Source organism: Parafrankia elaeagni (assembly GCF_000374165.1).
GTDB lineage: Bacteria > Actinomycetota > Actinomycetes > Frankiales > Frankiaceae > Parafrankia > Parafrankia elaeagni.
The window spans coordinates 1-54,644 of the sequence record NZ_KB893730.1; the positions used below are offsets into that span (position 1 = coordinate 1).

Consider the following 54,644-nt stretch of genomic DNA (forward strand, 5'->3'; position numbering starts at 1 on the left):
CAGCGTCGGCGTCGATCTCCGCACGGCCCCTGGCGATCGTTCCCTTCGCGACGCCGGTCGCCCGCGCGACCGCGGCAATGCCCCCATACCCCCAGGAACGCGCCTCCGCCCCCAACGCCAGCCGCCGGTCCCGCTCGTTCAACCGAGGCAACAGCACCTCAAGCCGTGCGGCCATCGCCGCGAACTCCACCGACCGGTCAACCGCCACAGCCCGGACTCTATCCAGGCAATCACACAAGCCGATCACGAACCGAACAAGAAAATCAAATTATTTCATTACAGTTCCATAGTTCGTCGCCACATCCCGCTGGAAAAGGTCGAGGTCGCCGTCGAGGGCGCCGCCGAAACCGAGTACCCCGGCATTGTTGACCAGGATTGTCGCATCCGTCGCCGTCTTCGCCGCGGCGTCGACACTGGACTGGTCGGTGACATCCAGGGCCAGTACGTCGACCCGGGGGTCGGTACTCACGGTCGCCGTTACGCTGCGTGGATCCCGGGCTGTCGCATAGACCCTGCGTGCGCCGGCGTCGAGGAGACGCTCGACCAGGCGGGCGCCGAGACCCCGGTTGGCGCCGGTCACCAGCGCGACGCTGCCTTCGATGCCCTTGGGGCCGGCTCACCGGCCGGGTGCGCCGCGGTCAGCCACTGCCGCCGGAAAGCCGCCTGCACCAGACCGCCCTCTTCGCTCCGCCAGTGTCCGAAGAGGATCTCTATGACGTCGTCGACGTCCTCGCCGAGATCTCCGAGGAGACCGGTCGCGCGATTCCGCAGATAGCTGTCAACTGGCTGCTCACCCGGCGGACCGTCGCCTCCGTCATCATCGGCGCGCGGAACGAGGCGCAACTGCGGCAGAACCTGGGCGCCGTCGGATGGGCCCTGGCCCCGGAGTACCTGGAGAAACTGGAGGCCGCCACCGCGCGAACTGCCCCCTACCCCTATTTCCCCTACTACCGTCAGGCCGGCTTCGCGCGCCTGAACCCGCCCATCGTCGCTACCGCGCCGTAGACCGTAATAAGGCGTGGTCAACCACCGAGGCCAGCATTACACGGTGGATCGGGCCAGGATCTATTCGTTGCCCGACCAGGTGCCGCCGATTCTTGTCTCCGGCTTCGGGCCCACGGCGACGGCCCTGGCGGGACGGATCGGCGACAGGTACTGCGCGACCACGCCCGACCCCGAACTGATCCGACTGTTCGACATCTCCGGCGGGGCGGGCAAACCCAAGCACGCGGCGCGGTTGCCGTTCGCGCTGCGGTCACCTGAGGGTGGGATCTCGTCAGCCGACGATTTCCCGTAGTCGGCGGGGGTTGCGGACGGTGTTTCCGCCGCCGTCGTTGTTGAAGTAGACGTAGGTCTCGTGGCCGCTGGTGAGCCATTCACCCACCCGGTCTGCCCACCAGCGCAGGTCACTGTCGTTGTACGAGCCGCCGTAAAGATCTCGGTGGTCAGGGCCGCGGCAGGCGTACCAGGCCGAGGTAGAAGTCGTCGATGGTGTGGACGGTGTCGAGGAAGGCGTCGAGGTCCGTCGGTTTGCAGACGTAGGCGTTGGCGTGGAGCTCGTAGCTGCTGGCGACGTCGTCAGGTGCGTCCGAGGTCGTCAGAATGACGACGGGGATGGTTCGCAGCGAGATATCAGCCTTGATCGCGGCCAACGTCTCGCGGCCGTCCATCCGTGGCATGTTCAGATCAAGAATGATCAGGTCGGGCCGGCGCCTGGCCGGGTCTCGAAGGTATTCCAACGCCTCCACCCCGTCGCAGACGGTGTGCAGGAGCTGGCCGAGCCCGCGGGAGAGAAAAGCCTCCTCCACGAGCAGGGCGTCACCGGCGTCGTCCTCGGCGAGAAGGATGTCGTAGGGGCGGCTCGGCGCGGCAGCACTCATAAGCATGGTCTCCATCGGCCCCGTGCTCGGGTGGTGTCAGGGGCGCCGCGTCATCATCGCATGTCCGCGAGGCCCCAATGATGATCACAATGAGGGACGGGCGGTGGATCCTGCCTGCACGATCTACCGTGAGGAGAGTGCGGGATCATGACGGGCGGCTGTCGGTGCCGTAGTTTGCGATAACTCACAGTCGCGCTGCTCCGTTCCCGGGCACCCGAGGCCGGCGACGGCGTTTCGGCGCGGGTGGGTCCGCATCACCCGGTCGGTGGGCTGGTGCGGGCGGCCGGCGGAAAGTAGGGAACGTGACATCGCGCGAGGCTGGCTCCGACGAGCTTGACCACCCGGCGAGCGGGGCAACCGCGGCCTCGCCGGGGCCGGGACTCGAGCCGGTGCCCGAACCGGCCACCCGGCGGAGGCCCACCCGGCGGAGGCCCACCGGGTGGACGACCAGCCGGTGGCTGACCGTCGGAGTGGGATGCACCCTGGTGGTGCTGGTCGTGCTCGGCCTGGTCGGCGCCTGGCTGCTGGCCCACGGGACGGCGGTGAACCAGCGGCTGATCAACCGGAGCACCCCTGCCCTGATCGCCGCGGTGCGGCTGGACGCCTCGCTGGTGAACCAGGAGACGGGGGCGCGTGGCTACGGGATGACCGGCCACGTCGACTTCCTCGAGCCCTATCGCCTCGGCGTCGCGGAGCAGGACCGGGCCGTGCGCGAGCTGCGTCAGCTGCTGACCGCGGACGGCGAGCGCACCGATGCCCTCGACACGCTGCTGACCCGGGCGGACAGGTGGCACGAGGTGTACGCCGACCCGATCGTGGCCGCGCCGTCAGGCCGGCCCGTGCCGCTCGCCACAGCTCAGGCGGGAGCCGGCAAGGCAGCCTTCGACGCGCTACGCGCCGCGAGCATCACCCTGAACGGGCAGCTGACCGAGGCCCGTGCGCAGGCGCGTGCCGACCTGGTCGCTGTCCGCACCCTGCGGAACTGGACCTTCACCGCGATCGCGGCTGTGATCCTCGTCGTGGCCGTGCTGGCGTTCGTGGGGCTGCGCCGGGCCGTGTCCGGGCCGCTGGCTCGGCTTGCCGGCGATGCCGAGCGGGTCACCGCCGGCAGCTTCGATCATCCGATCCGCTCCGGTGGCCCCGCGGACATCCAGACTGTTGCCTGGGCTGTCGATCTGATGCGAAGCCGGCTCGCCGAGGCTTACACGACGTCCGAACAGGCCCGCCTGAAAGTTGATCGTCAGGCTGACGAGCTGCGTCGTTCCAATACCGATCTCGAGCAGTTCGCCTACGTCGCCTCCCACGACCTGCAGGAACCACTCCGTAAGGTGACGAGTTTCTGCCAGCTGCTGCAACGCCGTTATGCCGGCCAGCTCGACGAACGGGGCGAGCAGTACATCGGCTTCATCGTCGACGGCGCGACGCGCATGCAGCGACTCATCCAGGATCTGCTCGCGTTCTCCCGTGCGGGCCGCGCGGATCAGCCCGCCGAGACCGTGGAGCTCGAGCAGGTCTACGACCGCGCCACCGACAGCCTCGCGCTGGCCGTTCAGGAAGCGGGCGCGGAACTTTCCCACGACGTGCTCCCGGCCGTCGTCGGACACCCCTCGCACCTGGAGATGCTGCTGACGAACCTGCTCGGCAATGCCGTCAAGTTCCGCCACCCCGACCGCGCCCCGGTGATTCACGTTGGTGCCGTGCGGGACGGCGACCAGTGGCAGATCAGCGTGACGGACAACGGCATCGGTATCGATCCTCAGTACAGCGACCGTGTCTTTGTCATCTTCCAACGGCTCCACGCCCGCGACGAGTTTCCCGGCACCGGCATCGGCCTCGCGCTGTGCAAGAAGATCATTGAATACCATGGCGGACGAATCTGGCTCGACACCGAGTACTCCGGCGGCACCCGGGTGGTCTTCACCCTGAACGCGGCCGGCCCGGCGGCAGCGGCCGGCCTGGCCGCGGCAGCCGGCACAGACTCGGCCGTCTGACCGGAAGGACCGGGACCTGGGGGTTCAGGCGCCGGCAGGCGGCCGTTCCGGCGCGCCGCTCGCGCCGTCTCCGCCACCCGTGCCGCTCGACCCGCCGGTGCTGCCGGGCCCGTCGGGGCTCGCGGGGTCGACGGGGCTGTCGCCGGTGAAGAAGGAGATCCGGCCGTCGGCCTCGAAGACGGCGAGCCGGATGGCACCGAACCGTTCGATGCCCTGCTCGCGCGCCGCGGCCATGAGGTCGTCGAGCGAAAGCTGTTCCCTGCGCATCATGTCCAGCAGCGGCTCGCCGTTGTGGACGACGACGACCGGGATGCCGTGGGTGACCGAGCGCACCGCGGGCCAGCGGGCGTTGGCGGCCGTGAGGGCGATGGTGAGCAACGCGAAGACGCTGACCGCCAGCACGCCCGAGGTGATCGAGTAGTCCTGCTGGGTGACGGCCTGCTGGACCAGGTCGCCCATGGTCACATAGAGGAGGAGCTGGAAGGTGCTCAGCTCGCCGAGAGTCGAGCGCCCGACCACTCTGGTGATGAGCCACAGGAACGCGAACATGAACGCGGCCCGGTACACGATCTCCATCAGGGCACCAGCCAGGTGGTGAACTCCACGGTCACGACGGGCCTGCCGTCGACGACGACCGCGAGTTCCCCGCTGCGCCCCAGCTGGCTGGAGGGTTGGATGTACGCGTCGTAGTCGAGGACGAACTCCGTCCCCTCCGGGGGGTCGAAGGTCAGGTAGCGCCGATCCCCGTCGGTGGTTTCCCCGGCGGCTTCGGGGGTGAGTCCCTGGGTTTCGAAGATGTGGAAGTACGACGCGGTCACGCTCAGCGTGATCGGCCCGTCGAAGCCCTCCGGGCGTTGCAGCCTGGCCCGCCATGGTGCGTCAAGACCCGAACGAGCGACCTTCGGGTAGGTGAGGGTCAGGGTGAACCCCCCACCCTCGCCCGTCACCGTCGCTGACCGCACCCCCAGAAGACCGGTCGCGCCGGCCAGGACAACCAGGAGCAGCAGGCCGATACCGACGTGCCGGAACCGGGCCCGTCGCGGCCCGCGTTCCGGGGAACGAACATCATCCAGCGTGGATCTGACGGGCGTCGTCGGTGTTTCCCGGGTGGGCGTCACGGCTGCCTCCGCCCCGGAGACGAACGCCGTGATCTCAGCCGGCACTGGCACAACGCCCGCACCCACGCGGGCCACGACCCCGTCGACGGGAAATACGATGACATCGGCATCCACGTGCTCAATGGCGTGCTCCCATCCAACCACGGTCAGCTCTGAGCGGGCCCGGTCCTCCGGACGGCTGCGCGGTCCGGGCCACGCAACACGGTGCGGCCAGGGTGTCCGGCGCGGCCAGCGGCGCAGCGGTGGCCCTACCGATCGGCGAGGGGGGAGACCGTGCCTCACCTTCGGGCCCGCGTCATCGACCGCATCGACCGGCTCGAGCAGCTCGCACACGCTGTTCCCGGGCCGTCCATCTGGAACACCCGGCAGGTCGCCGGTATGACGGGGGTTGCGCTCCCGGCCGCCGAGCACGTCGCCCGGTGGAACCCGGCTACCGTGCTCGCGTTCTGCGCCGGCCTGCGGGAGATCACCGAGCTGCACGGCTACCGGCACGACTGCGAGGGCGACAACGGGCCCTGGAGTGTCCCCGATGGCCAGGTCTGCGCCACCCTGCGCGCCACCGCGCGGATGCTCGGCATCGATCCGGACCAGCACTGAGGCCGTCCGGAACCGTCCCGGTCCGCTGCTGCCGGCGCCCGATGCCGGTCCGCGTCCGGTGGCGGGTGCGGCGGAAAAGCAGTGGCAGCTGTCGGCCGATGAGAAGATCCTGCGGGGATGGTCAGCGAGCGGGCGATGACGGTGCCTTCCGGGGGGCTTCTGCCCGGCACCCGCCGGGCGCTGCTGCATCGGCTGGCCGTCGGGCAGGTGGAGGGGCGCACGCCTTCGCTGGTCGGCGCGGTCGTGCGGGCCGGCGAGCTGGTCTGGGCTGACGGCAGGAGCATGATCGACGGGCACAGCCCCGACGCCGACGTCCAGTACCGGATCGGTTCGATCACCAAGACCTTCGTCGCGGTGCAGGTCATGCGCCTGCGTGACGAGGGTGCGCTGGACCTGGCCGACCCGCTGGAGCGTCACCTGCCCGCCGCCACCACCACAACCGGAGCCGAGGCCGGGACGGGTGCCGGGGTCGGGTCGCTCACGATCGCCCAGCTGCTCGGCCACACCTCGGGTCTCGCGTCCGAGCCGCCCGGGCCCTGGTGGGAACGCACCCCCGGCACGCTGCGGCCACAGCTCGGTGACGTGCTCGGTGCGCCGTCGGTGCGCCATCCGGCGGGCCGCCGGTTCCACTACTCCAACCCTGGCTTCGCACTGCTCGGCGCACTGGTGAGCCGGCTGCGCGGGCAGCCATGGGGTGAGGTGCTGCGCCAGGAGGTGCTGGCGCCGCTCGGCCTCACCCGGACCACGCTGACCCCGCAGCCCCCGCACGCCGGGGGCTTCGCCGTCCACCCGTGGGCGGATGTGATGCTGCCCGAGCCGTTGGAGGACACCGGCGTGATGGCGCCGGCGGGCCAGCTCTGGTCGACCGCCGCCGACCTCTCCCGTTGGGCCGCGTTCCTGGCCCGCGGCGCCGACGACGTCCTGAGCGCCGACACCCTCGCCGAGATGCGCCAGCCCTCGTCCGGCCCGGACGGGGCGGACGGCTGGACCACCGGTTACGGGCTCGGCCTGCACCTGCGACGCCAGGACGGCCAGGTTCTGTACGGCCACGACGGCTCCATGCCGGGCTTCCTGGCCAGCCTGCTGGTGAGCCCGCGGGACGACCTCGCCGCCGTCGTCCTGGCGAACGCGACCGCCGGCCCGGAGGCCGCGCTGATCGGCGCGGATCTGATCCGGATCGTCGCCGAGCACGAACCGCGGATCCCGGAGCCCTGGCGACCACTCGCGGCGGCTGATCCCGAGCTTCTCGCGCTCACCGGCCTGTGGCACTGGGGGCCGGCGCCACACCTGCTGCACCTGCGCGCTGACCGTGGACTCGAGCTCGTACCCCAGGGCGGGACTGGCCGCGGCGCCCGCTTCCGCGCCGAACCGGACGGCACCTGGACCGGCCTGGACGACTACTACGCGGGCGAGACGCTGCGCGTCGTCCGGACGCCGGACGGCACCGCCTCCCAGCTGGACATCGGCACCTTCGTCTTCACCCGCGCGCCCTACGACCCGGCCTCGGACACCCCGGGCGGGGTGGATCCGGGCGGCTGGCAGACGTACTGACGCGCGGGCTCGACGCCTCCGAGGTGTCAGGCGCGGCGACGGATCAGGGATCCGATGCCTCCGCCGAAAAGACCGATCGCACCGAGCAGGATCCCGAAGACCCCGAATGTCGTCGGCGTGTCCCAGGAAATGGCGGTGGTGAAAGCAAGAAGGACTCCGATCACGATAAGCGTGATCGCGGCAAGGGCACCGACTACACCCAGATCATTCATGTCGACGATCTACCCCGCAAACGCGGCTCATAACAACCGGAATCCGAGTCGGGACGGCTGGCCTTGCCCGCCGGCAGCCGCGCTGCCGCGCCGCCGCACCGCTGTGCGGCCCGCGCGGGTGACCGTGCCGAGGCCGGGTATAGCCGCACAGCGTCCGCACCCCCGTGGACACCGACAGAGGAGTTTCCGATGAGCATGGTCGACAAGGCGAGGAATGCCCTGCAGCGCTTCACGGGGCGCAGCAGGCGAACCGCGGGCCGGGTCAGTGGCGACCGGGAGATGGAAGCCCGGGGCGCCGCGGAGAAAATCGGCGGAGATCTGAAGCAGGCGGGCGAGAACCTCAAGAGCACCAGACGCTGACCAGAACGACGAAGCTTCCCCGAAGGGGCGGCGGCTGCCGGCAGTTGCCGGCAGCCGCCGCCCCTTCTACTGCTCCACCACCGTCCGTCTCCCGCGGCGCTGCGCTGCGCAACGCGAGAGGGCCGACCAGTCCGTGGACTGGTCGGCCCTCTCAGGCTGCGGCGTTCTGGCGCGGGGCGAGGAGCTGGTGCCCCGGTCGGGTCAGTGCCGGACGTGGGCGCGGCTGTGGCCGCGGGTGTGCACCGCACGCCAGATCAGGAGCGCGACGATCGCGCCGATGATGGAACCGATGATCCCGGACGGCTGCAGCGCGCCCTCACTGAGGTCATGGCCGAAGAGCACGTAGCCGAGCAGGCCGCCGATGAAAGAACCGACGACGCCCAGAAGAATGGTTGCCGGAATGCTCATCTGGTCACGGCCGGGAACGACCAGTCGCGCCACCGCGCCCGCGATGAGACCGAGAATAATCATGCTGACGATGAACCAGAGCACGTTGACCACCTTCGTCGTGAGGAAAAAATCCGTGTCCGGGTCTCTGTTGCACACCTCGGCATCGAAAATGTGCTCTCCGGATGTTTCTCGACTGTCGGTGCTTTCGCCCCGCGCCGCTGATCCACGAGTACCCGGGCCACCGGGCAACAAACCTTCTCTCTTCCGGGTGGGTTCGCCGCCCGTGACACGCGTCGCCTTCGGTGCAGGTAAGCGGACCGTCCGTAGTCGGGCGGCCCCTCCGGGCAGACCCGGTCCCGCCGGCCCCATCGGGCCCGGACCGGGCGGTTCCGCCCGCGCCCCGAGAAGGACGACGTTGATCGTGACGGTGACGGCATGGTCGCGCCAGCCTGTCCGCCATCTGCCGCCACGGTTGCTGTTTCCGGGCACGCCGGCTTCTCCCTGGGCCAGAGGATCGGGGCACGTCGCGACGAATCGCGGACGGCCGCAACGGCCGAGGTTCCTCGGATCAATGTGCGCTCAACGCAGTGATCTGATCACCTTCCGCCGCGCAGCTGGCCATACTAGGGCAGGTTGCGAAGAAGTTCTCGGCTGGGAGCCGACCTCGGTCCCCTGCACCTGACTCCGGTCCGGCGCCTGCGCCGGGCCGGTGCCGCGCGGTTGACCAGCTCGCGGATGCGGGCGCTGACGGCGTTCGGGCGTTCGAGGATCACCGCGTGCCCGGCGCCGGCCTCCACCGAGAGTTCGGCCTGGGGCAGGGCTTCCGCGAGTGTCCGGCTGTGTTCCAGGGGGGTCATGACATCGGCGTCGCCGACGAGCAGCAGGGTCGAGACGTCGCGCAGCACACTCGCCGCCGCCAGGCGGTCGTGGTCGAGCAGCGTGTGCAGGAAGGCACCGACCACGGGGATCGGTGTGTTCGCGATCATCGCCTCGAGTCGTCCGACCACCGAGTCCGGCACCCGGGTCGTGCCGAAGCCGAGCCGCCGGGTCAGGGCTTTCGACACCGAGCTACCCCGCCACCTGGTTCGTTCGAGCAGCGGCGGCGAATGCCGCATCGCGACGGCCACCCCGGGCAGCGCGCGGCGCACCACGTTGGCGGCCGCGGCGGGCAGTCCGAGAAGCGACCGGGCGAGCCCGCCCGCGCTGGTGGACAGCAGGGCCACGGCGACGACGCGGTCGTCGAACAGTTCCGGGTGTGCCTCCGCCAGCCCGAGGATGGTCATCCCGCCCATCGAATGCCCGACGAGCACGATCGGGCCGGTGGGCACCCGGTCCTCGATGATCAGGCGCAGGTCGTCGGCGAGCTGGGTGATGGTGCAGTGCCCGGCCTCGGACGGCCCTGACCGGCCGTGGGCGCGCTGGTCGTAGCAGACCGTGCGCCCCAGGTCGGCGAGGTTGCGGCGCTGGAAGGACCAGGCGTCCGCGGTCATGCAGAAGCCGTGCACGAAGACCAGGGTCAACTCCGCGTCGTCGGGCCCGGCCTCCTCGACATGCAGAGGGACGCCGTCCGAGGCGGTCAGCGTCGTCACTCGCGGTGCCTGTGCCCGCGGTGCCTGCGCGGCGGGGATTGATGGCTTCCCCCGTCCCCGCGCGTGGCCTGGTCGCGGTTTCCCAGTGACGTACCGCGCCCGCGCCGGGGTGGCGGGCCCGCGTGCAGCCCGGGTCATCAGGCCCACCTCGCCCTCTCCATCAGCTGGACAGGCTCCGCCAGCTGAACGGGAAGGATCTGCCCCCTGACAGGGGGTGATAACCGGTTATGCCGCCCGAAAGCCGGGCCGCCGCGGGTGTGACGCTGACGGCCCGGCCCGGCCCGGGCCGGGCCGGGCTGGCGTGGCGTGGCGGGTTCAGTTCAGGGACGGGCTGGGGTTGGCCGGCGCGTCCTTCTCGCTGCGGGGGAGGCCGGCGTCGGCTCGTTCCTTGGTGCCGGTAGTGGACAGCAGCGGCGGGAAGCGGTGGAACCTGGATTTACGTGGCCTGGAGGGGGGACACCCGCCCGAACATGGCACCGGCGTTCAGGCCGCGACGAAGCGCGCCGACGGCGGTTGTCACCTTTCGTAGGAGGAGCACGTGAGCAAGAGCGCGAAGATCGCGTACAAACCGATCGGCCTGCTCGGCGGCCTGCTGGCCGGAACCGTCTCCGGCATGGTCGTGACGCGGGTCTGGGCGGCCGCGGCCGGCGAGAACGAGACGCCCTCGGCGCTGCGTGCGGACTACAACTTCGGCAAGGTCGTGGCCGCCGCCGCGCTGCAGGGTGCCGTCTTCGCCGCCACGAAGACCGCGTTCGAGCGTGCGGGCGCCGTCGGCTTCCACCGTCTCACCGGAGCCTGGCCCGGAGACTGATCGGGCAGCCCGGTTTGGCCGCGCCCAGCTCCGAACACGTCTGAACGATGCCGCCGGAGAAGATGGCCTCCTTCGGCGCCCAGGCACCGCTGGGCCGGCCGGCCCAGCCGGACGCGATCGCCCCCAGCTATGTCTTCCTCGCCTCGGAGCAGCTGTCGAGCTACTACAGCGGCCAGGTGCTCACGCCCGTCGGCGGCGAGGCCAAGCCGGGCTGAGTCGGCCTGGCTCAGCCATCGGTCCGGGCCTGTCGCGGGAGCGCGTTTCGGTGCGGGAGGTCCGGGGACGGGCCGTCAGGAACGGGTGATGCGACGGGCGGGAACAGACGGGAGAGCGACGATGAAGGCAGTGACGTGGCACGGCCGGCGGGACGTGCGGGTCGACGAGGTGCCCGACCCCCGGATCGAGCAGCCCGGCGACGCGGTCATCCGGGTGACCAGCACCAACATCTGCGGGTCGGACCTGCACCTCTACGAGCCGCTGGCGGCCTTCATGACACCCGGCGACATTCTCGGCCACGAGGCGATGGGCGTCGTCGAGGCGGTCGGGGACGACGTCGGTGACCTCAGGGTGGGCCAGCGGGTCGTCGTGCCGTTCCAGATCTCGTGCGGCGCGTGTTTCATGTGCCACGAGCAGCTGTACTCGCAGTGCGAGACGACGCAGGTCCGCGACCAGGGGACGGGTGCGGCCCTGTTCGGGTACTCGAAGCTCTACGGGCAGGTTCCCGGCGGGCAGGCCCAGTATCTGCGGATTCCGCATGCCGACGCCACGCACATCAAGGTCCCCGAGGGCCCGGCCGACGAGCGTTTCGTGTACCTGTCGGACGTCCTGCCGACCGCGTGGCAGGCGGTGCGGTACGCGGCGGTCCCCAAGGGCGGGACGGTGGTGATCCTCGGCCTCGGCCCGATCGGGGACATGGCCGCGCGGGTGGCGGCGCACGAGGGTGCCCGGGTCATCGCCGTCGATCTGGTCCCCGACCGGCTCGCCCGCGCCGCCGCCCGCGGCGTCGAGGTGCTCGACCTCCGGGCGCACCGCGACGGTCTCGGGGACGTCCTGCGTGACATGACCGCGGGGCGGGGGCCGGATTCGGTGATCGACGCGGTCGGGATGGAGGCCCACGGCTCTCCGGTGGCCCGGGCGATGGTCCAGGTCGCCGCTCGCCTGCCGGCCGCGGTGGGGGCGCCGCTGGCCCGGAACGCGGGTGTCGACCAGCTCGGCGCGCTGCGTTCGGCGATCGACATCGTCCGCCGCGGCGGGACGATCTCGCTGAGCGGCGTGTACGGCGGGATGGCCGACCCGCTGCCGATGATGACGTTGTTCGACAAGCAGATCCAGCTCCGGATGGGCCAGGCGAACGTCCGCCGGTGGGTGCCGGAGATCCTGCCGCTGCTCACGAACGACGACCCGCTCGGTGTCGACGGGTTCGCCACCCACGTCCTGCCGCTCGACGAGGCACCCCAGGCCTACGAGATGTTCCAGCGCAAGCAGGACGGCGTCGTGAAGGTCGTCCTGCGGCCGTAGTGCCGTTGCCGTCAGCCGCAGGTGGTCAGGGGCGGCTGCCGACGCCGGTGAGGATCTCGCGCACCCGGCCCGCGGGTGTGTTCGGGGCGAGGGCGGCGGTGCCCTCGCCGGCGCCCTGTCGGAGCCCGACGAGGAAGCTCTGCAGCGCGGTGTGGGCGTTGTGCCGCGGTACCCAGCCGAGTTCCGTCCGGGCCCGGGTCGTGTCCATGAGGGGCAGGCGCAGGACGGCGTCGAGGAGCCCGGGTTCGGTGGGCACCAGGTGCAGGTGCCAGGCCGCCGCGAGCGCGGCCCGCGCCGCCTTCGCGGGCAGCTGGACGATCCGGGCGTCGAGGGCCTCGGCGAGGAGCCGGCTGTCGACCACGGGCTCGGCGGCGATGTTGAACGGCCCGCGCACGGTCCGCTCGGCGGCGAGCCGGTAGGCCTCGCCCACGTCCTCGGCGTGCACCACCTGGAAACGCAGCCCGGGCAGGTCGGGGATCACCGGCACCGTGGCGGGCCGGACCAGCGTGCCGGGCAGGAACGGCCCGGCGAACAGGCGCCGCTGCTGGCTGGCCGCCCGCCGCTGGAAGATGAAACCGGGGCGGAGCCGGACCACCCGCATGGCCGGATGATCACGTTCGAAGGTGTCGAGGACCCGTTCGACGTAGGCCTTCTCCCGGGTGTAGGCGGCGCCGGGCCAGCCATGGGTCGGCCAGCTCTCGTCGACGGCACGGTCCTTCGGCCCGGGTGAGTACGCCCCCACCGACGAGGCGCACACCAGCGCCGGAACGCCCGCCCGCGCCGCGGCCTCGAACACCCGGGTGCTGCCGAGGACGTTCACCCGCCAGGTCGTCAGCGGATCGTGCGTCGGCTGGAACAGCCAGGCCACGTGCATGACCACGTCGGCGCCGGCGAACACGTCGTCCAGATCGTCCTCGGCGACGTCGGCCGCCACCCAGGTGCTCTTGTCCGTGTTCCAGGGGGGCGGCCGGCGGGCCACACCGGTGACGCGGGCGATCGCGGGTGCGCGGTCGAGAGCCGCCAGGATGCTCGTGCCGACGTTGCCGGACGCGCCGACGACGACGACCCGCACCCCGGAGGGGGACGTCCCGGGGGCGGGCGTTCTGGCGATGGACGCCCCGGTGGGGATTTCCGGCGAGCTCTGCACCTGGTGCCTCCTCGTCCTGGTGGTCTCCCGTACCGGCAGGGTCGCCGCTCAGGAGCAGGCAAAACACGGCGGGCCCCGCGGAAACCCGATGGATCAGCCTCGCGCTCTGCCCTAGGGTTTTGGAGCGTGGCGGAGGTAAGCGGCACATCCACGGAGACCTACGAGCCCGTGCGCGCGGTCCTCGCGGCCCAGCTCGACGCCGACGACACCGGGGCCGGGGCCTCGGTGGCCGTCCACATCGACGGCGAACCGGTCGTGGACATCTGGGGCGGATACGCCGACGACGCCCGCACCGTTCCCTGGCAGCGGGACACGATCGTCAATGTCTGGTCGACGACGAAGACGATGACGGCCCTGTGCGCGTTGATCCTCGCCGACCGCGGCCTGCTCGACCTGGACGCGCCGGTCGCCCGGTACTGGCCGGAGTTCGCCGCGGCGGGCAAGGAGAACGTGCTGGTCCGCCACGCCCTCTCGCACACCGCCGGCCTGCCCGCGCTGCACGGCCGCCGGACGATCCAGGATCTGTACGACTGGCCGGCCGTCACGGAGCGGCTGGCCGCCCAGGCCCCGGAGTGGGAGCCGGGCACCGCCGCCGGCTACCACAGCGTCACCCAGGGCTACCTGGTCGGCGAGGTGGTCCGCCGGGTCACCGGCCGCACGCTCGGGACGTTCTTCGCCGAGGAGGTCGCCGGCCCGCTCGGCGTCGACTTCCACATCGGGCTCGCGGCGGAACACGACCACCGCGTCGCTCCGGTGATCCCGCCCCCGTCGGAGTTCGCGCGTCCCCCGGAGGACGCGGGCCCGGAGGACGTGGGGCCGGAGGACGCGGGCGAGGAGGGCGCGGGCGAGGAGGCCGAAAGCGGGCCGCGGCTCTACGCCTCGGCAGCGAACACCGTCGCCTGGAGACGGGCGGAGATCCCGGCCGCGAACGGGCACGGGAACGCCCGCTCGGCCGCCGCCGCGCAGTCCGTGCTGGCCTGCGGGGGAGCCGTGCGGGGGGTGCGGCTGCTGTCGGAGGCGGGCTGCGCACGTGCCTGGGAGGAGCAGTTCCGCGGTGTGGACCGTGTCCTGGGCGGCGGCCCGGTCTGCTACGGCCTGGGGTACCGCCTGGAGGGCCGGACCTGTTCCTGGGGCGGCTGGGGCGGCTCGATCGTGCTGTTCGACCCCGATCACCGCATGGCCGTGTCGTACGTGATGAGACGGATGCGCGAAGGCGACAGTCGCGGCCTCGAGGTCATTCTGGCCACGTACGACTGCCTTACCCGCTGACAACCTGAACCAGGTGGTGCTGGACATCACCGCGGTCGGCGGGCTCGGAAATCTGCTCGGTAATCTGCTCTGTGGCGTGACGAACCCGCTCGACGTGCTCGGGGCCGCCCAGCTGCTGGCGATTCTGAACGCGCTGCCCGGGCTGTGACCGGCTCGTTCCGCGGCCGCCCTGGGACGGGTGTTTCGCCGGCCCAGGACGGCCACGTGCCCAGAGCCAGGCGGTCGGGAAACGCGGCTGTGGGCCCGCCCCGGGGTCGGCCGCCGCCTCCACCCGACGAGATCGGGTGGGTCGGCCGGGCCTCGGCGCGGACGGCCTCATGCCGGCGTCGCCGCCGCGCCAGCCGCGTGCCGTGCACCGTGCCGACACGGAGCAGGAGGACGCCGATCAGCAGTGCGGTCGCGGTGGGAGTCTCCTCGCAGTGCGGGCCCATCACCCAGCACAGCACGCCGAGGACGAGCGGCGGAACCAGACAGGACCTGTCTCTGAACACCATGGGCGTCCTGCCGGCCACGACGTCACTGCAGGCGCCGCCGCCCACCGCCGTCAGCGCGGCGAAACCGAGTGTCGGAACAAGGCCCAGCCCGGCGTCGCGCGCTGCCTGCGCGCCGATGTAGGAGAAGGCGACCAGGCCCACCGAGTCCAGGATCTCCATGGGGATGGAGATCCGCTCGACGTGACGGCGCCCGGCGAGGGCGAGCACCACCGCGACCATGACCGCGTACACATAGGCGTAGTCGTGGAAGTAAACCGGCTGGCGGTCGAGAAGAAGGTCGCGGACGGTTCCGCCGCCAAGCGCCGTGAGGGTGCCGCACGTGATGACACCCCAGATGTTCAGACGGCTCTCCGCGGCGCTGCCTGCACCGAAGAACGCGAAGGCGAAGACGCCGACGAGATCGAGTAGTCGAATATCCACGCTCAGAGCGCCCCAGGGTGCATTGCGGCTCCTTCTTCGAGCTCAGGTGCTCCACGCCGTCGTGGGCCTGTAATTCGCCGGCGAGTCCCCGGTGATATCTGCGGGACTCGCCCACCCCTACTCGTCCGGGGACGTTGTTTCTAGCTGCGCGACAACCGTACCGCCCTGTTCTCCGGCCGGGCAACGACAGTCCGGAGCGGTACATCACAGCGGTTTGAGTGAACCGTTCGCGCGCGCCGGACGTCAGGAAAAAGGTGCACCGTGTTGCGCCCGCGCGGCGCGCGCGGTCCTCACCCGACGGTGAGGACGACCTTTCCCGGCGCGTGGCCCTCCTCCTGGTAGGCGACGGCCGTCGGCATCTCCTCGAACGGGTAGGTGCGGTCAATGACCGGCGTCACCTCGCCGCTCTCGAGGAGGCGGGTCAGCGTCACGAGATTCGCCCGGTTCTCCGCGCCCGTGCATCTGCCGATCTCGGCCATGACCATCCGCTGGGGCACGAACGGCGACTGGGCCACGGCGGCGAAGACGTGGCCGGCGGGCTGTATCCATCGGCCGGCGTGCCCGCCGACCGCGACGAAGGTCCCGTCCCTGGCCAGCACCCGGCGGCAGGCCGACGCCCGGCGGCTCCCCGCGTTGTCGATCAGCAGCTCGTAGGACTGTGCGGCCCGGGTGAAGTCGGCCGTGGTGTAGTCGACGACCTCGCTCGCGCCGAGGGAGGAGACCAGCTTCGTGTTCCGCGTGCTGCAGACGCCGGTGACCTCGGCACCGAACGCCCGGGCGAGCTGCACCGCGAACGTGCCCACCCCGCCCGACGCGCCGTTGACGAGAACGCGTTGCCCCGCCTGGAGCCGCCCCCGGTCGCGCACGGCGAGCAGCGCCGTGCAGGCCGCCAGCGGTACCGCCGCCGCCTGCGCGAACGACAGGTTCGCCGGCTTCGGTGCCAGCTCGTCGGCCCGCACGCACGTGTACTCGGCGAAGCCACCGTGGCTGAGCAGGGCGAACACCTCGTCGCCCGGTTCCGGACCCGTGACGCCCGGCCCGAGAGCCTCGACCTGCCCGGCGACGTCCGCCCCCAGGATGGGGAACCGCGGCCGGCGCAGCCCGACCCCGCCTCCCATGACCCGCGCGAGGTAGGGCTGGCCGCGCAGGTGATGCCAGTCGTACGGGTTCACGGAGGTGGCGTGTACCCGCACCAGCACCTCCCCGGGCCCGGGCACGGGCCGGGGGAGCTCGGTGAGTCGCAGGGAGTCCGGCGGGCCGAACCGGTCGCAGACAAAGGCCCGCATGGTGGTGGTCGCGGTGGTGCTCAATCGACGCTCCTGAGGATCTTCTCGATCGACGCCGTCCGGGTGCGCAGCTCGGAGACGTCGGTGGCCACCCGCTGCTGGGCGTCCAGGGTGTTCTCGGCCAGCTGCTCGAAGCGCCCGACGAGCTGTCGCAGATCCTCGGTCTGGGCGGACCGCAGCTTCGACTTGCGGTAGTCGACGGTGAACCACAGGACGGCGATGATCACGACCGCGGCAGCCGTCATGAAGCCGACGGCGGCGATCGCCTCACCGGTCCCGAGATTTTCGGCGGCGACGTACATCAGGGGCTCTCCTTGGAAGCTGGACCCTTCTCCGGGTCAGGGGCTGTCAGGGTGCGGGCCGCCTCGGCGAGGGCCGCCGCGGTCAGGCGCAGGTCGAAGTCGGTGATCTCGTAGTACTTCATGGCCTTGCCGTCGTCGGAGAGCTCGAGGCTGCCGACGACCAGGCCGGCGCTTTCCAGGCGCTGCAGGTGCATGTGCAGCAGGGGGCGACTGACCCCGATCTCGCGGGCCAGGTGACTCACGTAGTCCCGCCCGCCGGCCAGCGTCGCGACGATGCGCACCCGCAGTGGGTTGGCCAGCGCCGCCAGGATCGTGACCAGCTCATCGCCGGTCGGCCGGTCTACCGTCATGGCCCTCCGTCATGTGTAAGAAGTTTCTGACAGGTGAAACCGTAGCATGACGGAGGAAGATGCGGAAGGGCGCGGGAACATACGGTCATGGGCTCCAGCCCGGCCGGAACGGGAGAACCCCGCGCGTCAGCGCGTCAGCCGCGTTCTGGCGGGCCAGCGGACCCGCAGGCGGCCAGCGGGCACCTCTCTGCCTCTGCCGGCCCGCCGCCCGGGCCCGCTTACCGTCACCGCTGACATCCGGCCATGGACCCGGCTCAGCGCTTCGACCCGGCCGCCCCGGTTGCCCCAGCCGGCTCGTCAAGCTCGTCGGGCTCGCTCGGCGTCGCCCCATCCGCATCGCCGTCATCGCTCGTTGCCTGGGCGGTCGCTGCATCCGGTGTCTCCGGCGAAGCCTCGCTGGAGGCCTCGCCGGATGCTTCCTGCGATGTCTCGCGGGATCCGGTCTCGCGGGATCCGGACTCGTCCTCATCCTCGTCCGGTGAGCGCACGACCTCTCCGTCGCGGATCTCGCCCCGCCAGGAGCCGGTGGCCTCTCCGCGGAGCATGACGAAACGGCGGAAATGTTTGAGATCCAGCCGGGCTCGTCGCCCACCGGCGCGCCACAGGTTGCCCGTCTTCTCCATGAATCCGCTGGGGTAGTACTCCATGGCCAGGAGCACGCGCGTCAGGTCGTCGGCGATCGGATGGAAGGTGATAGCACCGTTGACCGAGCCCTTCGCTCCTTCGGAGGTCCAGACGATTCTGCGGTCGGGGACCTGTTCGGTCACCTTCGCCTGCCAGGTGCGCCGTGACTTGAAGACCTTGACCCGCCAGTTCTGCTCGGTCTCGCTTTTCGTCTCGACCCCCTGGACGCCCTTCATGAACTTGGCGAACTCCGGGTACTGGGTCCACTGGTCATAGGCGACGGAAACGGGAACACCGACGTCGACCGCCTCCTCGATGTTCGTCGCCTTGGCCGGGCCGCCCTTCTTACCGCCGCCCTTGCCCTTGGCGCCACCGAGGGCCCCTTTGACCTTGTCCTTGATGTTTGCCATGGCCGTCCCGGCCGCCGCCTTCAGCGGGGACTGGCCCTCGGCCAGCTTCCCGGCGCCTCTGGCGAGCGACGTGATCTGCCCGCCGGACTCGCTGAGATCGTTGAGCTTGCCCTCGCCGGAGGTGAGCCGCTCGCTGAGCTGCCCGATCAGCCGGCTGCCGCCCGCCTTCGCCAGATCTCCGGCCTCGTCGGCGAGCCTTTTGGTCGCCGGATTGTGCTTAAGGACGTCGATGAGGCCTTTCGGGTGCTCCGCTGTCTGTGTCATCGCGAGCCTCCACTGCTCGATGGCTGCGCCAGCTGCTCGAGCGGGCCGCGACGTGCCTCCCGGCGCCGTCCGGCGGACCTGCCCGGGACCTGGCGTCCGGCGGCGGAGCCGGTCCCGCTCCCGTTCCCGCCCCCGTCCTCGTCGTCCGCGTCGCGTTCGTCCGCGTCGCGTTCGTCGGTGTCGCGCTGATCGGTGTCTCGCTGATCGGTCGCCTGGTCCGTGTCCGTCCGGCCCTGCCCGCTGCGATCACTGCGGATGCCGGACACGGCCGAGCCGAGAACTGATCCGACAGCCTCCCCGGCCGTCCCGGCGCCCTCCTTGACGGTCTTCGTCGAGTCACCCAGTGCCGCCGTCAGGCGTTCGGTGCGTTCCGCCAGTGACTGGGAGAGCCGATCGAGCTGGCTCTCGTACACCGCCACCGCGGCGCGCCTGCCGGCTTCCGTCGCCGGGCCCCTGATCTGACTGATCAACTGGCCGCCCTCCTCGGAGTGCAGCAGCCGCACCACCTGGTCCCGCAGGACGTCCTTCGCGTGGAAATTGCGGCCGGAAACCCACAGCCCCAGGCTGATGGCAGCCTTGCCCTTCTTCGTCCGACCGAGGACATAGCCTCCCATGAGCGCCAGGGCGCATTTGATGTTGCTCATCAGAATTCCTTTCTCTGTCCGAGGTTCCCGCCGCGGCGGCCTGTCGCAGATCGATCCGCCGTGCGACCCCAGCCCCACCGGCCCGACCCGTCGAACGAGTCGCCAGAGGTGCCGCCCGGCGCCTCGCCGAAGGAGCTGCCAAAGGAATCGCCAAAGGAATCGCCAGAGGAGCGGTCGGCGGATCCGCTGAAGGAGTCGCCGCCGGGGTCGGCGTCGTGGGGATCGGTGAGCACGCGGGCCGGGAACTCGACGAAGTCGACCGCGGGCAGCGGTCCCACGTACTCGACGGTGAGGGACGGATGGGTCGCCCGGATCCGGTCCACGGCGGCGTCGAAGTCGTCCAGTGCGTCGGCGGGAACGAGGAACGCCCAGCTCAGGGCGGGATCCTCCGGCCCGCCATGATGCCGTCGCGGCCGGTCCGCGCGTGCCAGCGGGCGCAGCTCGTCGAGGATCTCCTCCGCCTGTTCCGTGCGGCGCGCGGTGACGAGCTCCGCGATCCGCTGCCCCAGCTCGATTCGGCCGTCCAGATCCGCCGGGGGCGGGGCGTGAGCCAGCGATGTGCCGGCCACCGCCTCGGCGAGCTCGGTCTGCTCCGCCTCCTCGACGTCCAGGTGCAGCTCGACCAGACCGTCGATCGCGTCCAGGCGTTCGGGAAGGCTGTCCCGGACCGGGTCGAGCACCTCGGCCCGGACGGCGCCGTCGTCCGGCGCGACCGTGCCCAGCCGCACCGGCAGCACCGGGCCGTCGGCGAGCAGCCGCTGGAGGATCTCCAGGTGCCGGACGGCCTCCTGCTCCCCGAGCTCGCCGATGTCGTCCGTTGCGCTGACGACCGCGGCGAGCGGCCCGGAGCGCACCAGCCGCAGCGGGGCGCGGGGATGGCCGATGCCGAGCGCGGCGTTCGCACCCTGCGCGGGGTCCGGGAGGGGATGGCCGGCTCGGACGATTCCGTAGAGCACGACAGGCATGGGGCTCACCCCTCCCGGCCGCCGCGGCGCTCCGCCGGCGCGGTCCGCCCGTCGGGCCGGCCGCGCCCGTTGTACGCGGCGGCGGCGGCCCCGGCGTCGGACGGCGATCCGCGCAGTACCTCGGCGACGTCCTCAGCGGTGTCCCGGAGCCCGCCCAGGGCACCCTTGACCCGGTGCCGGCTCGTGCCGTCGGTGACTTCGCGCATCAGCCCCGGCAGCCCCGCCACCTGTTCCTTGGGCTGGATGTCCAACCGGTTCACGGCTTCGGCGAACCGGAGGTAGGTGTCGACACTGGCGATCACGATGCGTGCGTCGATCGTCAGAATCTCGATGCCCACGAGGGCGACGCGTACATAGGCGTCGATGACGATGCCCTTGTCGAGGACGACGTCGAGGACGTCGGCCAGGCCGCTCGGCCTGGGCGCCCGTCCCATGGGATAGCTGGCGACGGTCATGGCGGTGTCCTCGCCTCCTCCCGGAGGCCCGGCCTCCGAGTGCTTGCCCTGGGCTCGCCCGCCTCCGGGCCGGCTGATCGCGCTCTGACGTCGCCCCTGCCTGCCCGCTCCTGGCGGGAGATGCCCCGGTTGTCCGGCCGTTCGACCGGGTTGTCCGGCCGTGCGCGCGCCGTGGAGCCGGGCGGCCAGGGTGTGGCGGCCCGCGGGCCGGCCCGGCTGTCGTCAGTGGCCCGGCTGTCGTCAGCGGCCAGGATCCGGCCGGCGCGCGCGACGGCGGCCTCGGCATCCTGGGCCGACAGACCCAGCGACTCCCGGACCTGCACCAGGCTGGCGCGGATCTCCAGCAGTGCCCGCCCGAGGTCGTCGATCTGCGCGGCGGTCAGCCCGCCGCCCTCCATCCGGCGGATGGCCTGGCGTTCCAGCACCTCGCGCAGCAGCTCCAGGACCACCACCACGAGCTGGCCGAGCCCGCGCCCCACGTCATCGGGGTCCGCGTCGAGCCGCAGGCGCCGGCCGTCATCGCGCCTGGCGGTCGTCATGGCCGGACCTCGCCGCTTCCTTCGCTGCTTCCTTCGATGGCGGTCTGGACGCCGACCAGCAGCAGGCGGAGATCGACGCGCAGCAGGTCCACCCCGGCGAGGGCGACGACCACGTCACCACTGACGACCGCGCCGGTGTCGACCAACCTGTCCAGCAGGTCCGCGAGCGGCTGCGCCGAACTGCGGGCGGATCGCCGCCCCGGCGGGCTCCCCGGCCGCGACCGGGCCGGCCGCGACCGGGCACCGGCGCCACCGCCCGGGTAACCGCCACCGCCCAGGTAATCGCTGCCGCCCCGGTACCGCGGCGTCGGGACGAATCGCTGATCAGCCACTCTCCTCACCTGGTCCGATCTGGTCACCTGGTCCGGGCCGGGGCGCTGAAGCAGGTAGGGCGGAACCCGTCCCGTGGACGGAGTCGACCTGCCCGTTCCCGCCCAGCGTCAGGTGGACGAAGGAGTAGGGCGGCCACGGCCCCGAAACCGCGCAGAGATACCCGGCCTCCTCCAGGGGCGGACCCAGCCGTTCAGTGGCCTCGAGGAACCGCTCCTCCTCGTCGCGTTCGACGAGGTAGGCACCGTCGAAGACCCGGTCCGGCCGGCCGGGGCGACGGGCCGCGTCACGCGCATGGGCGGACAGCTCCCGATGTGTCCGCTCGATGAGCCGGGCCGCCTCGTCGCGCCGTCGCTCCTCCTCGTGCAGCTCGTCCCGGCGGGCCGCGAGGTAGGCGGTGCCCGCCCCCGCACCAGCGGTGCCCCCCGCCGCGGCCGCCGCGGTCGTCCCGTCAGCCCCCGCTGTGGGCACGGCAGCCGTCGACGCCTCGGCCTCACCCGCTGTGTCGATTCGGAAACCCCACTCGCGCGCGCCATGAAGCGCGTCGAGCGCACGCGGCAGCTCCTGGTCAGGATCGTCAAGCACGGCGGCCGCCTCGTCCTCGCCGGGGAGCACAGTCCCGAACCGGAGCGGCAGGACGCCCGCGCGATCCTGCAGCTCCCGCAGGACCTGATCGTGGCCGCGGGCCAGGGCCGCGAGACGTCCGGTCTCCGACAGATCCTCCTCGACGTCCCGCAGCAGGCCCGGATCGATGGCTGAGACCACGAGCGAGATACCACCGCGCGTGACGGTTTGGACGCCTGTTCCCTCAGCGAGGCCGGGCAGGCCCGCAACCTCGGTGTCGGAGCGGACGATCCCGTAGGCGTAGAGCACTCGCGCCTGCTCGATGCCCCCGGGCGACCGGCCGTCGCGGCCGTCGCGGCCGGCTGGCCCGGCATCGCGGTCGGTCGCCGCGGGGCCACCGCGACCAGCCCGGTGATGTTCCCGGCGTTCCGGCGCCGGCTGGCGGGCCGGGGGGCCCGGGTCCGATCGGTGTTCCCGGACTTCCGGTGCCGGTGGCAGGGGCCACGTCGTCGAGCCCCGCCCATCGCAGGCGGCTCTGGTTATCTCCTGCGCCAGGAGCTGGGCCAGTTGCGCGCGCGCGACCTCGCGGGCTTCGGTCACGGCTTCGGCCATGACGCCGGGCGCGAGCCGGGTGGCCAGCTCGTCGAGCCCGCTGAAGTCAGCGTCCGCCGGGGCCACCGCCACGCCTCCGTCCGTCCTGCCTTGGTCCGTCCTGCCTTCGTGCGTCACGCCCACGTTCCGAGTCCTGGACCCAGAACGGCCGCGGCCCGTCGCGGCGGAGGCCTGCTTCCGTCGGAAGGGCCGCCTCGGCGGGAATGCCAGTGGGGGGATTCGCCCGGGATTCGACCGCAACCTCGTCCCGGTACGGGAGGCCTTCCCGTACCGAGCTTTCGAGCGTGGCGAGCCGCGCACGGAGTTCCTGGTTCTCCATGTGGAGCGCCTGCATGGTCTCGTCCCGCAGTTCCCGCTCCTGCTCCCGCTGCAGCGACTGTGCCTCGCGGCTGTAGAACGGATCCGTGGTCCACCAGTCGAGGCCCATTTCGCGTGCGGTGTCGGCCGATGCGATGAAAAGGCGCAGTTTGAGTGTGAGCAGCTCGACGTCGAGGACACTGATGACGACGTCTCCGACGATCACAACTCCCTTGTCGAGAACTCTCTCCAGCACGTCGGCGAGAGAGTCCGAGTGCGACCCGCTCAGCGCGCGCAGCCGCGGGGGCCCTGCGAGAGATCCGCGATCGACCGTCATGATGCACGTTCTTCCAGCTGTCTGCCGTGCTCCGGATACCTGCGGTGCCGCCCGGCGGCGGTGGCCCCTGGCAGCCGCGCTGAGCGCTCGGAGATCAGGGCTCAATCGGTGGAGCCGCGCACGAATCTCCGCAACCGCTCATAGCCGACCAGGAAGCCCTGCTCGTCGACGTCGAGCCGGTAGGTGGCGAGCACGCTGGTTGTCGACGGGATGCGTTCCAGCTCGGTGAGGTCCACCAGCAACGACCATCCCGCGTCCGTCCGGCGTGCCCCGGTGACCCGTTCGGGAGCCTGGCCCACCAGATCCCCGAACTCCGCGAGCGAGCGACTGACAATGGTGCCGAGTCCGTCGTGTCCACTTATCTGGTGCGTCCGCTCGCCCTCGTCCGCCGAGTCGTCGCGTGGCATGACACCCACCGGGTGATATGTCGGCCGTCCCGGGCTCATGGCGGCGGTCCGACGACAATGTGGCGCCCTCCCCCTGCCCGACCGAACCTGCCGCAAACCCTCTGTCCGGCCTGCGCAGAGCCGCCGCCCTCCCCCGGGACGGTCGGTGTTTGACGGCGTCTGGCGACGGAACGAGTCAGAGGGCGGGGGAGCAGACACCCCGCAGCATCAGCGAGCAGTCGGCCGTGCACGGAGGTTCTGCGCGGAGGCGCCTCATGGCGTTTTTATGCGCGGGCGTGTCCCAGGTGAGGCCGGCACATTGTGACGTCATCAGCTGATCGTGATGTCCCCAGCGCACGTGGCTGGCGAGGGACCGCGACGCCAGCGGACCCGCTCAGGCAGCAGCCCGCACAATCAGTGGACCGGGGAGCCGGACTTATGAGCTTTGATCCTCTGCACGAGAAGGGCATCGCCCTCGACGACCAGGTGCGCAACTGGTCGGAACTGAACGTCGCACCCTACGACCGCAACGAGGTCGACCCCTACACCCGGTGCCGGGTGATCGCGATGAACGGCATCGAGGTCGAGAGCATTCTGTTCAGCCACCAGTTCAACCGGCACACCGACGTGCCGGAGGTCAAGGAGGTCCTGGCCGAGGCCAGGGCCCTTGAGCAACAACAGCAGAAGGTCGTCAACTGGCTCATACCCGGCGACGAATCGACGTTGGAAGTCACCCTCGGATACGAACAGGTGGCCGTCGACCTGACGGCCTGGCTCGCCCGCAGCGAGCCGGACCCGTATCTGAAGCAGACCTATGACTTCGGCCTTGTCGAGGATTTCGACCATCTGTACCGGTACGCCAACCTTTACGAGCTCCTGGAGGGCAGGACCGCCGAGGGGGTCGTGCGGCAGCTCACCGAGGTGATGCCGGGCCGCCCGACCGCCAACGAACACCGGCACCCGCGGGACAACATCCGCCGGCACCTTGACGCGCACACCGCCGATCCGCGCAGCCGCCTGCACGCCATCACCATCACCGCGGCCGAGCAGCAGACCATGAACTTCTACATGAACATCGGCAACAGGTACATGGAGCCGCTGGCGCGGTCGCTCTACGCGGAGATCGCGATGGTCGAGGAGGAACACGTCACCCAGTACGAGTCGATGCTCGACCCGGCCGAGAGCTGGTTCGAGCAGCTCGTCCAGCATGAGTACAACGAGTGCTACATGTACTACTCCTTTGCCGCCCAGGAGCCGGACCGGCGCATCAGGGACATCTGGGAGCTGCACCTGGCGATGGAGATCGGGCAGCTTCAGGCGGCGACTGAGCTGCTGAAGCGGTACGACGGCCGGGAGCCCGAGGAGATCCTGCCCGCGGCGCTGCCGGAGCCCGTCCGGTTCGAGCCCAACAAGGAGTACGTGCGGGACATCCTCGCGGACCAGGTTGACCTGACGAGCCTCGGAACGGGCTACGTCATGGACTCCCACCGCCGGTTCCAGGAGCGCCAGGCGAAGGTCAACGCGGGTGGAGTGCCCAGCGAGCAGGTCATCGACGACCACCGGCAGCGGTTCGGCACGGACTACCGGCTGGAGACCGAGGGCCCGCACCCGGTGGAGCGGCTGCGGGCCGAGTCGTACGCCCGTTCGACCTGACAGGAGTGAAAATGCCAGTCACCGTGGTACGCCCCGAGACCGGAGCCGTCATCCGGCCCGGACCGATGGTCACCGTATCCCCGCTGCGCGAGGTCGCCGAGGACGACTACGGCGACCTCGCCCGGGACACGGGCCTGCACGGGCCGTTTCTGGCCGATCAGCTCTCCGCGTTCGTCGCGCACGAGCGGAAGCGGGTCAGCCTGCTCCGCACCCTGCGGGCCCGTGCGGACAACCCCGGCCTGCGTTCCCGCTACGGCGAGCTCGAGAGCGAGACCTTCCAGGCGATCGGGATCTGGGAGCGGTTGATCGAGAGCCTCGGCGGGAACCCCCAGTACGCCAGTCCCGCCGGTCGCGCCGTCGAAGGTCTGGACACGAAGACGACTGAGGCACTCCTGTTGTCCGGTTCAGCTGATCCGGAGACCTTCGACCAGGCCGGGCTACGGGCCTTCGCCGCCGCCGCGACGCAGTCCGGGCTGAACGTGCGGCTGCTCGCCGCCCTCGCCCGCGGAGCGGACAAGGGCACCTCCCGGGATCTGCTGGAGTCGGCGGTTCGGGAGCTGGAACCCACGGCGCATGGCCATGCCGACTGGGCGGGCGAGAAACTGGAGAAGGTCGCGATCTCCCACGCGAAGCATTCCGCCGTCCGGAAGGTCGCGCAGGCTGCCGAACGGATGACCGCGAAGGCACGGTCCGTCCTCGGCGGCGACCGGGACGGCTGACGGCCACCCGGTCTCCTCCCACCCGCTCCCACCCGCCACCCGCTGCTCGTCACACCGGCTGGCTCGCGCGGGGCTCTGCCGTGGTGACGGTGGCGTGATCCCCGCCGCGGGCCGGCAGCAGTTCTCGGCCCGTGGAGGGCCCGACGGGGTTGGCCCGCAGCGAGCGGACCTCCGACCGGCGCAGTTCCACCCGCCCGGCGGTCTCGCGGACCTCGTACACCGGCTGCGGACGAGTCGCCGGGCCCTGGACGACCTCGCCGGAGGCCAAATCGAACTGACTTCCGTGCCAGGGGCAGCGCACACAGCCGCCGGTGCGCTCGCCCTCGTGCAGCGGGGCACCCCGGTGCGTGCAGCGGTCGCTGATGGCGACGACCCGGCCGTCGACCCGGGTCAGCAGCACCGGCACCCCGTCGATCTCGACCTGCCGCAGGTCCGTGGTGACCTCGCCGGCCGCGAGGACGTCCGTCCACTCGGTGGGGCCGCGCTGGAAGGCGGTGGTGTCCACCCCGACTCCGAGGGCATAGGCCAGATGGCCGCCCAGCCAGCCACCGACACCGAGGGCGGTCGCCCCGGCGAGGCTGGCCGCCAGCCCGCTCCCGCCACGGCGCCGCTGGCGCCACGACACCGCGTAGCTCGCGAGCCCGACGATGTTGGACGCGGCGTGGACGAGGCCGACGCGGCGCTCGGCGCCCGCGGTGTCGAGCCAGTCCGACCAGCCGGCCAGTGCGGCCGCGGGGGCCGTCAGGAGACCGAGGCCGATCAGCCGGCGGGCGGCGGGGCGAAGCTCCGCGCCGCCGGTGACGTCCAGCAGGGTCGCGCTCAGCAGCGTCCCGGCCGGTACGAGCACGGCCGCCGGATGCAGTGGGTGCCCGAGCTGCCGGCCGCTGAGGACGTCCCGCAGCTTCTCCGATCGGAGCGCCGACATCCAGAATGCCGACACGCGCCCGGCGACCGGATCAATCCTCTCCTCCCGCTCGATGCGATCGAACATTTGTTCTGATCCACGCATGTTCGCCTCTTTTCACATCGTGCGCGTCACCTCGTGCGCGCCGCGGCGGTGGCTCGCCGGTTCGCCTTCTTGATGGCCTCCACGAGGTCGGCCTTCTTCATCGTCGAACGCCCCGCGATGTCGAGATCGCGGGCGACCTCCCGCAGGTGCGCCACGGAGGCGTTGGCGTCGACGCCCTCCGCTGTCCGGGACGGATTGCGCAGCGACTGCGGTGCCCGCTTCGCGGCCTGCGCGTCGGAAGGTCCGGCCTTGGCCTTCGGTTCCCAGTGGTCGCCCGTCTTCTCATGGGTGTGCTTGAGGGAGGCGAAGGCGGCCCGGTGTGCCCGTGCGCCTTCCCCGTAGGTCTCGACGGCTGAATCGTGGGTCTTCTTCCACGTGCGCACGGCCTTGTCGTCCGAACGGGCCACCGTCGAGGGGACGTCGGAGCGGGCCTGTTCCGCCTGCCGCCGCTTGTCCTGCGTCCTGCCCGGCGCCTTGCCGTCCTGCTTCCCGGCCCCGCCGTCCTGCTTCCTGGTTGCCATCACTCGCTCGCTCTCCGCGGTTCAACCGGTCCCCCGCTTGACGTCCGGGGTCTTCCCGGGGCTCTGGGGATGAACCCCGGTTCTGCCGGGCCCGCCGGAGGTGTTTTGGTCCTGGCCGCCGGGGGAGAGCGCTCGGGAGCGCCGGGACGCGGCCCGCCCGCCGGAGTGCGAAAGGACCCCCTGACATGAGTCAGACCGTCGGTGACCACGTTCTCGCCCGTCTGCGTGAGTGGGGGGTCGAGCAGGTCTTCGGCTATCCGGGGGACGGCATCAACGGACTGCTGGCCGCCTGGGGTCGAGCTGACAACCAGCCGCGGTTCGTGCAGACCCGCCACGAGGAGATGGCGGCGCTGGCCGCGGTCGGGTACGCGAAGTTCTCCGGACACGTCGGAGTGTGCGCCGCGACGTCCGGCCCGGGGGCGATTCACCTCCTCAACGGCCTCTACGACGCGAAGCTGGACCACGTTCCGGTGGTCGCGATCGTCGGCCAGACGGACCGCTCGGCGATCGGCGGCTCCTACCAGCAGGAGGTGGACCTGCTCAGCCTGTTCAAGGACGTCGCCAGCGACTACGTGCAGATGGTGACCGTTCCCGAGCAGCTGCCGAACGTGCTGGACCGGGCGTTCCGGGTGGCGATGGCGGAGCACGCCCCCACCTGCGTGATCATTCCGGCGGATGTCCAGGAGCTCAGGTACACCGGGCCGTCGCACGAGTTCAAGATGGTCCCGTCCAGTCTGGGCGTTCGCTGGCCGGCGGTGTCCCCGGACGACAACGGGGTGCGTGCGGCGGCGGAGCTGCTGAACGCCGGCAGGCGGGTCGCGATTCTGGCCGGGCAGGGCGCCCGGGGCGCGCGGGCGGAGCTGACGCAGGTCGCGGACCTGCTGGGCGCCGGGGTCGCGAAGGCGCTGCTGGGCAAGGACGTCCTGGCTGACGATCTGCCCTACGTCACCGGGGCGATCGGCCTGCTGGGCACCCGGCCGAGCTACGAGCTGATGCGGGACTGCGACACGCTGCTCACGGTCGGGTCGAACTTCCCCTACACCCAGTTCCTGCCCGAGCTGGACCAGGCGCGCGCCGTGCAGATCGACATCGACGCGAAGTACATCGGAATGCGGTACCCGTACGAGGTCAATCTGGTCGGGGACGCCGCCGCCACCCTGCGCGCGCTCATGCCCCTGCTCCAGCGCAAGGAGGACCGGGGCTGGCGGGAGAGGGTCGAGAGCAATGTCGCCCGGTGGTGGGAGACGGTCGAGCGGGAGGCATTCGTCGAGGGAAAGCCCATCAACCCGATGCGGCTGTTCTGGGAGGCCTCGTCACGGCTGCCGGACAACGCGATCATCGCCGCGGACTCCGGTTCGGCCGCCAACTGGTATGCGCGTGACCTGCGGTTCCGTGGCGAGATGCGCGGTTCTCTGTCAGGCACGCTGGCGACGATGGGCCCAGGTGTGCCCTATGGCATCGGGGCGAAGTACGCGCATCCCGACCGACCGGTCGTCATCTTCGAGGGTGACGGGGCGATGCAGATGAACGGAATGGCCGAGCTGCTCACCATCGCCCGCTACTGGCGGGAGTGGTCGGACCCGCGGTTCGTGATCGCCGTCCTGCACAACAACGACCTGAACCAGGTGACCTGGGAGATGCGGGCCATGCAGGGCGCGCCGAAGTTCACCGAGTCGCAGACGCTGCCCGACGTGTCCTACGCCGACTTCGCCCGCTCGGTGGGGCTCGACGGGATCGCCGTCGACGAGCCCGGGCAGATCGGGGGCGCCTGGGAGCGGGCTCTGTCGGCCGGGCGGCCGGTGGTGCTGGACGTCCGTACCGATCCGGACTTCCCCCCGATTCCCCCGCACGCCACGTTCGAGCAGGTGCGCGACGCCGCCGCGGCCCTCCTCAAGGGGGACGAGAACCGCTGGGGCGTGTTCTCCGCCGGCCTGCGGACCAAGGCTCAGGAACTGCTGACCCGCCGCGGCTGACCCGAGGGCCCCGGTGGTTCGGCACCCCGGCCACACCAGGCGGCTGTCGAACCACGGTTCGGCAGCCGCCTGTCTCAGTCGCCTGTCTCAGTCGATCGCGGTCGCCAGTGGCCGGATGGCGACCGGAACCGCGACCCACAGGACCGCGAACATCACCAGGCTGACCGCACCGGCGACAACGCCGGCCGTGAAGCCCTTGGTCACGTCGAAGATGAGCACCACGACGCCGGAGACAGCCACCGCGAACAGGGCCAGGCCCGCCTGGGCCAGCCGGTTCGCCACCACCACCAGATTCTCCTTCTCCTTCTTCCGGAACATGGCGCGATGCATGCTGACCGGAGTCACCAGCAGGCCCATGGCGGAGATTGCCAGCCCCACGACCCCGAGATAGAGCCACTCCTGGCCCGAACTCAGCGTGGAGAACCTGTTCTGGAACGGCAGCGCGAGGAGGAACGCCGAGAGCAGCTGCACGCCGGTCTGCGCGACCCGCAGTTCCTGGAGAATCTCCGCCCAGTTGCGGTTGCGGCGCTCCTCCGGTGTCTCGCCCGGCCCAGGGCCGCGGTTCTCGTCATCGGCCTGTGGGTGGCGGTCCGGTTCGGCGGATTTTTCCACGACCTCGCTCATGATCTTCCAATTACCCAGTTCAGGCGTGTTGATGCCGGTTGGATACCTGGAAAGAACGCGGTACTGAACTTTAATGCGTAGAGTCATGTTGACCACAGCTCCTCCCAGGCCAGGCCGGTTTCGGCGAAGAACCCGAAGAGCAGACCGGGCCGGTACTGCAGCTGTTTCAGTCCGTGCTTGACCGCCTGGCAGACCTCGTCGAGGCCGCGGGCTGCCAGGTGCACCAGGGCGGTGCGTTTGAGTTGGGACCATGCTCCCTCAGTCGGTTTGCCGCAGTGCGGGCTGCGATGGACAGGGCGGTGTTGACGCGCCGATTATCGGTAGGGAGGGCCTGCTGCGGCTGGTTGAGCTGGTTGATCGACTGCGGGTCCGTGGGCAGTGTGAAGGCGGTGCGTCGTGGACAGCGCCGGGACAGGAGACGGCCTCCCCAGATCGAGGCGGTCGTGCGGTGGGCGTTGCTGCCGGAGCCGAACCGGCGGGAGGCGACCGAAATTCTGATCATGCTGGTGGAGCGGCTGGCGGGTCGGATGGTCGACGGCGGCGGGTTGGGCGGCGGTGATGTTGATGCTGCTGCTGGGTGAGCGTGAGACGGGCAAGGTCCAGGGTCGGCATCGGGACCGTCTGGCGGTGGTGTACGTGCGCCAGTCCTCCCGTCAGCAGGTGGTTGACCATGGCGAGTCGACCCGGCTGCAGTACGGGCTGAGGGAACGGGCGGTGGCGTTGGGCTGGCCGTCCTCGCGGGTGCTGCTGATCGATGAGGATCTGGGGCGTTCGGCGGGTGGTGCGGCTGAGCGGCCGGGGTTCGCCCGGCTGGTCACCGAGATCAGCCTGGGGCATGTGGGTCTGGTGCTGGGGTTGGAGATGTCGCGGCTGGCTCGGGTAGGCCGTGACTGGTATCAGCTGGTCGAGTTGTGTTCGCTGGCGGGAGTGCTGCTGGCCGACACCGATGGGGTTTACGATCCGAATGAGTACAACGATCGGCTGCTGCTCGGGTTGAAGGGCACCATGAGCGAGGTCGAGCTGCACCTGCTTAAGCAGAGGATGACGGCGGGGCGGTGGGTCAAGGCGGGCCGTGGGGAGTTGGCGGTGCCGCTGCCGGCCGGATATGTGCGCCGCTCCTCGGGAGAGGCTGCCCTCGATCCGGACGAGCAGGTCCAGGCTGTGGTGCGTCTGGTGTTCGAGATGTTCGACCGGCTGGGTACCGTGCACGCGGTGTTGCGGTTCCTGGTGGAAAACCGTGTGCAGATCGGGATGCGGGAGCGGTCGGGGCCGGGGAAGGGCGAGGTGGTCTGGCGTCCGCCGCACCAGCAGGGCCTGGTCAACATGCTTCGTAATCCGGTGTATGCGGGGATCTACGCCTATGGTCGTAGCCGCACCGATCCGTCTCGGCGGCGCCCCGGGTGCGAGCATTCCGGACGGGTCCGCGGCCTGGGTGCCGAGCAGTGGCGGGTGCGTATCGACGGTGCGCTGCCGGCCTATATCAGTGTCGAGCAGTACGAGCGCCATCTCGCGCGGATGGCCGCGAACCGGGCGCGGGCGGACAGCCCAGGAGCCCCGCGGGATGGTCCGGCGCTGCTGGCCGGGCTGGTGGTCTGCGGACGTTGCGCGCATCGGATGCAGGTCTCCTACGAGTCCGGGGCTGGCGGGCTGCTGCACCGCTACTGCTGTCAGCGGCGCCATCACACCTACGGTGAGCCGCGTTGCCAGCAGCTGGCCGGGGCCGTGGTAGACGATCATGTTGTCTCCCGGGTGCTGGTAGCGCTGGCACCGTCGGGACTGGAAGTGTCGCTGCGTGCAGCCGAGCAGATCGAGGCGCACCGCGCGCAGGTGGAACGGATCTGGGGGCAGCGCCGGGAACGCGCCGAGTACGCCTGCGAACGCGCCCGCCGCCAGTACCAGCTGGCCGAGCCTGAGAACCGTCTGGTGACCAGGCAGCTTGAACGCGAGTGGGAACAGGCACTGGCCGCCCGGGCACAGCTCGCCGAGGACCATACGCGGTTCACCCGCCAGCGCCCCGCCCGTCTCTCCGCCGCCGACCAGGCCGCGATCCGCGCTCTGGCTGCCGACATCCCGGCGCTGTGGTCGGCTCCGACGACCACCGTGGCCGACCGCAAGAGACTGATCCGCGCGGTGGTCGACCAGGTCACGGTCACCGTCGCCGGCGCCAGCGAGCGGGTGCACGCCGTCATCACCTGGGCCGGCGGCTACCAGACCCACGCCGACCTGGTCCGCCCGGTGGCCCGGATCGACCAGCTGTCCTACCGCCCGGCGCTGGCCAGACGGCTCGAACAGCTCGTCGCGGCGGGCCTGGGTAACTCCGCGATCGCCGACCAGCTCGCCGCCGACGGGTTCCACACCCCCCACCTGCATGAACGTTTCAACGTCGGCGAGATCCAGCATCTGGTCCGCCGTCTGGGCCTGCGCCCCGGCCTGGATGACAACCGTCGCACCGACCAGGGCAGCCTCGGCCCCGACCAGTGGTGGCTGACCGCGCTTGCTCGCCAGATCGGGATGCCGGCGGCGACCTTGTACACCTGGATCCGGCGTGGCTGGGCCACCGGACGCCAGGACAGCCGACCGCCCTACCGCTGGATCATCACCGCCGACCAGGCCGAGATCGAACGGCTGCGTGCCCTGCACCAGCTCCCGGCCGGCTACCACAACCGCCGCCGCTGGACCGACGACCCCGCCGAGGAGCAACCCTCATATCGGCAAGGAGAAAGAACATCATGACCAGAGAAATCTACGCACCCCGCAGTCCGGCAAACCCATCTCGGCCGGGTTCAGGTCCGGGGCGTAGGCGGGCAGGAGCACCGTGCTCACCCAGCCGGTGTGCTCCCGTAGGAACGTGGTCATCTCCGCCTGCCGGTGGATGTTCACCCGGTCCCAGACCAGTACCAGCCGGCCCCCGGGAAGCTGGGCGTGCGCGGCGGCCAGCAGATCCCGGCAGTCGGCCCAGCCGATACCTTTCTGTCCGCCACCACCACGCCAGGTCCGGGTCCGGTAGAGCAGTCGTGGCCGCCACCCGGGCCGGTAGCAGACCATCCCGACCACGCTCACCCGGCCGTTCCCGCCCCGCCCGGGTACCCGCACCACCGGTGTCCGCCCGCGCCGACCCCAGGTCCGTGCCCGTGGCGGCCTCAGGCTCTGTCCTGTCTCGTCGAGGAAACAGATCCAGGCGCCCTGGGCCGCCGCGGTGGTTTTACCGCCGGCCACTCCTGTCGCGTCCAGGTCTCGACCGTGGCGTCGTCGCGTTCGAGCGCGCGGCGAGCGGGCAGCTGGCACGACCAGCCATGGCGGTCCAGCAGCAGCCACACCCCGGCCAGGGTGTAGGTGACTCCGAACTCCTGCTCGATCACCTCGGCGATCCGGGCCAGGGTCCACCGCTGATCATCCCAGCCGTACGGTCCCGGACCACGGCGCAGGATCGCTTCCAGCCGGGCCAGGTCCCGGTTGTTCAACCGGCACCGCGACCCCGACCCGGCCGAGCGCAGCCCGGCCTCACCCTCGGTCTCCCAGAGTCGGTGCCAGCGGCTCGCGGTCTTCGGGGTCACCCGGAACTCCCGGGCGACCTCGGCCTGGCTCGCCCCCGCCGCGAACCGGCTGGCCGCGGCCAACCGGACCCGCTCACGTTCCACCTGATCGGCGGGCGTCAACCCGCCACCCGTCGCATACCTCATACAACCGGTCTACCCAACACAAACCCGCTGGTAGACAGGGACAGAAAACCGCTCTGACCTCAAAGATTAAAGCTCAGTAGTCACACCCGCCCCGTCGCTTCGGGTGGTGGCCAGTAGCCGCGGCTGCGCAGGTGGTCAATGGTGACGGCGGCGCAGGAGCGCACGTGCTCCTCGCTGGTCCGCGTCGCCTCCGCCACGTCACCGGACCGGATCGCGCCGAGCAGCTGCTCCCGGTACTTCGCCTCGTTGCCCGCCGACGCCGGAGAATCGAAGTAGAAGCTGCCCTGGAGCACCCCGCCGAGGAACGCGAGAATCGCGTCCAGCCGCGGTGACTTCCCCGCCGTGGCGACGATCTGGAAGAAACGGCGGTCGAGAGCCCTGCGGCGGGACGCCTCCTCGGTGCCGGCGATTTCCCGGTGCAGCCGGTCCAGCTCGTCCAGCTCCTGTGCCGTCAGTTTCCGTACCGCGCGCCGCGTGGTCATCCCGGACACCAGCGCGACGACCTCGTAGTGGTCCTCGATGTCCTCGACGGTGACCTCGGCGACGAACGCGCCGCGGCGGGGAACCGCGTCCACGAAGCCCTTCTGCGCCAGTTCGATGAGCGCCTCGCGGACCGGTGCGCGGCTGATCCCGAGCACCTCGGCGATCTCGTCCTGGTCGACCTTGCTCCGTGGGGGCAGGCTGCCGGAGACCACCGCCTCCCGGATGAAGGCGGCGGCCTCGTCCTTCAGATTGCCGTAGCGCCGCCGACCCGCCGCGAGCCGGCGGATCGCGCTCGGGTCGGCGGCACCCGTCACTGCACTGCCTGCCACGGCACCGCCGGGTAGTCGCTCGAGGCGGCGGTTTCCGCCGCCTCACGCATGTACCTGACCACGTAACCTCCGAAATCCTCGAGCTTCGGGTCGCCGTCGGCACGCTGGTAGCCCTGCTCAAGGACGATTGCCAGCTTCCATTTTGCCAGCACCAGGTAGTAGTCGAAGTCATCCACCTGCCGACCGGAGCGCTCCGCGTAGAACGCGAGGAGTTTCGAGCGCGGCGGCATGCCCGCGAGGTGCTCGTGGTCCGCCGGGCCGTCGGGATCCTCCGGCCAGCTGTGCAGCGCCCAGGCGACGTCCAGTTTCGGGTCGCCGATCGTGCCCATCTCCCAGTCCAGGATGGCCGCCAGCCGGGCCGGTGTGCCATGCCGGAACATCACGTTCGGGAACTGGTAGTCGCCGTGCATGACACCCGGGACGAAGTCGAGTGGCCGGTGGCACGCCAGCCAGGCCGTCGCCTCGTCGAGACCCGGGATCTCCCGGCCGCGGATCCGCTCGTAGAACCGCGTCCAGCGCGCCACCTGCCGCTCGTGGTAGCCGTCGGGCCGGCCGAGGTCGCCGAGGCCGCGGGCCCGCCAGTCCACGGCGCCCATCCGCGCGATGCCGTCGACGAGCTCGTAGGCCAGGTCGCCGCGGGCCTCCAGATCCTGGTCGAACGGCGGTGCCCACCACCCCGGCGTGCTCATCACCGACCAGCCGTCCACCACGTCCATCAGGTAGAAGGGACGGCCGATGACGCTCGGGTCATCGCAGACGGCGATCGCGTCGGCGACCGGGACGTCCGTGCCGGTGAGCGCCTCGATGATCCGCCACTCCCGCAGGATGCCGGCGTCCCGCTCGGCCGGGGCCGCTGCCGGCGGCCGGCGCAGCGCGGCGCGGAAGTCGCCCCGGCCGACCTCGAAGATCTCGTTCTGTCGCCCACCGGAGAGCAGCCGCGCGGTAACCGGGTGCCCGCTGCCGGGCAGGTCCTGGCTGTCCATCCACCGGCCCAGCGCGCCGACATCGAGGCCCGCGCCGACATCGAGGCCTGCGCCGACGTCGAGGCCTGCGGTGACGTCGGCGTCGGCCTCACCGCCGGCGCCGGCGGTGAGCTCCGCAGCCGACGCCGGGTTCGCGTCAGTCGTGCTCATACGATGTCTTCCCCGCCCACGAGCGCCGGGTCCGTGGCGTCGATACCGAGCAGCTCGGCGTACTTCCTGCGGGCCTTCTCCTGCCGGTTCGGCAGGTAGTAGGTCGGCCAGATGCCCTCGGCGGGCCTGCCCGTGCGCAGCACGGCGCGCGCGACCGTCACCCGGTGGATCTCGCTGGGGCCGTCGGCCAGGCCCAGGATCATCGAGCCGGAGAACCACTCGTTGAGGGGCAGGTCGTTCGTCGTCCCGAGCGCTCCGTGCACCTGCAGCGCCCGCTGGGTGATGTTGTGCATGACCTGCGGCGTGAGGACCTTCACGGCGGCGATGTCGTGCCGGACGGCGCGGTAGTCCTTCAGCTTGTCGATGCGCCAGGCCACGTACAGCACGTACAGCCGGAACTGGGTGAGCTCGGCGTAGGAGTCGGCCAGGTAGTTCTGCACCGACTGCTTGTCGGACAGCCGGCTGCCCTTCGTCTCCCGGCTCAGCGCGCGTTCGACCATCATGTCCAGGGCACGGCGGGCCTGGCTGACAGTGCGCATCGCGTGGTGGATCCGCCCCCCGCCGAGACGGGTCTGGCTGATCGCGAAGGCCTGCCCCTCACCGCCGAGAACGTTCTCGGCCGGGACGTGGACGTCGGTGAAGCGGACGGTCCCGTGAGTGCCGTTCCCGGCCTTCTCCTGCCCGAACAGCGCCTGGTTGCGTTCGATCACGATGCCCGGCGTGTCGCTGGGCACGATGAACATCGACGCGCCCTGGTGGACGCTGACGTCCGGGTTGGTGACCGCCATGACGAGGTAGAACGACGCCCACCGGGCGTGCGAGGCGAAGAACTTCAGGCCGTTGATGACCCAGCCGTCGCCGTCCCGCTCGGCACGGGTGGTGAACACGCTCGGGTCGGAGCCGCCCTGCGGCTCGGTCATCGCGAAGCAGGAGACGATGTCGCCGTCCAGCAGGGGCTGGAGGTAGCGCTTCTTCTGCTCCTCGGTCCCGTAGTGGGCGAGGATCTCGGCGTTGCCCGTGTCGGGCGCGGCCGTCCCGAAGATCACCGGTCCCCAGGCCGCCCGTCCGATGATCTCGTTGAGCAGCGCGAGCTTCACCTGGCCGTAGCCCTGGCCGCCGAGGTCGGCGCCGAGGTGGCAGGCCCACAGTTCCTGGTCGCGGACCTGCTGCTTGAGCGGTTCGATGATGCGGGCCAGCAGCGGGCTGACCGGCCGCTGGAAGACCTGGTGCCGCCACAGGGTCTCGAGCGGCTCGACCTCCTCGGTGACGAACTCCTCGGCCCAGTCGAGCTTCTTCTGGAACTCGGGCTCGGTCTCGAACTCCCACACAGGGCGCCTCCAGCGGCTTGGGGGGGATTGCTTTCTCAAGTCTCAAAAATATTATCTGGAGTGTGACGACTCGGGACAGCGATGGCAAGAGACAGCACGACGGACAGGCCGGCGGGGACGGAGGCGCCCCGGTGGCCCGCCCACTGCCGGCGGTGGACGATCTCAACGCCTTCTACTGGTCCGCGGGTCGGGACGGCGTCCTGCGGTTCCAGCGCTGCGAGGACTGCGCCTCGCTCACCCACCCTCCGCAGCCCGTCTGCCGCTACTGCCGCTCCGAGCGTCGAGGGGCCGCCGAGGTCAGCGGCCGCGGGACCGTCGTCGGCGTCACCGTCAACCACCAGCAGTGGGAGCCGGCCTTCCCGCCCCCCTTCGTCGTCGCCTCCGTGGCGATCGACGAGGATCCGCGGGTCCGCGTGGTCACGAGCCTGGTGGACGTCCCGCCCGCGGACGCGGCGGTCGGGCTGCGGGTCCGCGTGCGGTTCGAGCAGCGCGAGGACGTGTGGCTACCGGTCTTCGCGCCGGACCCGCCGCTGGCGGACCTGGGAACTCCGTCCGACGTGGCAGCCTCGCCCGCACCGGGCGGGAGCGTCCACGGCCCGGTGTTCGGGCCCCTGCCCGATGACATCGTGCCGCCCGCCGAGCACGGGCGGCATGTGCGTCCCATGGTGCGCGCCGACAAGTTCGAGGACAGGGTGGCGATCACCGGCATCGGCATGTCGCCGGTCGGCCGGCGGCTCATGCTGCCACCGCTCACCCTGGCCGCCACCGCAGCCAGAGCGGCGGTCGCCGACGCCGGGCTGGACCTGGCCGACATCGACGGGCTGTCCACCTTCCCCGGCGGCGAGCTGATCGGCGGCTTCACCGAGGGCGGGGTGGTCGCGCTCGCCGACACCCTCGGTATCCAGCCCACCTGGTACAACGGCGGTGCGGAGACCTTCGGCCCCGGCGGCGCGGTCATCGGCGCCATGCTCGCGGTCGCCAGCGGCCTCGCCCGGCACGTCCTGTGCTTCCGGACGGTGTGGCAGGCCACCTACGCCGCGCAGCAGCGTGCGGCCAACCCCGGGGGCGCCAGCCCCTACGGCATCGGCGGCCGAGGCGGCCGGGTGGCGGGGCCGCAGGGGTATGTCGCGCCGTACGGCCTGGGTTCCGTCGCGCTCAACCTCGGCATGATCGCCTCGAACTACTTCCGCCGCTACGGTGCCACCCGCGAGGCTCTGGGCTGGATCGCGATCAACCAGCGTGCCAACGCGGCGCTCAACCCGCACGCCGTGTACCGCGACCCGATGACCATGGACGACTACCTCTCCGCCCGCATGATCACCACTCCGTTCGGGCTGTACGACTGCGACGTCCCGATGGACGCGAGCATCGCCGTCATCGTCTCGGCGGTGGAGACCGCGCACGACCTCGCCAGGCCGCCCGTGTTCGTCGAGGCGGTCGGCACCCAGGTCACGGAGCGTTTTCTCTGGCACCAGAGCACGATGAGCCACGAGCCGCAGACCCTCGGCCCCTCCGCGCACATGTGGTCACGCACCTCGCTGCGCCCGGCCGACGTGCAGGCCGCGCAGCTCTACGACGGCTTCACTTTCAACTGTCTGTCGTGGCTGGAGGCCATGGGCTTCTGCGGTGTCGGCGAGGCGGCGGACTTCGTCGCCGGCGGCCACAACATCGCCCGCGAAGGCGGGATCGTGGCGCTCAACACCCACGGGGGGCAGCTCTCCGCGGGTCGTACGCACGGGATGGGCATGATCCACGAGGCGGTCGTCCAGCTGCGTGGCGAGGCCGGCCCGCGTCAGGTCGACAGCTGCTCCGCCGTCGCCGTCAGCACCGGCGGCCTCGCCCCGGCCGGCGCGATGCTGCTGCGCCGGCCCTGAGAGGTCACCACATCGCCGCTGGCGCGCCGCGCCGCGTCGCTCGCGCCGCGCCGCGCCGCGCCGCGTCAGCGGATGCCGAGATCGCCGTCGCCGGGCGGCGCGGCCTGCCGGACCGCCCCGCTGCCCGGCCCCGACCCCGGTCCTGCCCCCGGCCGTGGTCCGAGCGTGCCGTAGCTGCCGTCGTGGTAGATCAGCGGCGGGTCAGCCCGGCCGACGCGGCTCTCCAGGATCTCCGCGATGACCAGGTGGTGGTCCCCTTCGACCGTGCGCCGCCGGATGCGGCAGCGCATCCAGACCTCCGCGTCGAGGAGCAGGGGCTCGCCCCCGGGCAGCCTGCGCCAGCGGGTCGGGGGCGCGAACCGGTCGGCTCCGGGCCGCGCGAACCGGGCCGCGAGGTCGTCATGGCCCGCGGAGAGCAGATGGACCACGAGCGTGCTGGCCCCGGTCAGCACGGAGGCGAGGGACGAGCGGGTCGACAGCGCCAGCGAGACCAGCGGCGGCTCCTCGGACAGCGACGCCACGGAAGTCGCGGTGAAGCCCACCGGGCCGCGCGGGCCCGCCATGGTCACGATCGTGACACCGGCGGCGTGCCGCCGGAACACACGGCGCAGGTCGACAGGCCCGCGTGCGGATGCCTCCGCCGCGGGCCGGGGGGACACGGCCCGCTCAGCCATGGAGCCAGCGCCGGTAGCGCCTGCGGGCGAGTCCGGGCCAGCGCGCCGTGAACTCGTCGATCGTCCGCTCGGCGCGTGCGTTCTCGGCGCCGGTGAGCAGCCCGTAGGTGTAGGACGACTCGCCGGCCAGGTTCGCCGCGATCGCGAGTGTCCGCATCCGCTCCCGGGCCACGACGCAGTCCTGGTGCTCGCCGAGCATGTCCTGGACCTTCTTCGCCCGCCTGCCGAGCCGCGCCGCATCCGGGCCGAAGACGGGGGCGACCGCCTCGCAGGCGTACCGCAGCCGCTTGGCCGCCTTGCGGGCGTCGTGGTGGGCGACATCGCTGGGCCGGCCGGCTGCCGCGCGCTCGGCCCGCGCCACCCGCCGGGTCAGCCGCCGGTCAGCCTTGCGGGCCAGCTTCGGGAGCACCTGGGACGCGGGACGGCGGGCAGGCGCGGTCTGCTCCGTGTCAGCCACAAAGGCCAGCAGGGTCTCGATGAACGTCAGGTACTGCTCGCTGCGCAGATAGGCGACGGCGCGCTGCGCGCCGCGGAGCCGCTCACCCAGGAAGGTCTGCTCCACCCTGGCGCGGACCGGGCCGAGGACGGCTTCCGTCGGCTGCGAGTCGACGGCGCGCAGGTGGCGCGCCAGCTGCACCTCGGCATCGCGCGGGACGCCGAGAGCCTCGCCGAGCGCTCTGAGGCCCGTCTGGATCTCGGCCGCCCGCGCCGGGTCGAACAGCGGGCGGAACGTCTGCACCGTGCTGCGCAGCCGCCTGGCCGCCACCCGCATGTCGTGTACGGCTTCCGGGGTGTCCAGGCGGACCCGTGGGTCCTCCTCCAGCAGCCGCGCCGTCTGCTCGGCCAGATAGCCGTGGATGACCGCGCTGGCGCGGTCATCCACGGTCAGCGGCCCGGCAGGGATCTCGACCTCGGCAGGCCCGACATCGTCGCCCAGGGCGCGCAGCAGCTTCGCGGGGGCGTGGGACGGCCGGGCGCCCGCCTCGCGAAGCGCCTTCGCGGTGGCGGGCAGGACCCTCGTTCCGGCCCTGTCGACGGCCTCGAGCTCGATCTCGCGCCAGGTCGACACGACCGTCCTGTCGCCCATTGTCTGGGCCTTGACCAGGTCGTCCGCAACCTCGATCAGGTCGGCGCCGGTCGCATCGCTCAGCCGCTGGGCACGGCGGACGGTGGACAGGTGGGCCACCGGCCGTAGTGCGTGCCCGCGGGTGCGTACCGAGACCAGGTCGAGCAGGTCCTCCGGGATGACATCGGGATCACCCAGGGAGCGCTGGATCTCGTCGCGCTCCCCGTCCGCGGCGGGCAGTTTCAGATGCCAGCCCTGGTCCGCACCGCCCCGGCGGCGGCGCAGCACCAGGCGGTTGCGAGCCAGCCGCAGGTCGTCGGTGTCGTAGTAGACGGCGTCGAGGTGGCGCTCCTCGACGCCGGAGGCGGAACTGACGCCGCGCACGCGGGTGAGCGCCGGCAAGGCGAAGGTGCTGTCCACGTCGAACTTCCGCTCGACCTCGTGCGTGCTGCCCATGACCACGCTCCGTCTCCGTCGTACCCGCTTTCGTACCCGCGCCGGCACCCTGCGCAACGGGGCCGGACCCATCATCGTGGCGGCACGTCGCAGGCGGGTACCGACACGTCCGCTATTCCGCGCGGGCGGCGGCCAAAACCCCGCGATGCCCGCATGCACCTCGAATCCGCCACCCGCGGACCTGTCCGACAGTTCTGATCATCGGCCGCTCGCATGGGTGCGCGTCCGCGTGGGTAGCAGCGTCCGGTGACCGCTGTTACGCCCACTGCCCAGGCGGGCCCGGTGGCCTTCGTGCTCGGTGGCGGCGGGGTGCTCGGCGCCGCGGAGGTCGGCATGCTCGGCGCGCTGCTGGACGCCGGCACCCGGCCCGACCTGGTCGTCGGGACGTCGGTCGGGGCCATCAACGGCGCGGTTGTCGCCGGTGATCCGACAGCCGCCGCGATCGGTCGGCTGACCGAGCTGTGGTCCGATCTCGGCAACTCGGAGGTGTTCGCGGGCGGGCCGGCGAAGCGCCTGGCGACGGTCGTCCAGCATGGCTGTCTGCATTCGAACGCGCCGTTGCGGCGGCTGCTGCACCAGCATCTCGCGGCCACCTTCGAGGAGCTGCCCGTCCCGTTCCAGTGTGTCGCCGCCAGCATCGAGCGTGCGGCGGCGCACTGGTTCGGGCAGGGGGCGCTCGTCGACGCGGTCCTGGCATCCTGCGCGGTGCCCGCGCTGCTCCCGCCGGTGAGGATCGACGGCGAGCACTACGTGGACGGTGGCCTGATCGACAGCACCCCGGTGGGCCGGGCGGTGGCCCTCGGCGCGCGGACGGTGTATGTGCTGCACGTCGGCCGGATCGAACGTCCGCTCAGCCCGGGGCGCTGGCCGTGGGAGGCCGGGCTGGTCGCCTTCGAGATCGCCCGCCGCCGTGGCTTCGCCGACGCGATGGCGAGTCTGCCGGCGGGGGTCGCGGTGCACGTCCTGCCGGTGGGCAGCGAGAACGGGCCGCCGCTGCTCGGGCTGCGTTACCGGTCGGCCGCCGGGGTGCGCCGCCGGATCGAGCAGGCCCGCCAGGCCACCGCCGAGTACCTCGAACGGATCGGGACCGGTGTCCCGCCGCAGGCACCGTCCGTGTCCGCCACACCGGCCGGGCCTGCGCCTGCTGCGCCTGCTGTGCCCGCTGCGCCGTCCCGGCCATCTGTACCGCCCGCGCCGCCCGGGGTATCGGGGTCGGGTCGGGCCAGGTGAGGGTCCCGCCGCGGGCCGTCCGCCGGCTGGTCATCGATCCGGTTTTCGTCCCGGCCGCGGTCGCGGGGACGGCGCTCGGGGCCGCGGTGGCGGTGCTGGGCCTGATCGGCGCGCCGCTGGACCGGAGGTTACGGCTCAGTCGCATCGCCGCGCTGGCCGCGACCTACCTTGCCGTCGAGGCAGTAGTGATCATTGCGGGGTTCGGGCTCTGGCTGGTCCGGCCGCTGCTGCGAATGCGGTGGGAGCGGGCCCATCTCGCGTTGCTGCGCGGCATGCTGGGGCTGGTCATGGCGGCGGCGCGCCGGCTGATGAGCTTCCGGCTGACCGTGCACGAGCCCCCGCCGGGGGTGCCGGGGTGTGTCGGCCGCCCTGTGTTGGTCGCGAGCAGGCACGCCGGTGTCGGCGACTCGTTCGTGCTGGTCGACCTCGTGCTGAACCGCTATCAGCGAATCCCGCGGGTCGTGCTGCTGGCCAGCCTTCAGCTCGACCCGGCGATCGACATCCTGCTCGGCCGGCTCGGCGCCTGTTTCCTGCGGACGGACGGCGCCGACGCGACGGCCGTCGCGCGGGTCAACGAACTCGCGGCCCGGCTGACCGACCGGGACGCGCTGGTCATCTTCCCCGAAGGGGCGAACTTCACCGCCAGGCGCCGCCAGCGGGTGATCACCGGGCTGCGCCGCCGCGGGCAACGCGCCCACGCCCGGATCGCAGAGGACCTCACCCACGTGCTCCCGCCGCGGCCCGCCGGGGTGCTCGCCGCGCTGGACGCCGGCACCGTCACCGGGACGGTCGTGGTTGCCCACACGGGCCTGGACAGCCTGGTCACGCCGGGTCTGGTGTGGCAGGCGCTGCCGCTGCGGGAGCCGATGGAGGTGCGCTGGTGGTGGATTCCGGCCGGCGAGCTCCCCGCGGTGGGCACGGAGCGCACGGACTGGCTGACCATGCAGTGGGCGGTGGTGGACGCCTGGATCGACGCCCACCGGCCCGCTGGCCCCGTTAGCCCCGCCGGCCCGCAACCATCCCAGGCCTGACCCGGCGCCGGCCGGACGGAGGGGCTCACGAGGGCTGGAGGGGCTCACGAGGGCTGGAGGGCGAAGATGGTCCGGCGGATTTCCTCGATGGTCTGGTCGAGGGCGCTGGTGGCGGCGGTGAGGCGGGCCGCGGCGAGATCCCCGATCAGGCGGACGAGGGACTGCAGCTGCAGTCCGATCGCGAACAGCCGCTGGATGACCTGGTCGTGCAGGTCCCGGGCGATCCGGTCCCGGTCCCTGAACACCGCGAGCCGGGCGCGTTCCTGCTGGGCGCGGACGAGTTCGACGGCGAGGGCGGCGTCGTTCGCGAACGCCTGCACCAGTTCCACGTCGCCGGGTGGGCGTCGGGTGCTCTCCGCATGATTGCCCAGGATGAGAACGGCCGGCGACTGGTCCGTGATACGCATCGGGACGATCAGTGCGGTGGCGAACGAGACGTCCGGTGCGGGCAGGACGCGGCTGCCGCGAAGGTCGAGGCAGTCGAGGAGCACCGTCCGGCTGCGGGCCAGTTCGTCGCGGATCTGGCTGCCGGCGAGCCCGATGGTCAGGCCGCGCAGCGCGTCGGGCCGGAGGGGCAGGTCGGAGGCGACGTCGGCCGCGGTGAGCACCAGGTTGCCGTGTTCGTCGGGGACGGCGATCGCGGCGAGGTCGACGGCCGCCATCTGCCGCGCCATGGCCACCACCGCGTCGAAGGCGGCGGGCATGCCGGGTGCCGTCAGCACGCCGGCGGTCATCCGGGCGCTCGCGGCGAGCCAGGCCTTGCCGCGTTCGGCCCGTTCGTACAGCCCGCGCAGCTCGTGTTCGGCCCGGTCCCGCTCGATGGCCGCGGTGAGGACGTGCGCGACAGCCTGGACGAACGTCTTCTCGTCCTCGCCGAGCTGACGCGCTGCCGGTGGCCAGACCGCCAGGAAGCCAACCGGAGACCACACGCCGCCGATCCGGGCGGTGACGATGGTCGGCTCCCCGTCCGGGATATGGCCGTCGGGCCGGACCAGCTCGCACCGCGTGCCGTCGAGGACGGAGGTGATCAGACGGATCGCCTCGGCGACCAGCGCGTCGACTCCGGAACCGGACACGGCCTGGCTGCCGAGCCGGGCCAGGCCCGCCTGCCGGTTCTCGGCCCGGCGCAGGTCGGTGATGTCGGTGAGGACGACCGCCAGCACCTCCTCGCCGTCCTGCAGACTGGGGATCACCGATACCCGCAGGGACATGACGGGCCCTCGCCCGACGGTGACATCGAGGTCGCCGGTCTGGGCGTGGTTGGTGCGCAGGGCGGTGGGCACCATCCCCCACTCACCCCCGAGGGGCCGCTGCCGCGGATCGGCCGGCGACAGCAGGTCCACCAGGTCGGAGAGCGGGGCGCCGAGACGCTGCGGGGTGCCGGCGACCCGGTCGATGACCGGGGAGGTGCGCCGCAGCCGCAGGTCGGCGCCGTAGACAGCCACGCCGACCGGCAGGTCGCCGCCGCCGACCTGGGCCGGGACCAGCTCGAGCAGGGCGGCATGCTCCCCGATCGTCTCCGTGCCGTGGCGCGACGCGCTGACGTCCAGGATCGTGCCGGTGTTGCCGACCACCGCACCCGTCTCGTCGCGGATCACCATCGCCCGGATCTGGACCCTGCGGTAGCCGCCGTCCCGGGTGCGGTAGCGGGTCTCGTGGTGGCAGTGATCAGCGCCGCCGGCCACCACCCCCATGAACAGGGCGATCGTGTACTCCAGCTCGTCAGGGTGGACGTAGTCGAGGAAACGGGTTCCCAGGCTGGGCCCGGTCTCGAAACCGGTGAGCCTCTCCCACGCCTTGTTGAGATAGGTCCACCGGCCCTCGGCGTCGGTCTGGAACACCACCTCGCCGAGTGTGTCGAGCAGCTGGGCGGCGTCCACCCGCCGGTCACCAGCCGGCCCCTGCTCGGGTATCTGCACAGTGTCACGCGACACCGATGTCACCGACGGCCCCCGATCCATCGTGAGAGTGGACCGCTGGTGCCGGTGGCCCGCGGGTGAGCCGGCCACCGGCACCAGTCGGTCACGGCATCAGGAACGTGCCATGCAGTAGGCGTCCCTGTCCTGGCCCGGCGGAAGAAGGCCGGGTACGGAGTACACCGTCCGCAGGGTGTTCGCGGTGACCGCGGCCGCCGTCTCGATCTCCTTCTCGACGCGGGCGCGTGCCTCGGCGGTGGGAGCGTTCACCAGGCGCTCGGCGTTGCGCCAGGCAGTCTCCCGCCAGGTCACCAGCAGCTGCATGAGCACGGTGTACGACAGGCCCAGCGGGGTCGCGATGTTGTCGATCGAGGGGTCGAACCGGTCGGCCGCCTCCCGCAGCAGCGGATCGACGACCTGGTTGAGCATGACGTTGACCTTGTCGTGGTCGGGCTTGCGGCTGCGGCCGTCCGCCGAGACCAGCCCCAGCGAGGCCAGCACGAACGGCAGATCCCGGTTCACGTGCGCGTTCATGCCCAGCAGGATGTTTCCGGCGCCGGTGAGGCGGCGGCCCGCTGCCGCGTCGAACGCGATCCGCCACGCCGCGGGAACCTCGGCGCCGTCGCCGGCCCGCCAGCTGTCGTGGGCGTGGAAGTAGTACGCGGCGAACACGGCGTCTTCGGTGTTGACGTGGGAGACGTCCTGGAAGAAACCAGGCTGCGCCGCCACCCGCCGGTATTCCTCGGTGGTGCGCAGGTAGGTCAGCGCGAACACCGCGTTGTGGTCACAGCTCGCCGCCAGTGGGTCGTAGCGGTCCTGCATGCGCGCGATCGTCGCGTCGACGCACCCGGGGTCGCCGTCGATGCACTCCTGCACGTCGGCCGGGGCATACGCGGTGGGAAGCGGCGGCAGCAGGCCCGACCAGCCGATGAACAGGGGCGTTGCCGCCGAGGCGGGGACGGCCGTCCAGAAGGCGAGCCCTACCGCCAGTGTTCCTGAGACCAATGAAATGAATGCACCGGCGATCCGACTCCATCCAGCAGGCGAGAACGTCATGGTTCCGCATCATAGGGCCGTCATCGGACGAAAACTTCTCGCGCTATCATTAGATGAAACTAGAATCGAATACCTTTTAGGCCTTTCGTGCTCGCGCCAGATCTCCGGAACGGCGCATCAGGTCGCCGGAGGTGCTACAGGGGGATGTTGCCGTGGTCGCCCCGGCGGGCGGGTGCGCCGGCGAGGGCTTCGGCGAGGTGGCGGCGGGTGTGCGCCGTGTCGATGACGGCGTCGATGACGCCGAGGGCAAGCCCGCGGTCGACGCCGCCCGCGGAGCGGGTGTGCTCCTCGGCGAGCTCGGCGAGCACCTTCGGCCGTTCCTCCTCCGACGCGGCGGCCAGGGTGCGCCGGTGCAGGATGCCAACCGCGGCCTCGGCCCCCATGACGGCGATCTCGGCTTCCGGCCAGGCGAGGACGGCGGTCGCGCCGAGCGAGCGGGAGTTCATCGCGATGTACGCCCCGCCGAACGACTTGCGGGTGACCAGCGTGACCCGGGGCACGGTCGCCTCGGCGAACGCATAGAGCAGTTTGGCGCCGCGGCGGACCACGCCGTCCCATTCCTGCCGAACACCGGGCAGATAACCGGGGACGTCCACGAGCACCACGAGCGGAACGCCGAAGGAATCGCACATCCGGACGAATCGGGAGATCTTCTCCGCGCTGAGCGAGTCCAGGCAGCCGCCCTTGCGGATCGGATTGTTCGCGATGACTCCGACGGGCTGGCCGTAGAGGCGGCCGAGGCCGACGACCGCGTTCGCGGCCCATTTCGGCTGGAGTTCCTCGAACGGGTGCGGGCCGTCGTCGAGGATGCGCAGGATCAGCGGCCGGACGTCGTAGGCCCGGCGGGGCCGTTCCGGCAGCAGCGCGCCCGGGTCGGGCCGCAGGTGCTCGTCCGCGTCCAGCCTGGCGGTGAGGCCGGGATCGAGGACGAACGGGCCCGCCCCGGCAAGGAGGCCGGTGATGCGTCGCGCCCGCGCGAACGCGTCGCTCTCCGAGGACGCCTGCACGTGGACGACGCCGGACCGGCGGCCGTGGGCGTCGGCCCCGCCGAGGCCCTCCATGTCGATCTGCTCACCGGTCACGCTGCGGACGACGTCCGGGCCGGTCACGAAGATGCGGCCGGCCGGCGCCATGATGACGACGTCGGTCAGCGCCGGTCCGTAGGCGGCGCCGCCGGCGGCCGGCCCCAGGACCACCGAGATCTGCGGGATCTTCCCCGATGCGTGGATCATGGCGGAGAAGATGCGGCCGATGCCGTCGAGGGACTGCACACCCTCGCCGAGGCTCGCCCCGCCGGAATGCCACAGGCCGATGACGGGGTGCCCGCTGCGCACCGCCTCCTCGATGGCGGCGGCGATCCGGGCGGCACCCTCGGCGCCTAGGGCGCCGCCCATGCGGGTGCCGTCCGTGCAGAAGGCGACGGCGATGTCACCGTCGATCCGGCCCCGGCCGGCGAGCACGCGGCTGCTCGCCGCCGCGGCGCCGGCGCCGGGGAACGGGACGAACGAGCCGGGGTCGAACAACTGGGTGAGCCTGTGGTGGGGCCCGCGCCGGTCGTCCTGTTCCGGAATGACCACCCGGAGCCGATCGCCGCTTGCTACCTCCGTCATGTGATCCCTTCCCAGCTTCGGCGGCCGTCGGAGGGGACACCTCCGCGGCACCGGCGGAAGACGCCCGCCGCCCGTTCGGCCCGCTCGGCCCGGTGGGCCCACCGGGCTCCATCACGTCCAACTGGTCCGATGATGACGAGAGGTGCTTACGGATCTCTGTAGCGGCGCTCAAGTCCCGGTGAACACTGCCGGTCACAGCAGTCGCCTGACGATCTATGGTTCACTGGTACATTAGTTGAGTAACTAACCAGTGATCGGCGCCGGGACCGGCGCAGGGGGTGGCTGTGCTGGATGACGGAACGCCGCTGTTCGCCCAGATCGCTGGGCAGCTGGCGGACGAGATCGCCGACGGCTCGCTGGCGGAGGGCGAACGCGCCCCGTCCACCAACGAGCTGGCGGCGTACCACCGGATCAACCCGGCCACCGCGGCGAAGGGCCTCAACGTGCTGATTGACGACGGACTGCTGGAGAAGCGCCGGGGTGTGGGCATGTTCGTGGCGGCCGGCGCCCGCGACCGCCTGCTCGCCGACCGGCGCAGGTACTTCGCCGAGCGCTACGTGCAGCCCCTGGTCGCCGAGGCACAGCGGCTCGGGATCGATGCCGACGCGCTGGTGGAGCTGGTCCGCGAGGCCGGCCGGGTTCAGGAGGCGGGAGCACTGTGACGGCGTCCGTCCCGACTGGCGGTGCCGCGGCCCAGGCCGGCCCGGCGGCTGAGCCGGCCTCCGGCGTGGCTCCTGGCCCGGTGCCTGTCTTGGTGCCTGTCTCGGCCACCGGCCTGACCCGCCGGTACCGCGGTCACCTCGCCCTCGACGATGTGACGATCGACTTCGGTGGGCCGTCCATCATCGGGTTGCTGGGGCGTAACGGTGCCGGGAAGACGACGTTGCTGAGGCTCGTCGCCGCCCAGGAACTGCCGTCGCAGGGGCAGGTCCTGGTGTTCGGCTCCAGCCCGGTGGAGAACGACGCGGTGTTGCGGCGCATGGTGTTCGTGCGTGAGGACCAGGTGTTTCCCGATTTCAAGGTCCGTCATGCGCTGAAGGCGGCGTCCTGGTTCTATCCGAACTGGAGTGATGCGGCCGCCGCGGCGCTGGTCGAGGAGTTCGAGCTGCCGACCGGGCGGGCGGTGAAGAAGCTCTCCCGCGGAATGCGATCGGCACTGAGCATCGTGATCGGCCTGGCGGCCCGGGCGGAGGTGACGCTGTTCGACGAGCCGTACGCCGGGCTGGACGCCGTCGCGCGCCAGCTGTTCTACGACCGGCTGCTGACCGAGTACGCCGAGCATCCCCGGACGATCGTGCTCTCCACCCACCTGGTCGACGAGGTCGCCGGCCTGCTGGAACGGGTGGTGATGATCGACGGTGGCCGGGTGGTCCTCGACGCGCCCGCCGACGATCTGCGCGGTGCGTTCACCGCCGTGAGCGGCCCGGCCGCCGCGGTGGAGACCCTCGTCGAGGGACGTCGCGTCTGGGGCCGCCGCCGGGTCGCCGCCCGGGAGTCGGTCGTGGTCGGCCCGCTGGACGGCATCGACCGGCTGCGCGCACGGGACCTGAACCTGCGCCTGGAAACCCTGTCGCTGCAGCAGGTGATGGTGCACACCTCGGGCCGCTCGGACGGCGGCCCGGCGGGGTCGCCGGAGAGGACAAGCGCGTGACCAGCTGGAGCACCATCGTCAGGGTTGCCCGCTACCATTTGATCCAGCGTCCCATCTACCTGTCGCTGCCCTGGGCGCTGACCATCTTCAGCCTGGTCATCAACCTGGTGATCGCGTCCCAGACGCCCACCAGCAACACCGGCGGGCTGCTCACGATGTACTCGTGGATGTTCGTCGGCGGCCTGCTGAGCACCACCCGCTCGTTCCCGTTCGGGCTCACGCTCGGCATCAGCCGGCGCTCGTACTACCTGGGGACCACGGCACTCGCGGTCATTCTCGCCGCTGGCAACGGGGCCGTGCTCACCGCGCTGCACGCGCTGGAGGGGACCACCGACGGATGGGGCGTCGGCCTGCACTTCTTCCGGGTGCCCTACATTCTCGACGGCCCCTGGTATCTCACCTGGCTGACGTCGTTCGTGGGCATCGGGCTGCTGTTCGTGTACGGCATGTGGTTCGGCATCGTGTACCGGCGCTGGAATCTCACCGGGCTGGTCGCCTTCCTCGCCGGCCAGATGACGCTGGCGCTCGCCGTCATCCTCGCCGTGACCTGGACCGATGCCTGGGCGGCCACGGGCCGTTTCTTCACTGACCTGAGCGCGACCGGGCTCACCGGGATCCTCGCCGTGCTCACCGCGGCGCTGTTCGCCGGCGGGTTCACCACGATCCGCCGCGCCACCGTCTGACCGGAGGGCGTCAGCCCCACCACAGTTCGGCGATCCCGACGCCCGCGGCGGCAGCGGCGAACGTGGCGAGCACACTGCCCGCGACGTTCGCGGCGGCCAGCAGCAGGGCACCCTCCTCGACGAGCAGCAGGGTCTCGTAGGAGAAAGTGGAGTAGGTGCTCAGAGCGCCGCACAGCCCCGGCCCCAGCAGCAGCGTGAGGCTGTCCGAGGCGGCCCCGGCGGCGACGGCGCCGGTCACCACGCCCAGAACCAGGCTGGCGACGACGTTCACGGCGAACGTCCCCCAGGGGAAGCGGCTGGAGTGCCGGGCCTGCACGGCCCGGTCGGTCAGGTAGCGCAGCGGCGCGCCGACCGCGGCGCCGGCGATCACCAGCAGCCAGGTCACCCGGCCTCCTCGCGCACTGCCTGTCGGATCTCCCCGAGCTGGCGGGTCACCGCGGTGGCCGCGCTCACCGCGACCAGCGCGCCCAGCACCGTCCCGCCCAGATAGGCGAGGGCGAACCCGGCTCGACCGGCGGTGACCAGGCCGCGCGCTTCGACCGCGTAGGCGGAGAAGGTCGTGAACCCGCCCAGTACCCCGACGCCGAGGAAGGGGCGGACCAGCGGATGCACCCCGTGACGCTGGACCCCGTGACGCACCGAGATCACCGCCATCAGCACGCCGATAGCGGCGCAGCCGGCCAGGTTCACTCCGAGAGTCGTCCAGGGGAAGGCCTCGGCCGGGGTCGGCCAGAGCAGCGACGCCCCGCGGCGCAGGCACGCTCCGGCCGCGCCGCCGACCGCGATCACCACCAGCAGCGACAGCGGAGCGCGCCGGCCGCCGGCCACTGCCGGCCCCGCGCGGCCCCGGTCGTTGCGCTTTGCCACCACAGGTCACTGTAGCCGCCCGTGCGCCACCCGTGCCCTGGGGAAGAGGCGGGCCAGACCCTTCGGACGACGGCCGGCCCACCTTCAACTCCGAGTTGGGGCGAACCCGCATCGAAGGTGAGAACGTCGTCTCCACCTTCGACATCGCGCACAGGCCCGACATGCCGAACTTCCCGGTTCTCTACCAGGGCGGCATCCGGTACCGCTGGGATGGCGAGGAAACCTACGGAATGCTGGAGCGCTCCACCATGCGCGACAAAATCATCTGGTCCTGACCGGTCCTGACCGGTCCGGCCGGGGTCTTCGTCGGCAGGCCGGCGGGAAGTACACCTCGACCACCGGGCGGCGGAACGCGGCGCCGGTGGTCGAGGTGTGCCGGTCAGTGGCTGATCTACCGCACTCCCACCGTCACTTCTGGTACGTGAGGCAGTCCACGCCGTTCAGGTTGAAGCCGACGGTGATGCCGTCCGCCCTGCAGGTGAACTCCTTGTTGTGCTTGCAGTCGGTGACCTTACAGGCGCCGACATGACCGGTTTCGGACCTGCTCCCGCCCTTGGAAGGCGCCACGAAGAAAGTGTCGCAGTGTGCCACCAGGGCACCCGAATCGCCCACCGTGATGGCCGGGGCGTGGCAGGCCTGCTTGTTGTTGTACGCGCACGCGTCGACCGCGCATTTCGTGATAACGGGAAGTTCCATGACTCTCCTCGTCTCTGTCGGTCCTCGCTGCGGAGGAAAAACCCTGCGACCACTTTTTAGAAGTACCGCAGGCCTCCGTCAAGACGATCGTGACCGACGAGAAATGGAGGAGAGGGAGCCTTCTGGTCGTGGCTAGCCCCGCATCCCGCCGGCGCCGCTCCTCTTTCGAGAACCGAAGACAGGTAAGGCTAACCTGAATTCATGGTCGGGCTGATGAAGTGCCGCCAGGATGTCGCATGAAAGGTCCGGAGCGCCTTCCGCGGGCCGGGGCCACGGCATGGTTTGCCCTGACCCCGAGCACGCAGCCGCCCGTAGTGTCGGAGGAAGTCAGGAAACCTGTGCTGCCGCACCGTTGTCAACCGCGTTGCCTCAGCGCGGTGACGGGATGGCGAAGTAGCCGAGGACGTCGACTCCGTGGCGGGCAAGATCCTCGTCGGTCAGGCCGGCCTGCTGATGCGCCTCGCGGGGGAGGGCGGGCAGTTCGGCAAGATCAACCAGCATGAAGTAGACACGTGTCGTGATTCCGGAGTACCCGCCGTAGCCGAGGTTGTACGGCTGGACCATGAAGCAGTTCTGATCGGTCAGTTCCAGCGGATGGCCGGGGAAGAACCGGCCGGTGCCGGGGTTGCGGGCCGGGGTGGAGTCCGTCGTCGTGGGATCGGCCCAGGCCGCCGCCACCAGAATCCTGCCGTCGGCGGGGCGGGAGTCGAGCTGGCCACCCAGCATCACCGAAGGACTCCAGGCCGGGAAGTACTGGTACGAGGCCGCCGTGACCCGAATGCCGCCCGGTTCGCTTTCCGGGCCGTCGATGATCTCGGCGGTGGTCGGCAGTGGCAGTGTGTAGCAGCCCGAGGTAGCGGCCGCGCCTCCGCTGCCCGCGCCTGCCCCTGGAACAGCCCCCGCAGCAGGCGCTCCGCCCTGGCCGGAGGCTTCGAACGGCGGGGGCAGCCCGGGCCCCGGCGGGGGACCGGGCCCTCCTACCGGCGCCGGAGCCCCGGGACCGCCCGGACCGAACGGCAGCGGCTTCACGCCGTCCCCCGGACGGGACGAAGCCTGCTCGATGCCGCCTGGTTCCAGCACGACGGTGGAATCATCGTTGGTCAACACGAACACCATGGCCGCGACAGCCGCGACGGCGGCGAGCAGCGCCGAACCGGTCAGCGCCCGGGCTGTTCGCTGCGACAGCTGGGCCGCCCCCGGCTCGGCCGGCTCGACCGGCGCCGCTGACGCTGCACCGACCGGCTCGACCGGCTCGACCGGCTCGACCGGCGTGGCCGGGGCGCTCAGGGCGTTCCGAGTCGCGGAGATCTCCGCACCAGCAGGGACGTCCGGGCCGGAGCGGTCCACCCGAGTCTCGGAGCCAGCCAGGTCGGTAGGAGCACCGGGGACGCCGGGGACCGCAGCAGAAGGCGCTGCGGGGATCTGAGTCGGGCCGCTGGCAGCCGGCTGGGGACGGGGCACGGGAATCGGCCGCGGGTGCAGCCGGTGCCAGGCGGCCAGCCAGGCGTCCCGGCGGTCGGGGTCGTAGGCCTCCGCGATCAGCGTGAGCGTTTTCAGTGTCAGCCGGCGGCGCCCGTTGCGCAGGTCGTTCACGGTCGTCTTGGAGACGCCGACGCGCCTCTCGACCGCGCGGTCGTCGGACGTCCCCAGCATGTGCACGACCGCGGCGCGCAGTTCATCGGTGCTGGAGATCCCGTCCGGCCCGGTGCCCGGGCCCGCGGAGTCCCTGTCCGGCGGTCGCTGCGTCATCGTTCCCTCGGTGTCGTCGCCTTCCAGGCGCTCTGTGTCGTCGCCTTCCAGGCGCCTGTGCTGTCGCCTGCCAGGCGGTTGTCCGCCGCGCAGATTGCCCTGCACCACAGCGATTGTCCCAGGAGCGACCGTACGGCAGGACAGGACGGGACAGGCAGGACGTGCCGTTCTCCGCAGGGGATGGCCCGGGATCAGGACACGGATAACCTTTGTCTGGCGTTCGGGGGGACGTCCAGCAACCGGGCGCCGGGTTCAGACCCGGTGCCCGGAGGCTGGCAGACCTCGAGGCCGCCAAGGCCAGGGGCTGGCGGACGGGGCGCCGCCGGTCAGCTGACGGTGAGCCCGTTGTCGATGGTGTAGACGGCGCCGGTGATCGCCCGGGCTTCGTCCGAGGCGAGAAACGCGAACAGCGCCGCGATGTCCTCCGGTTCTGCCAGGCCGCGCATGCCCGCCATGCGGCGGGTCAGGTCGGGGTCCATGCCAGCCGGGAACGTCGCTCCGGTGGCGATGTTGGTCCTGGTGCCGGCGGGCGCGATGGCGTTGACCCGCAGCGGCGTCTTGAGGAACTCGACGGCGAGTGAGCGGGTGAGCTGGATGATGCCGCCCTTGCTCATGCTGTAGGCCGCGGAGTACGGCACACCCTGCAGACCCGAGTTCGACGCGATGTTGATGATCGACCCACCGGTCTCCAGCAGGTGCGGGATGGCTGCCTGGGCGAGGAAGAACGCGCCGTCGAGGTTCACGCCCATGACCCGCCGGTACTGCTCTACCGACGTCTGGGTCGTGTGCGCGGCGAGGTAGATGCCGGCGACGTTGCCCAGGATGTCCAGGCGCCCGAACTCCGCCACGCAGGCGGCCACCGCCTCGGCGCACGCCGCCGGGTCGCTGACGTCGGCCTGGCGCACCGACACCCGGCCGGTC

60 protein-coding genes and 4 pseudogenes (1 of these 64 running past the window's edge) are annotated in these 54,644 nt (G+C 71.3%); 22 read left to right on the forward strand and 42 right to left on the reverse strand.

Going from position 1 to position 54,644, the window contains the following annotated elements; all coding sequences use genetic code 11:
* Window positions 1-175: pseudogene (locus B207_RS34435) on the reverse strand (ISAzo13 family transposase); the annotation flags it as partial.
* A gap of 93 nt (window positions 176-268) precedes the next feature.
* Entirely contained in the window at window positions 269-580 is a 312-nt protein-coding gene (locus B207_RS34440) for an SDR family NAD(P)-dependent oxidoreductase (RefSeq protein ID WP_018637978.1), read from the reverse strand.
* Window positions 581-606: 26 nt separating this feature from the next.
* On the opposite strand from B207_RS34440, the pseudogene B207_RS0118100 reads away from it, so the two are divergent.
* Together B207_RS0118100 and B207_RS0118105 are read left to right on the forward strand one after the other, a co-directional pair.
* Window positions 607-1,005: pseudogene (locus B207_RS0118100) on the forward strand (aldo/keto reductase); the annotation flags it as partial.
* Between the two features lie 13 nt (window positions 1,006-1,018).
* Window positions 1,019-1,297, forward strand: coding sequence for an LLM class flavin-dependent oxidoreductase (locus B207_RS0118105; protein WP_154675441.1), 279 nt, complete (start codon window positions 1,019-1,021; stop codon window positions 1,295-1,297).
* On the opposite strand, the pseudogene B207_RS38520 reads toward B207_RS0118105, so the two are convergent.
* Window positions 1,277-1,453 (reverse strand): annotated as a pseudogene (locus tag B207_RS38520) (DUF72 domain-containing protein); the annotation flags it as partial. The gene B207_RS0118105 and the pseudogene B207_RS38520 sit on opposite strands and share 21 nt — an antisense overlap.
* Window positions 1,446-1,880, reverse strand: a complete 435-nt coding sequence (locus B207_RS0118115) for a response regulator (RefSeq protein ID WP_018637982.1) — start codon at window positions 1,878-1,880, stop codon at window positions 1,446-1,448. The pseudogene B207_RS38520 and the gene B207_RS0118115, both read right to left, overlap by 8 nt.
* Before the next feature lie 302 nt (window positions 1,881-2,182).
* Here B207_RS0118115 and B207_RS34445 point away from each other — a divergent pair, with 302 nt between their 5' ends.
* Window positions 2,183-3,871 carry a sensor histidine kinase gene (locus tag B207_RS34445; RefSeq protein ID WP_230205088.1) on the forward strand — a complete coding sequence of 563 codons (1,689 nt, stop codon included), beginning with the start codon at window positions 2,183-2,185 and terminating at the stop codon, window positions 3,869-3,871.
* Window positions 3,872-3,895: 24 nt separating this feature from the next.
* Here B207_RS34445 and B207_RS34450 read toward each other — a convergent pair whose 3' ends face one another.
* Both B207_RS34450 and B207_RS34455 read right to left on the reverse strand, forming a co-directional pair.
* Window positions 3,896-4,447, reverse strand: a complete 552-nt coding sequence (locus B207_RS34450) for a DUF421 domain-containing protein (RefSeq protein ID WP_018637984.1) — start codon at window positions 4,445-4,447, stop codon at window positions 3,896-3,898.
* Window positions 4,447-5,040, reverse strand: a complete 594-nt coding sequence (locus B207_RS34455; RefSeq protein WP_230205089.1) for a hypothetical protein — start codon at window positions 5,038-5,040, stop codon at window positions 4,447-4,449. The genes B207_RS34450 and B207_RS34455 overlap by 1 nt, the downstream gene beginning before the upstream one ends.
* A gap of 222 nt (window positions 5,041-5,262) precedes the next feature.
* Here B207_RS34455 and B207_RS0118135 point away from each other — a divergent pair, with 222 nt between their 5' ends.
* The gene (locus B207_RS0118135) at window positions 5,263-5,586 is read left to right on the forward strand and encodes a DUF6221 family protein (protein WP_018637986.1); all 324 of its coding nucleotides are present in this window, start codon (window positions 5,263-5,265) and stop codon (window positions 5,584-5,586) included.
* A gap of 135 nt (window positions 5,587-5,721) precedes the next feature.
* Window positions 5,722-7,137, forward strand: a complete 1,416-nt coding sequence (locus tag B207_RS0118140; protein ID WP_026311184.1) for a serine hydrolase domain-containing protein — start codon at window positions 5,722-5,724, stop codon at window positions 7,135-7,137.
* Between the two features lie 26 nt (window positions 7,138-7,163).
* Here the strand turns inward: B207_RS0118140 and B207_RS0118145 are convergent, their stop codons facing one another.
* The gene (locus B207_RS0118145) at window positions 7,164-7,349 is read right to left on the reverse strand and encodes a hypothetical protein (protein WP_018637988.1); all 186 of its coding nucleotides are present in this window, start codon (window positions 7,347-7,349) and stop codon (window positions 7,164-7,166) included.
* 189 nt (window positions 7,350-7,538) lie between these two features.
* On the opposite strand from B207_RS0118145, the gene B207_RS0118150 reads away from it, so the two are divergent.
* Window positions 7,539-7,709, forward strand: coding sequence for a CsbD family protein (locus B207_RS0118150; RefSeq protein ID WP_018637989.1), 171 nt, complete (start codon window positions 7,539-7,541; stop codon window positions 7,707-7,709).
* 201 nt (window positions 7,710-7,910) lie between these two features.
* On the opposite strand, the gene B207_RS0118155 is transcribed toward B207_RS0118150, so the two are convergent.
* Window positions 7,911-8,180, reverse strand: coding sequence for a GlsB/YeaQ/YmgE family stress response membrane protein (locus B207_RS0118155; RefSeq protein WP_026311185.1), 270 nt, complete (start codon window positions 8,178-8,180; stop codon window positions 7,911-7,913).
* Window positions 8,181-8,722: 542 nt separating this feature from the next.
* Window positions 8,723-9,688, reverse strand: coding sequence for an alpha/beta fold hydrolase (locus tag B207_RS0118160; protein WP_018637991.1), 966 nt, complete (start codon window positions 9,686-9,688; stop codon window positions 8,723-8,725).
* Window positions 9,689-10,226: 538 nt separating this feature from the next.
* On the opposite strand from B207_RS0118160, the gene B207_RS0118165 reads away from it, so the two are divergent.
* The 3 genes and pseudogenes from B207_RS0118165 to B207_RS0118175 all read left to right on the forward strand — a co-directional run bounded on the left by B207_RS0118165 (window position 10,227) and on the right by B207_RS0118175 (window position 12,017).
* The gene (locus B207_RS0118165; RefSeq protein ID WP_018637992.1) at window positions 10,227-10,499 is read left to right on the forward strand and encodes a DUF4235 domain-containing protein; all 273 of its coding nucleotides are present in this window, start codon (window positions 10,227-10,229) and stop codon (window positions 10,497-10,499) included.
* 44 nt (window positions 10,500-10,543) lie between these two features.
* Window positions 10,544-10,714, forward strand: a pseudogene (locus B207_RS38525) (NAD(P)-dependent oxidoreductase); the annotation flags it as partial.
* A 121-nt stretch (window positions 10,715-10,835) separates the two neighbouring features.
* On the forward strand, window positions 10,836-12,017 hold the full coding sequence (locus B207_RS0118175; protein ID WP_026311186.1) for a zinc-dependent alcohol dehydrogenase: 1,182 nt from the start codon (window positions 10,836-10,838) through the stop codon (window positions 12,015-12,017).
* A gap of 25 nt (window positions 12,018-12,042) precedes the next feature.
* On the opposite strand, the gene B207_RS0118180 is transcribed toward B207_RS0118175, so the two are convergent.
* The gene (locus tag B207_RS0118180) at window positions 12,043-13,089 is read right to left on the reverse strand and encodes an NAD-dependent epimerase/dehydratase family protein (RefSeq protein WP_018637995.1); all 1,047 of its coding nucleotides are present in this window, start codon (window positions 13,087-13,089) and stop codon (window positions 12,043-12,045) included.
* Between the two features lie 201 nt (window positions 13,090-13,290).
* On the opposite strand from B207_RS0118180, the gene B207_RS0118190 reads away from it, so the two are divergent.
* Complete coding sequence (locus B207_RS0118190) at window positions 13,291-14,433, forward strand: serine hydrolase domain-containing protein (protein ID WP_018637997.1); 1,143 nt, start codon at window positions 13,291-13,293, stop codon at window positions 14,431-14,433.
* A gap of 26 nt (window positions 14,434-14,459) precedes the next feature.
* On the opposite strand, the gene B207_RS37005 is transcribed toward B207_RS0118190, so the two are convergent.
* The 13 genes from B207_RS37005 to gvpO form a co-directional block, all read right to left on the reverse strand.
* Window positions 14,460-15,347: a trimeric intracellular cation channel family protein gene (locus tag B207_RS37005; protein ID WP_018637998.1), complete on the reverse strand. Its 888-nt coding sequence runs from the start codon at window positions 15,345-15,347 to the stop codon at window positions 14,460-14,462.
* 290 nt (window positions 15,348-15,637) lie between these two features.
* The gene (locus B207_RS0118200) at window positions 15,638-16,633 is read right to left on the reverse strand and encodes an NAD(P)-dependent alcohol dehydrogenase (RefSeq protein ID WP_026311187.1); all 996 of its coding nucleotides are present in this window, start codon (window positions 16,631-16,633) and stop codon (window positions 15,638-15,640) included.
* Window positions 16,634-16,653: 20 nt separating this feature from the next.
* A complete protein-coding gene (locus tag B207_RS0118205; protein WP_018638000.1) occupies window positions 16,654-16,935 on the reverse strand; it encodes a hypothetical protein in 282 nt (93 codons plus the stop codon).
* Window positions 16,935-17,285 carry an ArsR/SmtB family transcription factor gene (locus tag B207_RS0118210; RefSeq protein WP_018638001.1) on the reverse strand — a complete coding sequence of 117 codons (351 nt, stop codon included), beginning with the start codon at window positions 17,283-17,285 and terminating at the stop codon, window positions 16,935-16,937. Before B207_RS0118210 ends, B207_RS0118205 begins: the two co-directional genes overlap by 1 nt.
* 254 nt (window positions 17,286-17,539) lie before the next feature.
* The gene (locus B207_RS0118215) at window positions 17,540-18,583 is read right to left on the reverse strand and encodes an SRPBCC family protein (RefSeq protein WP_018638002.1); all 1,044 of its coding nucleotides are present in this window, start codon (window positions 18,581-18,583) and stop codon (window positions 17,540-17,542) included.
* A complete protein-coding gene (locus tag B207_RS0118220; RefSeq protein WP_018638003.1) occupies window positions 18,580-19,227 on the reverse strand; it encodes a hypothetical protein in 648 nt (215 codons plus the stop codon). Before B207_RS0118220 ends, B207_RS0118215 begins: the two co-directional genes overlap by 4 nt.
* A complete protein-coding gene (locus B207_RS34465; protein WP_018638004.1) occupies window positions 19,227-20,192 on the reverse strand; it encodes a GvpL/GvpF family gas vesicle protein in 966 nt (321 codons plus the stop codon). Before B207_RS34465 ends, B207_RS0118220 begins: the two co-directional genes overlap by 1 nt.
* 5 nt (window positions 20,193-20,197) lie before the next feature.
* Window positions 20,198-20,647 (reverse strand): gas vesicle structural protein GvpA, encoded by a 450-nt coding sequence (locus B207_RS0118230; protein ID WP_018638005.1) that lies wholly within the window; start codon window positions 20,645-20,647, stop codon window positions 20,198-20,200.
* On the reverse strand, window positions 20,644-21,186 hold the full coding sequence (gene gvpK, locus B207_RS41640; protein WP_018638006.1) for a gas vesicle protein GvpK: 543 nt from the start codon (window positions 21,184-21,186) through the stop codon (window positions 20,644-20,646). The genes B207_RS0118230 and gvpK overlap by 4 nt, the downstream gene beginning before the upstream one ends.
* Window positions 21,183-21,518 carry a gas vesicle protein gene (locus B207_RS0118240; RefSeq protein ID WP_018638007.1) on the reverse strand — a complete coding sequence of 112 codons (336 nt, stop codon included), beginning with the start codon at window positions 21,516-21,518 and terminating at the stop codon, window positions 21,183-21,185. The genes gvpK and B207_RS0118240 overlap by 4 nt, the downstream gene beginning before the upstream one ends.
* Entirely contained in the window at window positions 21,511-22,764 is a 1,254-nt protein-coding gene (locus B207_RS0118245) for a GvpL/GvpF family gas vesicle protein (protein WP_018638008.1), read from the reverse strand. Before B207_RS0118245 ends, B207_RS0118240 begins: the two co-directional genes overlap by 8 nt.
* The gene (locus B207_RS34475) at window positions 22,739-23,326 is read right to left on the reverse strand and encodes a gas vesicle protein (RefSeq protein ID WP_018638011.1); all 588 of its coding nucleotides are present in this window, start codon (window positions 23,324-23,326) and stop codon (window positions 22,739-22,741) included. The genes B207_RS0118245 and B207_RS34475 overlap by 26 nt, the downstream gene beginning before the upstream one ends.
* A 101-nt stretch (window positions 23,327-23,427) precedes the next feature.
* Complete coding sequence (gvpO, locus tag B207_RS38530; RefSeq protein ID WP_084692204.1) at window positions 23,428-23,733, reverse strand: gas vesicle protein GvpO; 306 nt, start codon at window positions 23,731-23,733, stop codon at window positions 23,428-23,430.
* Window positions 23,734-24,150: 417 nt separating this feature from the next.
* Between gvpO and B207_RS0118260 the strand changes: the two genes are divergently transcribed.
* Together B207_RS0118260 and B207_RS0118265 are read left to right on the forward strand one after the other, a co-directional pair.
* Window positions 24,151-25,365, forward strand: a complete 1,215-nt coding sequence (locus B207_RS0118260; protein WP_018638015.1) for a hypothetical protein — start codon at window positions 24,151-24,153, stop codon at window positions 25,363-25,365.
* Between the two features lie 11 nt (window positions 25,366-25,376).
* Window positions 25,377-26,084 carry a hypothetical protein gene (locus B207_RS0118265; RefSeq protein WP_018638017.1) on the forward strand — a complete coding sequence of 236 codons (708 nt, stop codon included), beginning with the start codon at window positions 25,377-25,379 and terminating at the stop codon, window positions 26,082-26,084.
* A gap of 49 nt (window positions 26,085-26,133) precedes the next feature.
* Here B207_RS0118265 and B207_RS0118270 read toward each other — a convergent pair whose 3' ends face one another.
* Both B207_RS0118270 and B207_RS0118275 read right to left on the reverse strand, forming a co-directional pair.
* Complete coding sequence (locus B207_RS0118270; protein ID WP_018638019.1) at window positions 26,134-27,075, reverse strand: Rieske 2Fe-2S domain-containing protein; 942 nt, start codon at window positions 27,073-27,075, stop codon at window positions 26,134-26,136.
* 44 nt (window positions 27,076-27,119) lie between these two features.
* Window positions 27,120-27,614 carry a ChaB family protein gene (locus B207_RS0118275; protein ID WP_018638021.1) on the reverse strand — a complete coding sequence of 165 codons (495 nt, stop codon included), beginning with the start codon at window positions 27,612-27,614 and terminating at the stop codon, window positions 27,120-27,122.
* A 185-nt stretch (window positions 27,615-27,799) separates the two neighbouring features.
* Between B207_RS0118275 and B207_RS0118280 the strand changes: the two genes are divergently transcribed.
* A complete protein-coding gene (locus B207_RS0118280) occupies window positions 27,800-29,587 on the forward strand; it encodes a thiamine pyrophosphate-requiring protein (RefSeq protein WP_018638023.1) in 1,788 nt (595 codons plus the stop codon).
* An 87-nt stretch (window positions 29,588-29,674) separates the two neighbouring features.
* On the opposite strand, the gene B207_RS0118285 is transcribed toward B207_RS0118280, so the two are convergent.
* Both B207_RS0118285 and B207_RS40710 read right to left on the reverse strand, forming a co-directional pair.
* The gene (locus B207_RS0118285; RefSeq protein ID WP_018638025.1) at window positions 29,675-30,211 is read right to left on the reverse strand and encodes a DUF6328 family protein; all 537 of its coding nucleotides are present in this window, start codon (window positions 30,209-30,211) and stop codon (window positions 29,675-29,677) included.
* An 83-nt stretch (window positions 30,212-30,294) separates the two neighbouring features.
* A complete protein-coding gene (locus B207_RS40710; protein WP_018638026.1) occupies window positions 30,295-30,435 on the reverse strand; it encodes a hypothetical protein in 141 nt (46 codons plus the stop codon).
* 219 nt (window positions 30,436-30,654) lie between these two features.
* Between B207_RS40710 and B207_RS39880 the strand changes: the two genes are divergently transcribed.
* Both B207_RS39880 and B207_RS0118300 read left to right on the forward strand, forming a co-directional pair.
* The gene (locus tag B207_RS39880) at window positions 30,655-30,792 is read left to right on the forward strand and encodes a hypothetical protein (RefSeq protein WP_018638027.1); all 138 of its coding nucleotides are present in this window, start codon (window positions 30,655-30,657) and stop codon (window positions 30,790-30,792) included.
* Entirely contained in the window at window positions 30,776-32,944 is a 2,169-nt protein-coding gene (locus tag B207_RS0118300; RefSeq protein WP_018638028.1) for a recombinase family protein, read from the forward strand. Before B207_RS39880 ends, B207_RS0118300 begins: the two co-directional genes overlap by 17 nt.
* Here the strand turns inward: B207_RS0118300 and B207_RS38535 are convergent.
* The 5 genes from B207_RS38535 to B207_RS0118325 form a co-directional block, all read right to left on the reverse strand.
* A complete protein-coding gene (locus B207_RS38535) occupies window positions 32,939-33,427 on the reverse strand; it encodes a transposase (protein WP_154675445.1) in 489 nt (162 codons plus the stop codon). The two genes, B207_RS0118300 and B207_RS38535, sit on opposite strands and share 6 nt — an antisense overlap.
* Window positions 33,352-33,867, reverse strand: a complete 516-nt coding sequence (locus tag B207_RS0118310; RefSeq protein ID WP_018638030.1) for a winged helix-turn-helix domain-containing protein — start codon at window positions 33,865-33,867, stop codon at window positions 33,352-33,354. The genes B207_RS38535 and B207_RS0118310 overlap by 76 nt, the downstream gene beginning before the upstream one ends.
* Window positions 33,868-33,971: 104 nt before the next feature.
* Complete coding sequence (locus B207_RS0118315) at window positions 33,972-34,688, reverse strand: GntR family transcriptional regulator (RefSeq protein WP_018638031.1); 717 nt, start codon at window positions 34,686-34,688, stop codon at window positions 33,972-33,974.
* A complete protein-coding gene (locus B207_RS0118320) occupies window positions 34,685-35,686 on the reverse strand; it encodes a phosphotransferase family protein (protein WP_154675451.1) in 1,002 nt (333 codons plus the stop codon). The genes B207_RS0118315 and B207_RS0118320 overlap by 4 nt, the downstream gene beginning before the upstream one ends.
* 146 nt (window positions 35,687-35,832) lie before the next feature.
* The gene (locus B207_RS0118325; protein ID WP_018638033.1) at window positions 35,833-37,164 is read right to left on the reverse strand and encodes an acyl-CoA dehydrogenase family protein; all 1,332 of its coding nucleotides are present in this window, start codon (window positions 37,162-37,164) and stop codon (window positions 35,833-35,835) included.
* 131 nt (window positions 37,165-37,295) lie between these two features.
* Between B207_RS0118325 and B207_RS0118330 the strand changes: the two genes are divergently transcribed.
* Window positions 37,296-39,038: a thiolase C-terminal domain-containing protein gene (locus tag B207_RS0118330; RefSeq protein WP_018638034.1), complete on the forward strand. Its 1,743-nt coding sequence runs from the start codon at window positions 37,296-37,298 to the stop codon at window positions 39,036-39,038.
* Between the two features lie 65 nt (window positions 39,039-39,103).
* Here B207_RS0118330 and B207_RS34490 read toward each other — a convergent pair whose 3' ends face one another.
* Both B207_RS34490 and B207_RS0118340 read right to left on the reverse strand, forming a co-directional pair.
* Complete coding sequence (locus B207_RS34490; protein ID WP_018638035.1) at window positions 39,104-39,712, reverse strand: flavin reductase family protein; 609 nt, start codon at window positions 39,710-39,712, stop codon at window positions 39,104-39,106.
* Complete coding sequence (locus B207_RS0118340) at window positions 39,705-41,234, reverse strand: CYTH and CHAD domain-containing protein (protein ID WP_018638036.1); 1,530 nt, start codon at window positions 41,232-41,234, stop codon at window positions 39,705-39,707. Before B207_RS0118340 ends, B207_RS34490 begins: the two co-directional genes overlap by 8 nt.
* A 282-nt stretch (window positions 41,235-41,516) precedes the next feature.
* Between B207_RS0118340 and B207_RS34495 the strand changes: the two genes are divergently transcribed.
* Window positions 41,517-42,464: a patatin-like phospholipase family protein gene (locus B207_RS34495; RefSeq protein WP_018638037.1), complete on the forward strand. Its 948-nt coding sequence runs from the start codon at window positions 41,517-41,519 to the stop codon at window positions 42,462-42,464.
* Entirely contained in the window at window positions 42,461-43,495 is a 1,035-nt protein-coding gene (locus B207_RS0118350; RefSeq protein WP_018638038.1) for a 1-acyl-sn-glycerol-3-phosphate acyltransferase, read from the forward strand. Before B207_RS34495 ends, B207_RS0118350 begins: the two co-directional genes overlap by 4 nt.
* Before the next feature lie 44 nt (window positions 43,496-43,539).
* Here the strand turns inward: B207_RS0118350 and B207_RS0118355 are convergent, their stop codons facing one another.
* The 3 genes from B207_RS0118355 to B207_RS0118365 all read right to left on the reverse strand — a co-directional run bounded on the left by B207_RS0118355 (window position 43,540) and on the right by B207_RS0118365 (window position 48,077).
* Window positions 43,540-45,438, reverse strand: a complete 1,899-nt coding sequence (locus B207_RS0118355; RefSeq protein ID WP_035741190.1) for a PAS domain-containing protein — start codon at window positions 45,436-45,438, stop codon at window positions 43,540-43,542.
* Window positions 45,439-45,525: 87 nt separating this feature from the next.
* The gene (locus B207_RS0118360; protein WP_018638040.1) at window positions 45,526-46,416 is read right to left on the reverse strand and encodes a DUF5995 family protein; all 891 of its coding nucleotides are present in this window, start codon (window positions 46,414-46,416) and stop codon (window positions 45,526-45,528) included.
* A 185-nt stretch (window positions 46,417-46,601) separates the two neighbouring features.
* Window positions 46,602-48,077, reverse strand: coding sequence for an acyl-CoA carboxylase subunit beta (locus B207_RS0118365; protein ID WP_026311193.1), 1,476 nt, complete (start codon window positions 48,075-48,077; stop codon window positions 46,602-46,604).
* A gap of 284 nt (window positions 48,078-48,361) precedes the next feature.
* Between B207_RS0118365 and B207_RS0118370 the strand changes: the two genes are divergently transcribed.
* From B207_RS0118370 to B207_RS0118380, 3 genes are all read left to right on the forward strand, one after another.
* Window positions 48,362-48,739 carry a GntR family transcriptional regulator gene (locus tag B207_RS0118370; protein WP_026311194.1) on the forward strand — a complete coding sequence of 126 codons (378 nt, stop codon included), beginning with the start codon at window positions 48,362-48,364 and terminating at the stop codon, window positions 48,737-48,739.
* Window positions 48,740-48,828: 89 nt separating this feature from the next.
* Window positions 48,829-49,728: an ABC transporter ATP-binding protein gene (locus B207_RS0118375; RefSeq protein WP_035741193.1), complete on the forward strand. Its 900-nt coding sequence runs from the start codon at window positions 48,829-48,831 to the stop codon at window positions 49,726-49,728.
* Window positions 49,725-50,411 carry a hypothetical protein gene (locus tag B207_RS0118380; protein WP_018638046.1) on the forward strand — a complete coding sequence of 229 codons (687 nt, stop codon included), beginning with the start codon at window positions 49,725-49,727 and terminating at the stop codon, window positions 50,409-50,411. Before B207_RS0118375 ends, B207_RS0118380 begins: the two co-directional genes overlap by 4 nt.
* 10 nt (window positions 50,412-50,421) lie before the next feature.
* On the opposite strand, the gene B207_RS0118385 is transcribed toward B207_RS0118380, so the two are convergent.
* On the reverse strand, window positions 50,422-50,796 hold the full coding sequence (locus B207_RS0118385; RefSeq protein ID WP_018638048.1) for a fluoride efflux transporter FluC: 375 nt from the start codon (window positions 50,794-50,796) through the stop codon (window positions 50,422-50,424).
* On the reverse strand, window positions 50,793-51,278 hold the full coding sequence (locus B207_RS0118390; RefSeq protein ID WP_230205094.1) for a fluoride efflux transporter FluC: 486 nt from the start codon (window positions 51,276-51,278) through the stop codon (window positions 50,793-50,795). The genes B207_RS0118385 and B207_RS0118390 overlap by 4 nt, the downstream gene beginning before the upstream one ends.
* A gap of 32 nt (window positions 51,279-51,310) precedes the next feature.
* Between B207_RS0118390 and B207_RS0118395 the strand changes: the two genes are divergently transcribed.
* Complete coding sequence (locus B207_RS0118395; RefSeq protein ID WP_195905314.1) at window positions 51,311-51,553, forward strand: hypothetical protein; 243 nt, start codon at window positions 51,311-51,313, stop codon at window positions 51,551-51,553.
* Window positions 51,554-51,686: 133 nt separating this feature from the next.
* Here the strand turns inward: B207_RS0118395 and B207_RS0118400 are convergent, their stop codons facing one another.
* From B207_RS0118400 to B207_RS0118410, 3 genes are all read right to left on the reverse strand, one after another.
* Window positions 51,687-51,974, reverse strand: coding sequence for a DUF1540 domain-containing protein (locus tag B207_RS0118400; RefSeq protein ID WP_018638052.1), 288 nt, complete (start codon window positions 51,972-51,974; stop codon window positions 51,687-51,689).
* A gap of 369 nt (window positions 51,975-52,343) precedes the next feature.
* Window positions 52,344-53,723 (reverse strand): helix-turn-helix domain-containing protein, encoded by a 1,380-nt coding sequence (locus B207_RS0118405; RefSeq protein WP_026311195.1) that lies wholly within the window; start codon window positions 53,721-53,723, stop codon window positions 52,344-52,346.
* Between the two features lie 326 nt (window positions 53,724-54,049).
* Window positions 54,050-54,644 carry the 3' portion of an SDR family NAD(P)-dependent oxidoreductase gene (locus B207_RS0118410; RefSeq protein ID WP_018638053.1) on the reverse strand. Its footprint extends 152 nt past the window's final position, so the window shows 595 of its 747 coding nt (coding positions 153-747); its start codon lies beyond the right edge, outside the window — the gene reads right to left on this strand; it ends in the stop codon at window positions 54,050-54,052.

Bases quoted from the DNA above. Each gene is read 5' to 3' on its own strand.
- B207_RS34475 (WP_018638011.1), bottom strand. From the start codon at position 23,326: ATGACGGTCGATCGCGGATCTCTCGCAGGGCCCCCGCGGCTGCGCGCG.
- B207_RS0118280 (WP_018638023.1), top strand. From the start codon at position 27,800: ATGAGTCAGACCGTCGGTGACCACGTTCTCGCCCGTCTGCGTGAGTGG.
- B207_RS0118145 (WP_018637988.1), bottom strand. From the start codon at position 7,349: ATGAATGATCTGGGTGTAGTCGGTGCCCTTGCCGCGATCACGCTTATC.
- B207_RS0118220 (WP_018638003.1), bottom strand. From the start codon at position 19,227: ATGAGCAACATCAAATGCGCCCTGGCGCTCATGGGAGGCTATGTCCTC.
- B207_RS0118230 (WP_018638005.1), bottom strand. From the start codon at position 20,647: ATGACCGTCGCCAGCTATCCCATGGGACGGGCGCCCAGGCCGAGCGGC.
- B207_RS0118320 (WP_154675451.1), bottom strand. From the start codon at position 35,686: ATGGACAGCCAGGACCTGCCCGGCAGCGGGCACCCGGTTACCGCGCGG.
- B207_RS0118150 (WP_018637989.1), top strand. From the start codon at position 7,539: ATGAGCATGGTCGACAAGGCGAGGAATGCCCTGCAGCGCTTCACGGGG.
- gvpO (WP_084692204.1), bottom strand. From the start codon at position 23,733: ATGCCACGCGACGACTCGGCGGACGAGGGCGAGCGGACGCACCAGATA.
- B207_RS0118115 (WP_018637982.1), bottom strand. From the start codon at position 1,880: ATGAGTGCTGCCGCGCCGAGCCGCCCCTACGACATCCTTCTCGCCGAG.
- B207_RS0118365 (WP_026311193.1), bottom strand. From the start codon at position 48,077: ATGACGGAGGTAGCAAGCGGCGATCGGCTCCGGGTGGTCATTCCGGAA.
- B207_RS34465 (WP_018638004.1), bottom strand. From the start codon at position 20,192: ATGCCTGTCGTGCTCTACGGAATCGTCCGAGCCGGCCATCCCCTCCCG.
- B207_RS34490 (WP_018638035.1), bottom strand. From the start codon at position 39,712: ATGGCTGAGCGGGCCGTGTCCCCCCGGCCCGCGGCGGAGGCATCCGCA.
- B207_RS0118210 (WP_018638001.1), bottom strand. From the start codon at position 17,285: ATGACGGTAGACCGGCCGACCGGCGATGAGCTGGTCACGATCCTGGCG.
- B207_RS0118265 (WP_018638017.1), top strand. From the start codon at position 25,377: ATGCCAGTCACCGTGGTACGCCCCGAGACCGGAGCCGTCATCCGGCCC.
- B207_RS0118200 (WP_026311187.1), bottom strand. From the start codon at position 16,633: ATGCGGGCCTTTGTCTGCGACCGGTTCGGCCCGCCGGACTCCCTGCGA.
- B207_RS0118155 (WP_026311185.1), bottom strand. From the start codon at position 8,180: ATGATTATTCTCGGTCTCATCGCGGGCGCGGTGGCGCGACTGGTCGTT.
- B207_RS0118175 (WP_026311186.1), top strand. From the start codon at position 10,836: ATGAAGGCAGTGACGTGGCACGGCCGGCGGGACGTGCGGGTCGACGAG.
- B207_RS0118285 (WP_018638025.1), bottom strand. From the start codon at position 30,211: ATGAGCGAGGTCGTGGAAAAATCCGCCGAACCGGACCGCCACCCACAG.
- B207_RS0118205 (WP_018638000.1), bottom strand. From the start codon at position 16,935: ATGTACGTCGCCGCCGAAAATCTCGGGACCGGTGAGGCGATCGCCGCC.
- B207_RS0118340 (WP_018638036.1), bottom strand. From the start codon at position 41,234: ATGGGCAGCACGCACGAGGTCGAGCGGAAGTTCGACGTGGACAGCACC.
- B207_RS0118400 (WP_018638052.1), bottom strand. From the start codon at position 51,974: ATGGAACTTCCCGTTATCACGAAATGCGCGGTCGACGCGTGCGCGTAC.
- B207_RS0118260 (WP_018638015.1), top strand. From the start codon at position 24,151: ATGAGCTTTGATCCTCTGCACGAGAAGGGCATCGCCCTCGACGACCAG.
- B207_RS34450 (WP_018637984.1), bottom strand. From the start codon at position 4,447: ATGGAGATCGTGTACCGGGCCGCGTTCATGTTCGCGTTCCTGTGGCTC.
- B207_RS0118275 (WP_018638021.1), bottom strand. From the start codon at position 27,614: ATGGCAACCAGGAAGCAGGACGGCGGGGCCGGGAAGCAGGACGGCAAG.
- B207_RS0118140 (WP_026311184.1), top strand. From the start codon at position 5,722: ATGACGGTGCCTTCCGGGGGGCTTCTGCCCGGCACCCGCCGGGCGCTG.
- B207_RS0118300 (WP_018638028.1), top strand. From the start codon at position 30,776: ATGCTGCTGCTGGGTGAGCGTGAGACGGGCAAGGTCCAGGGTCGGCAT.
- B207_RS0118405 (WP_026311195.1), bottom strand. From the start codon at position 53,723: ATGACGCAGCGACCGCCGGACAGGGACTCCGCGGGCCCGGGCACCGGG.
- B207_RS0118270 (WP_018638019.1), bottom strand. From the start codon at position 27,075: ATGTTCGATCGCATCGAGCGGGAGGAGAGGATTGATCCGGTCGCCGGG.
- gvpK (WP_018638006.1), bottom strand. From the start codon at position 21,186: ATGACGACCGCCAGGCGCGATGACGGCCGGCGCCTGCGGCTCGACGCG.
- B207_RS0118215 (WP_018638002.1), bottom strand. From the start codon at position 18,583: ATGACACAGACAGCGGAGCACCCGAAAGGCCTCATCGACGTCCTTAAG.